The sequence below is a fragment of the Mesorhizobium sp. M0968 genome (genome assembly GCF_040319065.1).
Classification (GTDB): domain Bacteria; phylum Pseudomonadota; class Alphaproteobacteria; order Rhizobiales; family Rhizobiaceae; genus Mesorhizobium.
In genome coordinates this window covers 53,190-109,732 of sequence record NZ_JAMYNL010000004.1, presented here as the reverse complement: position 1 = coordinate 109,732, position 56,543 = coordinate 53,190, and the positions used below count along the sequence as shown (strand labels likewise).

Annotated in this window: 58 protein-coding genes (2 of these 58 cut by a window edge); 37 read left to right on the top strand and 21 right to left on the bottom strand. The window is 63.2% G+C overall.

All coding sequences use genetic code 11. From position 1 onward, the window contains the following. Window positions 1-721, top strand: partial view of a phosphoadenylyl-sulfate reductase gene (locus NKH67_RS08485; RefSeq protein ID WP_352612185.1) — the 3' portion only. It extends 2 nt beyond the left edge of the window; the window shows 721 of its 723 coding nt (coding positions 3-723); its start codon straddles the left edge of the window (only 1 of its three bases is visible, at window position 1); its stop codon occupies window positions 719-721. Window positions 722-1,574: 853 nt separating this feature from the next. Next, window positions 1,575-4,334 carry an AfsR/SARP family transcriptional regulator gene (locus tag NKH67_RS08480; protein WP_353030556.1) on the top strand — a complete coding sequence of 920 codons (2,760 nt, stop codon included), beginning with the start codon at window positions 1,575-1,577 and terminating at the stop codon, window positions 4,332-4,334. 125 nt (window positions 4,335-4,459) lie between these two features. Here the strand turns inward: NKH67_RS08480 and NKH67_RS08475 are convergent, their stop codons facing one another. Continuing rightward, window positions 4,460-5,557, bottom strand: a complete 1,098-nt coding sequence (locus NKH67_RS08475; RefSeq protein ID WP_353030554.1) for a lactonase family protein — start codon at window positions 5,555-5,557, stop codon at window positions 4,460-4,462. A gap of 190 nt (window positions 5,558-5,747) precedes the next feature. Here NKH67_RS08475 and NKH67_RS08470 point away from each other — a divergent pair, with 190 nt between their 5' ends. From NKH67_RS08470 to NKH67_RS08435, 8 genes are read left to right on the top strand one after another with little or no spacing between them, the layout of a single operon-like run. Continuing rightward, window positions 5,748-6,299 carry a MaoC family dehydratase gene (locus NKH67_RS08470; RefSeq protein ID WP_353030552.1) on the top strand — a complete coding sequence of 184 codons (552 nt, stop codon included), beginning with the start codon at window positions 5,748-5,750 and terminating at the stop codon, window positions 6,297-6,299. A gap of 3 nt (window positions 6,300-6,302) precedes the next feature. After that, a complete protein-coding gene (locus NKH67_RS08465) occupies window positions 6,303-7,463 on the top strand; it encodes a CaiB/BaiF CoA transferase family protein (protein WP_352472920.1) in 1,161 nt (386 codons plus the stop codon). Window positions 7,464-7,483: 20 nt separating this feature from the next. Continuing rightward, window positions 7,484-8,626 carry an extracellular solute-binding protein gene (locus NKH67_RS08460; protein WP_353030715.1) on the top strand — a complete coding sequence of 381 codons (1,143 nt, stop codon included), beginning with the start codon at window positions 7,484-7,486 and terminating at the stop codon, window positions 8,624-8,626. A gap of 21 nt (window positions 8,627-8,647) precedes the next feature. Beyond that, window positions 8,648-9,835: an ABC transporter substrate-binding protein gene (locus NKH67_RS08455; RefSeq protein ID WP_353030550.1), complete on the top strand. Its 1,188-nt coding sequence runs from the start codon at window positions 8,648-8,650 to the stop codon at window positions 9,833-9,835. Between the two features lie 55 nt (window positions 9,836-9,890). Then, entirely contained in the window at window positions 9,891-10,628 is a 738-nt protein-coding gene (locus NKH67_RS08450) for an ATP-binding cassette domain-containing protein (protein ID WP_353030548.1), read from the top strand. Beyond that, window positions 10,621-11,364, top strand: coding sequence for an ATP-binding cassette domain-containing protein (locus tag NKH67_RS08445; RefSeq protein ID WP_352796163.1), 744 nt, complete (start codon window positions 10,621-10,623; stop codon window positions 11,362-11,364). Before NKH67_RS08450 ends, NKH67_RS08445 begins: the two co-directional genes overlap by 8 nt. Then, window positions 11,361-12,311 (top strand): ABC transporter permease, encoded by a 951-nt coding sequence (locus tag NKH67_RS08440; RefSeq protein WP_353030546.1) that lies wholly within the window; start codon window positions 11,361-11,363, stop codon window positions 12,309-12,311. The genes NKH67_RS08445 and NKH67_RS08440 overlap by 4 nt, the downstream gene beginning before the upstream one ends. Window positions 12,312-12,316: 5 nt before the next feature. Next, window positions 12,317-13,282, top strand: a complete 966-nt coding sequence (locus NKH67_RS08435) for an ABC transporter permease (RefSeq protein WP_352612168.1) — start codon at window positions 12,317-12,319, stop codon at window positions 13,280-13,282. An 87-nt stretch (window positions 13,283-13,369) separates the two neighbouring features. Here the strand turns inward: NKH67_RS08435 and NKH67_RS08430 are convergent, their stop codons facing one another. Next, on the bottom strand, window positions 13,370-14,206 hold the full coding sequence (locus tag NKH67_RS08430) for an amidohydrolase family protein (RefSeq protein ID WP_352978670.1): 837 nt from the start codon (window positions 14,204-14,206) through the stop codon (window positions 13,370-13,372). 67 nt (window positions 14,207-14,273) lie between these two features. Continuing rightward, the gene (locus NKH67_RS08425) at window positions 14,274-15,062 is read right to left on the bottom strand and encodes an IclR family transcriptional regulator (protein WP_352971062.1); all 789 of its coding nucleotides are present in this window, start codon (window positions 15,060-15,062) and stop codon (window positions 14,274-14,276) included. 157 nt (window positions 15,063-15,219) lie between these two features. On the opposite strand from NKH67_RS08425, the gene NKH67_RS08420 reads away from it, so the two are divergent. From NKH67_RS08420 to NKH67_RS08385, 8 genes are all read left to right on the top strand, one after another. Then, window positions 15,220-16,539, top strand: a complete 1,320-nt coding sequence (locus NKH67_RS08420; RefSeq protein WP_352768372.1) for an ABC transporter substrate-binding protein — start codon at window positions 15,220-15,222, stop codon at window positions 16,537-16,539. Window positions 16,540-16,682: 143 nt separating this feature from the next. Continuing rightward, window positions 16,683-17,579: a carbohydrate ABC transporter permease gene (locus NKH67_RS08415; RefSeq protein ID WP_352612160.1), complete on the top strand. Its 897-nt coding sequence runs from the start codon at window positions 16,683-16,685 to the stop codon at window positions 17,577-17,579. Between the two features lie 2 nt (window positions 17,580-17,581). Beyond that, entirely contained in the window at window positions 17,582-18,448 is an 867-nt protein-coding gene (locus NKH67_RS08410) for a carbohydrate ABC transporter permease (RefSeq protein ID WP_352451567.1), read from the top strand. 1 nt (window position 18,449) lies between these two features. Next, on the top strand, window positions 18,450-19,547 hold the full coding sequence (locus NKH67_RS08405; RefSeq protein WP_353030544.1) for an ABC transporter ATP-binding protein: 1,098 nt from the start codon (window positions 18,450-18,452) through the stop codon (window positions 19,545-19,547). 4 nt (window positions 19,548-19,551) lie between these two features. Beyond that, on the top strand, window positions 19,552-20,664 hold the full coding sequence (locus NKH67_RS08400) for a mandelate racemase/muconate lactonizing enzyme family protein (RefSeq protein ID WP_353030542.1): 1,113 nt from the start codon (window positions 19,552-19,554) through the stop codon (window positions 20,662-20,664). Between the two features lie 9 nt (window positions 20,665-20,673). Then, window positions 20,674-21,003, top strand: coding sequence for an L-rhamnose mutarotase (locus tag NKH67_RS08395; protein ID WP_023676093.1), 330 nt, complete (start codon window positions 20,674-20,676; stop codon window positions 21,001-21,003). Further along, on the top strand, window positions 20,996-22,072 hold the full coding sequence (locus NKH67_RS08390; RefSeq protein ID WP_353030540.1) for a Gfo/Idh/MocA family protein: 1,077 nt from the start codon (window positions 20,996-20,998) through the stop codon (window positions 22,070-22,072). The genes NKH67_RS08395 and NKH67_RS08390 overlap by 8 nt, the downstream gene beginning before the upstream one ends. A 1-nt stretch (window position 22,073) precedes the next feature. Next, a complete protein-coding gene (locus tag NKH67_RS08385) occupies window positions 22,074-22,553 on the top strand; it encodes a MaoC/PaaZ C-terminal domain-containing protein (RefSeq protein WP_352502203.1) in 480 nt (159 codons plus the stop codon). A 212-nt stretch (window positions 22,554-22,765) separates the two neighbouring features. Here the strand turns inward: NKH67_RS08385 and NKH67_RS08380 are convergent, their stop codons facing one another. From NKH67_RS08380 to NKH67_RS08340, 9 genes are all read right to left on the bottom strand, one after another. After that, on the bottom strand, window positions 22,766-23,722 hold the full coding sequence (locus NKH67_RS08380; protein ID WP_353030538.1) for a C-terminal binding protein: 957 nt from the start codon (window positions 23,720-23,722) through the stop codon (window positions 22,766-22,768). A 12-nt stretch (window positions 23,723-23,734) separates the two neighbouring features. After that, window positions 23,735-24,493 carry an HpcH/HpaI aldolase family protein gene (locus tag NKH67_RS08375; protein WP_353030536.1) on the bottom strand — a complete coding sequence of 253 codons (759 nt, stop codon included), beginning with the start codon at window positions 24,491-24,493 and terminating at the stop codon, window positions 23,735-23,737. Between the two features lie 41 nt (window positions 24,494-24,534). Beyond that, complete coding sequence (locus NKH67_RS08370) at window positions 24,535-25,248, bottom strand: hypothetical protein (protein ID WP_353030534.1); 714 nt, start codon at window positions 25,246-25,248, stop codon at window positions 24,535-24,537. Window positions 25,249-25,274: 26 nt separating this feature from the next. Beyond that, on the bottom strand, window positions 25,275-26,585 hold the full coding sequence (locus NKH67_RS08365) for a TRAP transporter large permease (protein ID WP_353030532.1): 1,311 nt from the start codon (window positions 26,583-26,585) through the stop codon (window positions 25,275-25,277). A gap of 3 nt (window positions 26,586-26,588) precedes the next feature. After that, window positions 26,589-27,101: a TRAP transporter small permease gene (locus NKH67_RS08360; RefSeq protein ID WP_353030530.1), complete on the bottom strand. Its 513-nt coding sequence runs from the start codon at window positions 27,099-27,101 to the stop codon at window positions 26,589-26,591. A 58-nt stretch (window positions 27,102-27,159) separates the two neighbouring features. Continuing rightward, window positions 27,160-28,137, bottom strand: coding sequence for a TRAP transporter substrate-binding protein DctP (gene dctP / locus NKH67_RS08355; protein WP_353030528.1), 978 nt, complete (start codon window positions 28,135-28,137; stop codon window positions 27,160-27,162). A gap of 91 nt (window positions 28,138-28,228) precedes the next feature. Next, a complete protein-coding gene (locus tag NKH67_RS08350) occupies window positions 28,229-28,774 on the bottom strand; it encodes a flavin reductase family protein (protein ID WP_353030526.1) in 546 nt (181 codons plus the stop codon). Further along, window positions 28,774-29,868, bottom strand: coding sequence for an LLM class flavin-dependent oxidoreductase (locus NKH67_RS08345; protein WP_353030713.1), 1,095 nt, complete (start codon window positions 29,866-29,868; stop codon window positions 28,774-28,776). The genes NKH67_RS08350 and NKH67_RS08345 overlap by 1 nt, the downstream gene beginning before the upstream one ends. Then, window positions 29,868-30,584, bottom strand: coding sequence for a GntR family transcriptional regulator (locus NKH67_RS08340; RefSeq protein WP_353030524.1), 717 nt, complete (start codon window positions 30,582-30,584; stop codon window positions 29,868-29,870). The genes NKH67_RS08345 and NKH67_RS08340 overlap by 1 nt, the downstream gene beginning before the upstream one ends. Window positions 30,585-30,760: 176 nt before the next feature. Between NKH67_RS08340 and NKH67_RS08335 the strand changes: the two genes are divergently transcribed. Further along, on the top strand, window positions 30,761-31,291 hold the full coding sequence (locus NKH67_RS08335) for a hypothetical protein (protein ID WP_353030522.1): 531 nt from the start codon (window positions 30,761-30,763) through the stop codon (window positions 31,289-31,291). A gap of 43 nt (window positions 31,292-31,334) precedes the next feature. Here NKH67_RS08335 and NKH67_RS08330 read toward each other — a convergent pair whose 3' ends face one another. From NKH67_RS08330 to NKH67_RS08310, 5 genes are all read right to left on the bottom strand, one after another. Continuing rightward, a complete protein-coding gene (locus tag NKH67_RS08330) occupies window positions 31,335-31,553 on the bottom strand; it encodes a hypothetical protein (protein ID WP_352768342.1) in 219 nt (72 codons plus the stop codon). Window positions 31,554-31,556: 3 nt separating this feature from the next. Next, window positions 31,557-31,736, bottom strand: coding sequence for a hypothetical protein (locus tag NKH67_RS08325; protein ID WP_352768339.1), 180 nt, complete (start codon window positions 31,734-31,736; stop codon window positions 31,557-31,559). Window positions 31,737-31,862: 126 nt separating this feature from the next. Next, window positions 31,863-32,021 (bottom strand): hypothetical protein, encoded by a 159-nt coding sequence (locus NKH67_RS08320; RefSeq protein ID WP_023716639.1) that lies wholly within the window; start codon window positions 32,019-32,021, stop codon window positions 31,863-31,865. Between the two features lie 148 nt (window positions 32,022-32,169). Further along, the gene (locus tag NKH67_RS08315) at window positions 32,170-32,607 is read right to left on the bottom strand and encodes a GFA family protein (RefSeq protein ID WP_353030520.1); all 438 of its coding nucleotides are present in this window, start codon (window positions 32,605-32,607) and stop codon (window positions 32,170-32,172) included. 25 nt (window positions 32,608-32,632) lie between these two features. Next, window positions 32,633-32,851: a hypothetical protein gene (locus NKH67_RS08310; protein ID WP_352472892.1), complete on the bottom strand. Its 219-nt coding sequence runs from the start codon at window positions 32,849-32,851 to the stop codon at window positions 32,633-32,635. Between the two features lie 134 nt (window positions 32,852-32,985). Here NKH67_RS08310 and NKH67_RS08305 point away from each other — a divergent pair, with 134 nt between their 5' ends. After that, on the top strand, window positions 32,986-35,286 hold the full coding sequence (locus NKH67_RS08305; protein WP_353030518.1) for an FdhF/YdeP family oxidoreductase: 2,301 nt from the start codon (window positions 32,986-32,988) through the stop codon (window positions 35,284-35,286). A gap of 66 nt (window positions 35,287-35,352) precedes the next feature. Here the strand turns inward: NKH67_RS08305 and NKH67_RS08300 are convergent, their stop codons facing one another. Both NKH67_RS08300 and NKH67_RS08295 read right to left on the bottom strand, forming a co-directional pair. Continuing rightward, window positions 35,353-35,700: a response regulator gene (locus NKH67_RS08300; protein ID WP_352472890.1), complete on the bottom strand. Its 348-nt coding sequence runs from the start codon at window positions 35,698-35,700 to the stop codon at window positions 35,353-35,355. A gap of 8 nt (window positions 35,701-35,708) precedes the next feature. Further along, a complete protein-coding gene (locus NKH67_RS08295) occupies window positions 35,709-38,813 on the bottom strand; it encodes a CheR family methyltransferase (protein ID WP_353030516.1) in 3,105 nt (1,034 codons plus the stop codon). 166 nt (window positions 38,814-38,979) lie between these two features. Between NKH67_RS08295 and NKH67_RS08290 the strand changes: the two genes are divergently transcribed. Continuing rightward, window positions 38,980-39,177 (top strand): hypothetical protein, encoded by a 198-nt coding sequence (locus NKH67_RS08290; protein ID WP_352502190.1) that lies wholly within the window; start codon window positions 38,980-38,982, stop codon window positions 39,175-39,177. Between the two features lies 1 nt (window position 39,178). Then, entirely contained in the window at window positions 39,179-39,775 is a 597-nt protein-coding gene (locus NKH67_RS08285) for a response regulator (protein ID WP_352502189.1), read from the top strand. A gap of 24 nt (window positions 39,776-39,799) precedes the next feature. Here NKH67_RS08285 and NKH67_RS08280 read toward each other — a convergent pair whose 3' ends face one another. Then, on the bottom strand, window positions 39,800-40,069 hold the full coding sequence (locus tag NKH67_RS08280; RefSeq protein WP_352467978.1) for a hypothetical protein: 270 nt from the start codon (window positions 40,067-40,069) through the stop codon (window positions 39,800-39,802). Window positions 40,070-40,341: 272 nt separating this feature from the next. Here NKH67_RS08280 and NKH67_RS08275 point away from each other — a divergent pair, with 272 nt between their 5' ends. The 9 genes from NKH67_RS08275 to NKH67_RS08235 are packed head-to-tail and all read left to right on the top strand — an operon-like array spanning window position 40,342 to window position 49,605. After that, window positions 40,342-41,448 (top strand): NAD-dependent epimerase/dehydratase family protein, encoded by a 1,107-nt coding sequence (locus NKH67_RS08275; protein WP_352612129.1) that lies wholly within the window; start codon window positions 40,342-40,344, stop codon window positions 41,446-41,448. Further along, window positions 41,445-42,524, top strand: a complete 1,080-nt coding sequence (locus NKH67_RS08270; RefSeq protein ID WP_353030514.1) for an NAD-dependent epimerase/dehydratase family protein — start codon at window positions 41,445-41,447, stop codon at window positions 42,522-42,524. Before NKH67_RS08275 ends, NKH67_RS08270 begins: the two co-directional genes overlap by 4 nt. Next, entirely contained in the window at window positions 42,521-43,813 is a 1,293-nt protein-coding gene (locus tag NKH67_RS08265) for a TIGR04295 family B12-binding domain-containing radical SAM protein (RefSeq protein WP_353030512.1), read from the top strand. The genes NKH67_RS08270 and NKH67_RS08265 overlap by 4 nt, the downstream gene beginning before the upstream one ends. After that, a complete protein-coding gene (locus tag NKH67_RS08260; RefSeq protein ID WP_353030510.1) occupies window positions 43,798-44,898 on the top strand; it encodes a glycosyltransferase family 4 protein in 1,101 nt (366 codons plus the stop codon). The genes NKH67_RS08265 and NKH67_RS08260 overlap by 16 nt, the downstream gene beginning before the upstream one ends. 2 nt (window positions 44,899-44,900) lie before the next feature. Next, complete coding sequence (locus NKH67_RS08255; protein ID WP_352472881.1) at window positions 44,901-46,031, top strand: CgeB family protein; 1,131 nt, start codon at window positions 44,901-44,903, stop codon at window positions 46,029-46,031. Then, window positions 46,028-47,122 (top strand): CgeB family protein, encoded by a 1,095-nt coding sequence (locus NKH67_RS08250; protein ID WP_353030508.1) that lies wholly within the window; start codon window positions 46,028-46,030, stop codon window positions 47,120-47,122. The genes NKH67_RS08255 and NKH67_RS08250 overlap by 4 nt, the downstream gene beginning before the upstream one ends. Continuing rightward, window positions 47,119-48,228: a CgeB family protein gene (locus NKH67_RS08245; protein WP_352472880.1), complete on the top strand. Its 1,110-nt coding sequence runs from the start codon at window positions 47,119-47,121 to the stop codon at window positions 48,226-48,228. The genes NKH67_RS08250 and NKH67_RS08245 overlap by 4 nt, the downstream gene beginning before the upstream one ends. Window positions 48,229-48,251: 23 nt before the next feature. Next, on the top strand, window positions 48,252-49,298 hold the full coding sequence (locus NKH67_RS08240) for a UDP-glucuronic acid decarboxylase family protein (protein ID WP_352472879.1): 1,047 nt from the start codon (window positions 48,252-48,254) through the stop codon (window positions 49,296-49,298). Then, entirely contained in the window at window positions 49,246-49,605 is a 360-nt protein-coding gene (locus NKH67_RS08235; RefSeq protein WP_352472931.1) for a hypothetical protein, read from the top strand. The genes NKH67_RS08240 and NKH67_RS08235 overlap by 53 nt, the downstream gene beginning before the upstream one ends. Here NKH67_RS08235 and NKH67_RS08230 read toward each other — a convergent pair. After that, window positions 49,542-51,374 (bottom strand): hypothetical protein, encoded by a 1,833-nt coding sequence (locus tag NKH67_RS08230; protein ID WP_353030506.1) that lies wholly within the window; start codon window positions 51,372-51,374, stop codon window positions 49,542-49,544. The two genes, NKH67_RS08235 and NKH67_RS08230, sit on opposite strands and share 64 nt — an antisense overlap. Window positions 51,375-51,526: 152 nt before the next feature. Between NKH67_RS08230 and NKH67_RS08225 the strand changes: the two genes are divergently transcribed. The 6 genes in view from NKH67_RS08225 to NKH67_RS08200 are tightly spaced (at most 14 nt apart) and all read left to right on the top strand, a layout consistent with a single transcriptional unit that may run on beyond the window. Then, on the top strand, window positions 51,527-52,630 hold the full coding sequence (locus tag NKH67_RS08225) for an inositol-3-phosphate synthase (protein ID WP_352488477.1): 1,104 nt from the start codon (window positions 51,527-51,529) through the stop codon (window positions 52,628-52,630). Then, a complete protein-coding gene (locus NKH67_RS08220) occupies window positions 52,627-53,223 on the top strand; it encodes a histidine phosphatase family protein (protein WP_353030504.1) in 597 nt (198 codons plus the stop codon). The genes NKH67_RS08225 and NKH67_RS08220 overlap by 4 nt, the downstream gene beginning before the upstream one ends. Window positions 53,224-53,237: 14 nt before the next feature. Continuing rightward, complete coding sequence (locus NKH67_RS08215; RefSeq protein WP_353030502.1) at window positions 53,238-54,341, top strand: CgeB family protein; 1,104 nt, start codon at window positions 53,238-53,240, stop codon at window positions 54,339-54,341. After that, complete coding sequence (locus NKH67_RS08210) at window positions 54,341-55,141, top strand: nucleotidyltransferase family protein (protein ID WP_352971099.1); 801 nt, start codon at window positions 54,341-54,343, stop codon at window positions 55,139-55,141. The genes NKH67_RS08215 and NKH67_RS08210 overlap by 1 nt, the downstream gene beginning before the upstream one ends. A gap of 2 nt (window positions 55,142-55,143) precedes the next feature. Continuing rightward, on the top strand, window positions 55,144-55,905 hold the full coding sequence (locus NKH67_RS08205; protein WP_352472873.1) for a TIGR04290 family methyltransferase: 762 nt from the start codon (window positions 55,144-55,146) through the stop codon (window positions 55,903-55,905). Continuing rightward, a protein-coding gene (locus NKH67_RS08200) for a glycoside hydrolase 5 family protein (protein WP_352542039.1) crosses the window boundary here: on the top strand, window positions 55,898-56,543 show its 5' portion. 287 nt of this gene lie beyond the right edge of the window; the window shows 646 of its 933 coding nt (coding positions 1-646); it begins with the start codon at window positions 55,898-55,900; its stop codon lies beyond the right edge, outside the window. The genes NKH67_RS08205 and NKH67_RS08200 overlap by 8 nt, the downstream gene beginning before the upstream one ends.

The window sequence follows — 56,543 nt, the reverse complement described above, 5'->3', positions numbered from 1 at the left end:
GCATGAAGGCATCATCGCGGAGCTGAACCATCTCGACGGACCCGAGCTGCTGGCGCCACTCGTCACCGACTTGTTCCGCGGAAAGGTAGCGCTCGTCTCCTCATTTGGCGCGGAATCTGCGGTGTTGCTGCACATGGCCGCATCGATCGACAGGTCGCTCCCCATCGTCACGCTCGATACCGGAAAGCTGTTTGCGGAAACGGTCGCCTATCGTACGCAATTGACGGCCTTGCTCGGCCTCACCGACGTGCGCATCGTCACGCCCCGGGCAAATGTCCTGCGGGTGCTCGACGGCTCTGGATCGCTGCACCGCAGCGATCCGGACCGGTGCTGCCACATCCGCAAGGTGCTGCCGCTCGAGAAGGCCCTGAGCGGTTTCAAGGCCTGGATTTCCGGCCGCAAGCGCTATCATGGCGGAGTTCGCACGGATGTTGCGACGCTGGAAGAAACTGACGGACGCCTGAAGATCGAGCCGCTCGCCCGCTTCACCCGGCAGCAGATCGAGGTCTATCTCGACCATCATCGCCTCCCCCGGCATCCGCTCATCGAAAAAGGCTATTTCTCGATCGGTTGTGCGCCCTGCACCGTCGCGTGCGGCAGTGCGGACAATCCGCGCGCGGGCCGCTGGAGCGGATTGTCGAAAACAGAGTGCGGGATCCACCGGTCGCCCATCCCCTCGCACAATCCGGTCCCGTCCGCTTCCCGATTTCCGGTTGCGTAAGGCACCGAAGACCCGGGCGCCCAACAAGCCTTGAAAACTAGGCACGCTTGCGAAAACTGGGAGATCAATCGCCGGGAAACTAGGTGACCGTACCGATGTGCGCGGATGCCACTGCGCACAGGATGAGCTCGTGCGTTTGGAAAGGACTGCCAGGCAGCCCATGAGCTTGCCAATCGGAGGGAATAGCCATGATCAGGTCTTCTACCGGATTTGGAGCCGACGGTCGAAGACCGAGTGCGAGGTTCGCCCGCCGTCCATTGCCCAGTTTCAGGTTGCGCAACCATCGAGATCCGCCCTCCCGGGATCAGCCAGTGCCGCTTCATCTACGAAGCCCCCACGAATTGTCGCATGACTGCGCCAGGCTAACGTCAATCGGATCGGCGGGACGGTCATGGCAGCACGACCGTCGCTCGATGATTGGTCGAGCGGGAGCCCCCATGGCCGCCTTAGATGCCTTTGAAGCCGATGCGACGCAACCGCTCTCGGGCACAGGCCGGATCGCCAAGCTGGCGGCGCCGCGCAGCGCCAGGATATTGAGGCGGAACCGCGTTCTCGAAGCGATCGATCGGGTGTCGCGGTCGGGCGTATGCTGGGTGGCGGCACCGGCCGGCTACGGCAAGACGACCGCGGTCATCGATTATCTCGAAAGCGTCGAGGCGCCGCACATATGGTACCGTGTCGATGAGGGCGACCAGGATATAGCGCGGTTCTTTCAATATCTGGCGCAGTCGCTGGACTCAGTCTCGGCTGGAGACATGCCGGTCTTCGGCGCCGAGTATGCCGAGCAGCCGAAGGAGTTCGCCAGGCGCTTTTCCAGAGCCTATTTCGCTCGGCTAAAGCCCGGCCAATTCTGGTGCTCGATGATTTGCACGACGCCGATACCGCAGAATTTCGGGCGGTGCTTTCCGAGATGTTCCGTGAACTTCCTGACACCGTCCGCTGCATCTGTGTCTCACGCACGCTGCCCCAGGAGGAATTGGGCGACCTCATTCTCAAGGGCAAAATGGCTGTCATCGACCGCCACGCGCTCGAATTCTCGACCGCGGAAGCGCGCGATCTCGTCCACCTGCGTTCGAGGGACGCCGCTCGGGTCGATGTCGAGGCGGCGCGCGGTTGGGCGGTCGGGCTCGTCCTGCTCGCGGACCAAGGCACCAAAGCCGGACTGGACGGCACAACGGAGACGGTCCTCGGCGGGCAGAATGTGCTGCCCGACGTTCTCGGCCGTCATTTCTTCCTTTCCCTTCCCTCCGTCGACCAGGACATGCTGCTGAAACTCAATCTGCTGCCCGAAATCAGCGCCGGGTTGGCTGACGAGATGATCGGGTCGGGCGAATCAGGAAAGCTGCTCGACAGGCTTTACAGGCGACAGTTTCTGGTCACGCGCTCGGAAAACAACCGCGATATCTTTCACCTTCATGACCTCTTGCGCGACTTCCTCGAGCGTCGTTTCGCACAGCAAATTGCCAGGGAAGAGCAGCAATCGCTCCGGCGAAAGGCGGCGAAGGTCCTTGCGGGGGCGGGCCGTCATGACGAAGCCATACGCCTCGCCTTACAGGCCGACGACTGGGACCAAGCGAGCGACCTGCTGCTGAGCCGCGCAGAGGACTTGCTGGCGCAAGGGAGCCGCGCGACCTTCATCGAGTGGTGCGGCCGATTGCCGGAAACCATCATGAATGGCTGGCATTTCTATTGGCTGGGCGTGGCCCACATGCCCGACGACGCTGCGGCGGAGCGTTGGCTGTCCAAGGCGTGGCAAGCCTTTGGCGAGGCCGACGATCTGCGCGGCCTGTGCCTCACGGTGTCGCGGGCGGTGTTGGTCAAGACGGCCAGCTGGCGCACGTACGAAGGTCTGTCCATGTGGACGCGACGGGCGTTCGAGCTGATCGAACGCGGGCTTCCGGAACTACCTTCCGAGGAAGCGATGCTGGTACGCATTGGCATGATGCGGGCGCTGAACTTCGGCGACGACTGCTATCGCAGCAGCCCCGCCGGACAAGCACTCGAAACCGAACTCCTGGAGCGGTTGACCCGGAATCCCGAGCACGATCCGAGCGGATTGCGGCTGCTTGCCAGCGAAACGCTGATCGATCTTTCGGTATCGACCATGCGCGCCGATCTGTTCGCCAAGGCCGTCGACAGCGTCGTTGACGATTTGAGTGACAAGAGCGTGCTGCCTTGGATTCTCGGCATGTGGCTGGTCGCCTTCGGCGCGGAAAGTGGACGTTATTTTTCCTATAAGAGAAGGGATTTTCCCTATCCGTCGGCCGAGGCGGCGTTGCGGGCGGCGATCGCGATTGGCGAGCGCGAATCGCTGAGGGGCGTGGAGTTCGGGGGGCTCTATCATTTGCAAATGCAGATGAAGGTCCGCAACGATTTTGCCGAGTTCCACCAAGTGGTCGAGCGTTTGGCCGAGATCGCCGACAGCCGTTTCACCACGCAGGTCGCCGTCGTCGCCGATTGCCACGCCGCGCTCCATGCCAGGCAAGGCGATTTCACGGCCGCTTACCAGGATTGCGAGCGCTTCATGACTGCCATCGAGGCGGCCAACGAGCCGATGATCGAGCGCTGGCCGCACTACATCACGCAGTTCCAGGTGCTGCTGGCGGACAGGAAGCCGCGCGAAGCCGCCGTGCTTCTCAGCGATCTGCTGCCGCGGTTGGACGGCGGCGCCCACAAGCGAACCGAGATATGCATTCTGGCAGCGGCCGCATTGGAGAACCTGTCGAGCGACGATCCGCACTATGGCGACCGGCTGCAGGCCTTCCTGGAAGCGCTGCGCGACATCAGCTGGCCAATGGTGCTGCTCAATGTCCCGGAATTGCTCGCCGAACTGCTTGGCGATGCGCTTGAGCGCGGCATCGAGCCCGAGTTCTGCCGGTCGTTGATCCGCGAACGCCGGCTCGAGCCGCCGCCCCGGCGGCCCGCCGCCTGGCTCTGGCCGCTCAGGGTCCACGTCCTCGGAGGCTTTCGGCTCGAACTCGATGCAAACCCTCTCGCGCTCGGCGCGAAGCCGCCGACGAAGGCCCTCGACATCCTGCGAGTGCTGGCGATCTCAAAGGAAAATACCTGCTCGCTGGAGACCATTCAGGACTGGCTGTGGCCCAACCTCGACGGCGACCAGGCGCGGGCGGCGTGCGACCAGGCGCTTCATCGGCTGCGCAAGCTGTTGGGACGGACCGACCTCATCGTCCAGCGCGAAGGCAAGCTTCGCCTTGCATCGGACAAGGTCTGGGTCGACCTCGCCGACTGGGAAGCACGGCTCAAGACTGTCGCAAAGGTCAATGCGGAGGGATTGCGGCCAGACGCGGAGGCGCTCTTCCATGCATTCCCGGGTCCGTTGTTGTTGCACGAGCGAACCGCTTCCTGGTCGCTCCCGGCTTGCGAGCGCGTGCGTCGCGAACTGATCGATCTTGGGCTGCGGCTCGGCCAGCGGCTGGCGGGGACCGACCAAGCCGACAAAGCACGGGCGATATATCTAGCGGTATTGGACTTCTATCCAGATGCCGGACCGATCTGCAAAGCGCTGATAAAGGAGCAACTGTGCCGCAATGATTTCGAAGGCGCAGTTGACGAATATGGGCGCTACGAGCCGCGCATTGCGTACTGCCGGTGACGTAGCGGCCGCAGACATACGCGCGCTGGTGGCTCCCTATCTCGCGCGACGGGCGTCCCGACACTCGTATTGAAACGACACGTTCTTATGGCCATGGTACTGGCGGAATTTTCACCCGCCAGCGCTCAACGCACGATCCTCACGCACATCGGCGTGCCAATATCGATGGATCGGCCGGTGTCGGTCAGCCGGCCGGTTGCGGCATCACGGGCGAAAATCGAGATGCGGTCGGCATTCTGGTTGGCCGAGAACAGATGGCCGCCCGAGGGCGTCAGTGCCAGATTGCGCGGCGTGGCACCGCCGCAAGGCGTATAGTCGACAAGAGCAATCCTGCCTGTTTGCTGGTCGATCGAAAACGCCACTATGCTGTCATGGCCGCGGTTGGAGCCGTAGAGAAAGCAGCCGTCAGGCGAGATCTGGATGTCGGCGCAGTGATTGCCGTTGCGCGCCTCGGGCGGCACGGCCGGCTTGCTGTCGATCACCGTAAGCTTGCCTGATGCTTCGTCCAGCGCCAGCGAGACAACCGTCGAATCCAGCTCGTTCATGACGAACACGAAGCGACCGCCCGGATGCAGTGCGAGATGGCGCGGACCCGCGCCTGGCGCAAGCGCCGACTCGGCGAGCTTCGACAGGCTGCCGTCTGAGCCGATGCGATAGGACACCAGCCGGTCGATGCCGAGGTCAGCGACGATCGCCATGCCGCCGGCAACCGTCTCGGTTACGCTATGGGCATGCGGCCGCTCCTGGCGGGCAGGATCTGGTCCGGTCCCGCTATGGGCAACGCTCGACAACGGCGCTGTCAGGCCGCCATTCTCATCCAACCCATAGACCACAACCGAGCGATCGGGGCCGCCCTCGCCCATGCCGTAATTGGCGACCAGCAGCTTCGTCCGGTCGCGCGTGATGGTGTTGTGCGCCGTGATGCTGCCCAGCGCCGGCTGCTTGTTGATGTAGGACAGCGTGGCGGTCTGCCTGTCGAAACGGTAGGCCGAGACCACCCCTTCTCGCCAGGTGAACACTTCTGAGTTGGCATAGATGTGGGAGCCGTCCGGCGTCACCGACAGGAAGGTGGGATTGTCGATGTCTCCCGTCTCGGCCAGTTTCTTCGTTTGCAGCGTCCCTTCGTCGAAACTGTAGACACCCAGCCCGATGCCGCGCGCGCCCTGAAAATACGGGGCGTCGCGATTGAGGCTGCCGACGAAAATCAGACAGGCATTCTGCATCACTTCCTCCCTTGTTACGCCGGCATTGGCCCCAACGGAGCAGGCAAAATTTCGCCGAGACTCGCTTGCAACACAACCCCATATGTGAAAATACTATTCACAAAAGAAGATTGACGGGAGGATCGATCATGCATTTCGCTGGTCTGCGGCGCGCCCTGATGGACGATTCCCGCTCCCAGAGGAAGTCGTCATGAGCGGTTTCGCGCCAACCGTGGGCGTGGGATCGACACACCCCGCCAACATGCCTAGGGATCACGCCGACCTTCCCGTCTGGAACGCAGAGAACTGGTTCTATGAAGACTGGCCGGTCGGCCAGAAGATCCGCTCGCTGCGCCGGACCATTGCCGAGGGCGACAGCCATCTCTTCAACACGCTGGTGCTCGACATCCATCCATACGTGCAGGACCAGATGTTCGCCGAGACGCAAGGCATTTTCGGCAAGCGGCTGGTGGCAGGGGCCTTCGTGTTCTCGGCCGGGCTCGGTCTCGTCGCCACCAATTGCATCAACGCCTTTTCGTATGGCTACGACAAATTGCGCTTTATCAAGCCGGTGTTCATAGGCGACACGATCTATTCGATCCGCTCCAACCTCGACAAGAAGCCAAAATACAAGGAAATGGGGCTGATCCGCGCCAGCTATGAAGTCTTCAAGGGTGAAGGCGAGCTCGTGCTTTATTGCGAGCACCTGCAGACGGTGAAGTACCGCAATCCGGCCGATTTCGCCGGCAAGACGGAGAAATAGGCAATGGCTGCCATTGCCGAACTGCCGCTGACCGGGCTCATCGTTGTCGATATGAGCCAGTTCTTGTCCGGGCCTTACTGCTCGCTGCGGCTGCTCGACCTCGGCGCTCGCGTCATCAAGATCGAACGGCCGGACGGCGGCGACCTGTCGCGCCGGCTCTATCTCAGCGACACCGAGATCGGCGGCGATTCCACCATTTTCCATGCGATCAACCGCGCCAAGGAAAGCCTTGCCATCGACTTGAAGGACGAGGCCGACCTTGCGGCGCTGCGCGGCCTGCTGGCCAAGGCCGACGTGCTGATCCAGAATTTCAGGCCCGGCGTCATCGAACGCCTGGGCTTCGATTACGAGGCGGTGCGCAAGATCAATCCGCGCCTGGTCTATGCCTCGATCAGTGGCTATGGCGAGGAAGGCCCGTGGGTCAAGCGGCCGGGGCAGGATCTGCTGGCGCAGGCGCGCTCCGGCGTGATGTGGCTGAACGGCGACGAGGACCAGGGGCCGGTGCCCTTCGGCCTGGCGATCGCCGACATGCTGGCAGGTTCCGCCGCCGCGCAAGGCATCCTCGCCGCACTGGTGCGGCGCGGCGTGACCGGCAAGGGCAGCCATGTCGAGACCAGCCTGCTCGAAGCGCTGGTCGACTTCCAGTTCGAGGTGCTGACCACGCACCTCAATGACGGGCGCCGGCTGCCGCGGCGGTCGAGCTTCCGCAGCGCGCACGCCTATCTCTCGGCGCCCTACGGCGTCTATCCGGCCAAGGACGGCTATCTGGCGATCGCCATGACGCCGATCTCGAAACTCGCCGATCTCCTCGGGCTCGAGGAGCTTGCGCCCTATCGCGACCAGCCGTCGACCTGGTTCACCGCCCGCGACGAGATCAAGGCGATCATCGCGCAAAAGATCGCAACGAAGACGGTCGACGAATGGCTTGCCATTCTCGAGCCTGCCGACATCTGGTGCGCCAAGGTTTTGACCTGGCCGGAAATGATGGCCAGCGAAGGCTTTCAGGTCCTCGACATGCTGCAGACGGTGACGCGCGAGGATGACGTTTCGATCCTCACCACGCGCTCGCCGCTCAGGGTAGACGGCATCCGCGCGAAGGTCGAGCGGGCCGCGCCACGCATCGGCGAGCACAGCGCAAAAATCCGCGCGGAGTTCGGGCTGTGAGCGACGTCACGCTCAAAGGCATGACCTGGAGCCATCCGCGCGGCTATGACCCGATGGTCGCCTGTTCGAGACTGTGGAAGCAACAAACTGGCATCGCCGTTGAATGGGACAAGCGCTCGCTGCAGGATTTTGAATCCTTCCCGGTCGAGGAACTGGCCCGTGCCTACGACCTGATCGTCGTCGACCATCCGCATGTCGGCCAGATCACCGCCGAGAATTGCCTGGCGCCGCTCGATGTCGCCGGCCGGCAAGCCGAACGTGCAGCACTTGCGGTGAGCAGTGTCGGCCCGTCCTTTCCGAGCTACAACTGGCAAGGCCGGCAGTGGGCGTTTCCGATCGACGCGGCCAGCCAGGTGCAGGCATGGCGGCCCGACATGCTTTCGGCTGCGCCGGCGAGCTGGGCCGATGCCCTCGATCTGGCCCGGCAAGGCCACGTGCTGTTGCCGCTGAGGCCGCCGCATTCGCTGATGGTGTTCTACACGCTTGCCTGCAATCTCGGCCGGCCCGCCGGTGAAGGCCCTGGCGACCACGTGGATCCGGCAGCGGGCAAGCAGGTCTTCGAGATGATGCGCGAGATCGCAGCCCTCGTCGACCCGGCCTGTCTTGGCATGGATCCGATCGCGGTTCTGGAGCAAATGGCCGGATCCGGCTCGCGGATCGCCTGCGCGCCGCTGATCTATGGCTATGTCTCCTATGCCATCGCCGGGTTTCGACCCAACCGCCTGGCTTTCGCGGATATCCCGGCCGCTGGCAATGCCGGCCCCAAAGGCTCGGCGCTCGGCGGGACCGGCATCGCCGTGTCGGCCTTCTCGAAGGCCGGACAGGAAGCAATCGACTTCGCCTACTGGATCGCCAGCGGTGACGTGCAGCGCGGCCCTTACGCCTCGGCCGGCGGCCAGCCCGGCCATGCGGCAGCCTGGGCGGATGCCGCCGTCAACGCCGCCGCCGGCAATTTCTACAAGGACACGCGGACTACGCTCGAAGGTGCCTGGGTGAGGCCGCGGCACGACGGCTACATGGCGTTCCAGCAGGCGGCGTCCGATCGCATCAATCTCGGCCTGAGCGAAAGGCAGAATGCCGCTCGCGTCGTTGCCGATCTCAATCGCCTGTTTCGGGAGAGCCTTTCGACGCAGGTGTCCGGCGTTGCCGGCGGAGGAGCCTGAAACAACCGAACGGAGGAGAACATGAACAGCCTGATCCGCGGCCTTATGGCCGCAACCGCACTTGCATCGGTCACGACCATAGCCTGCGCTCAAGACGTTTCGGGCGTGATTGCTGGATTGCCGACCGAACTGAAGGCACAATATGACGGCGCGCCGCAAAAGGTGCTGCCGTCGGCCTGGGATAATTTCACGCCGCCGTCAAAGCCGTGGAAATGGTGCCACTCCGAGTCCTACCAGGGCAATCCGTGGCGCGTCACCGTGACCAAGGAGTTGAAGCGGCTGGTCGACGGCCTGATCGCCGACGGCACCGTGGCGAGCTTCGAGGTGTCGGATTCCAACAACGACGCCAGTCAGCAGATCAACCAGATCCGCGCCTTCATCGACAAGAAATGCTCGATCATCACCTCGATCCCCGGCTCGGCGACGGCGCTGGACGATGCCATCGATGCCGCAGCCAAAGCCGGCATCCCCTTCATCACGGCAGCTGGGTCGGTGACCAGCCCGAATGCGATCAATGTCGATTCCAACTATGCGCGCTGGGGCTACGACATGATGACCGCGATCGGCAAAGCAATGCCGGACGGCGGCAGCGTGCTTCTGGTCGAAGGCATTGCCGGTCACCCGATCGTCGTGCAGGAGCGCCAGGGCGCCGACAAGGCGCTGGCCGAAAATTCAAAGCTCAAGGTCTCGCGCAGCGTCAACGGTAACTGGACGGCCAACGTCACCAAGACGGCGGTGCTGCAGGCGATCGCCACCAATCCGGCGCCGATCGATACGGTGTGGACGACGGGCAGCGAAAGCCGCGTCGTCGCCGAGGCCTTTGCCGAGGCCGGCCGCCCTGCCCCGCTGATCACCGGCTCGATCACCGGCGATGCGCTCGGCTACTGGAAGGCCAATCCCGACAAATACCGCTTCGAAGGCCATGCGGTTCTGCCGCACTGGACGGCCGAGACGCTGTTTCGTGTCGGCGTGCGCATGCTCGACGGACAGAAGGCGAAGCTCAACACGCTGCTGATCCCGATTCCGCCGGTGCACAATGCCGACCTCGGCGCCTGGTACAAGGACTGCATGACGCCGGACGCCGTCTCGATCTTCCCGGTCCCGCCGAAGGATCCGATGCCGGAGGAATGGCTCGATGCCTACTTCGCCAATCCGGCACCCACCAAGGGCTGGGATTATTCGAAGGTGCCGGACGCCTGCGCCAAGTAGGATACGAAGGCCGGCTCCGCACGGGCGGTGCCGGCTTTCTCCATCAGGATTGCTCATGCTGGAAGTCCAGGCCATCTCGAAACGCTACGGCGAAACGATTGCGCTGGCCAATGCCTCAATCGCATTCCGCGCCGGCACGATCCACACCATCCTGGGCGAGAATGGTTCGGGCAAGAGCACGCTGGTCAAGCTGCTGTCGGGGATCGTCCAGCCGGACAGCGGCGCGATCCTGCTCGACGGAGCGCCCTTTACCGGCCTCTCGCCGGCGGCGTTCCAGGGCGCCGGGTTCGCCACCGTGTTCCAGGAAGTGCTGATCGCGCCTGACCGTTCGGTGACGGACAACATCCTGCTCGGCCTCGACGGCTTGCTGACGCGCACCGTGCCGCGTGCCGAGCGGCGGCAACACGCGCAAGCGGTGCTGAAGCGCTTCGCGGTGACCGAGATCCCGCTCGACCAGTTGGCCGGGCAATTGCCGCTTGCGGTTCAGCAATTGGTAGTGCTCGCCCGCGCCGTGGTGCGCAGCCCGCGCATTCTCATCCTTGACGAGGTTACGGCGGCGCTCGACTTTGCCGATCGCGAGGCGGTCTTCGCCATGATGCGGAAGCTTGCCTCCGAAGGCTGCCTGATCCTGTTCATCACCCATCGCATGGACGAGGTGATGTCGCTTTCGGACCGGATTTCCGTGCTGCGCGGCGGCAGCGTGGTGACGACTGAGGAACGCGGCACGTCCTCCGCATCCGAACTTCTCAGAGCGATGGCGCCACGCACGGCGGCGGAGCTGGCGCATGGCTGATCGCGCCAGCCTTTCGGTGCGCGGCCTGGTGATCGCGCCGGGGGCAAGCCCCATGACGCAAACCATCGCGCCTGGCGAGATCGTCGGCCTTGCCGGCCTCGACGGCCACGGACAGGAGCGGTTCCTGAAAGTGCTGGCCGGCCTGGAACGCCCGGCCGGCGGCGAGGTGACCGTCGAGGCGCCAACCGGAGCGCGCGCGATCACCAATTTCCGCAAGGCGGTCGCCGGCGGCATCGCCTATTTGCCGCGCGACCGGCGCACCACCGGCATTTTTCCGACCCAATCGGTGCTCGACAATTTTGCCGTCTCGACGCTGTCGCGCGATATGCGTTTCGGCCTGCTCAGCTTCGCCGCGCGGCGGCAGCGCTATGAACGCTACCGGGACAGACTGTCGATCATCGCGCCACGGCCGGACGCCCCGATCACCACGCTTTCCGGCGGCAATCAGCAGAAGGTGCTGCTGGCCCGCGCATTGGCGCTGGAACCGGCGATCCTGCTCCTCAACGATCCGACGCGCGGTGTCGACGTGGCGACGCGCCATGTCCTCTACGATGTGTTTCGTCGACTGGCGGCGGACGGCATGGCTCTGGTCATCCTGTCGAGCGAGATCGAGGAGATCCTCCTGCTTTGCCATCGCGTGCTGGTGTTCCGCGAACAGCAGGTGGCGGCTGAAATCACCGGAGACGAGATGAAAAGCGATACGGTGATCGCCGCCATGTTCGGGCGCGCGGCATGAGCGGGTTGCGGCGCATGGCGGCGCGATGGCGCGGCGCCGGCTTTGCGGCAGTGCTGTTGGTGATCCTGATCGCGGTCAATCTGCTGCTCAATCCGGCGCGCTTCCATCCTGCCGCCTGGGGCGCGCTGATCGGGCTCGCCGCGCCGCTGATCGGCGCAGCGCTCGCCTCGGCTCCAGTGATCCTCGCCGGGCGCGGCGGCATCGACATTTCCGTCGGGCCATTGATGGGCTTCGTCAATGCGATGGTGATCCAGGTGCTGTTCCTCAGGCTTGGCATATCTTCGCCGCTGGTCATCGTGCCGGCGGCGCTTCTGATCGGCGCGATCGTCGGCGCTGCCAACGGCTTTCTGGCGACCATCGTCCGCATCCAGCCGATCGTTGCGACGCTCGGCACCTATCTGATCCTCACCGGCATGACGCTGACCGTCCTGCCGGCGCCGATCGGGCCGGCGCCGGGCTGGCTCAAGGCAATGGCCGGACCCTGGTCGGCACTGCCGCTGGCGCTGATCTTGCGGTTCTGGTGGCTGGTGCGACAGACGCCTTATTACGACCAGCTGATGGCGGTGGGCAGCGACGACCGCGCCGCCTACACGGCCGGCATTCCGGTGACGAAAGTACGTTTCATAGCCTATGTCATGACCGGCATACTTGCCGCCTGTGCCGGCCTCATGCTGACCGCCCTGATCGGTTCGGCCGACCCTAATATCGGGCCGACCTACACGCTGATCGCGATTGCCGCGGTGGCGCTCGGCGGCGTCAGCCTTGCCGGCGGGCGCGGCGGGCTCGCCGGCGCCGCCATCGGCGCTGTCGACATCTTCCTGCTGCAGAGCGTGCTGACCGCGTTCAACGTCTCCACCTATGTGCTGCAGATCGCCTATGGCACGATCCTGGTTGTGGCCGTCATCATGACGGCGCTGCAGGAGCGGCTCTCGGGACGGAAAGGCTGAGAAGCATGAGCCGGAACTGGTTCCAGTCCACCAATGCCCGCGTCGCCGGTGCCTTTGCCGTCGCTGTCGCCTTGCATCTCCTTGGCACCTTGCTCATCCCGGGCTACTCCCAGCCGTTCGCCGTCCGGGCGCTGCTGGTGATCGCCTCGCTGCTGGCGGTGGCATCGATCGGCCAGACCCTCGTCGTAATCCTGGGCGGTATCGATCTGTCGATCCCCTTCATCATCGGCTTTGCCAATGTCGTTGCCGCACAGCTCTACGGCGTCGGCTGGAATTTTGCCCTTGTCTGCGCAGTCGTCGTCGCGCTCGCCATACTGATCGGGGCGCTGAACGGCCTGATCTCGCGCGGGCTCGACATCCACCCGCTGATCGTCACGCTCGGCATCGGCATGATCGTGCAAGGTGCCGTCCTGTTGTGGACCGGCGGCTTTCCATCCGGATCGGCGCCTGCCGCGGTTTCCGCCTTCGTTTCGATCGGCGGTTCGGTCGGACCGCTGCCGGTGCCGGGGCTGGTGCCATGCGTACTGGTGTTGACCTTGCTGGTGGCGCTGGTGCTGGCGCGCACGCCATACGGCCGCCGTCTCTACGCCCTAGGCAGCAATCCAGGTGCTGCGCCGCTGGCGCTGATCGATCCGGTCCGCATGTGGACCGTGACCTATGCCGCGAGCGCCTTCTTCGCCGCCGCGGCCGGCGTGCTGCTGCTCGGCTTCACCGGCTCTGCCTATGGCGATGTCGGCCAGCCCTATCTGTTCCAGACGATCGCGGCAGTGGTGGTCGGCGGCGCCGCCCTTGTCGGCGGCCGCGGCAGCTATTTCGGCACCATTGCCGGCGTGCTGGTGCTGACGGAGATCAACACGCTGCTGATCGGCCTCGGCTTCCGGCCCTCGACGGTGCAGGCGGCACTTGGCCTGGTCATCGTGCTCCTGGTTTCGCTCTACGGTCGCGAGCGGCACGTGTCGGCGACGATCTGAGGCTACCTTATTCGTTTTAGCCGCATATGCATTCGTTTTAGCCGCATATGCGCGACGCCAAGTGATCCCACTTGGCTGCAAAATGCTCTACAAGCTCCACAGCCGCTTGGCGTTGCCGGAGAGCAGCTTTTGCCGCTCATCGATGCTTGCACCGGCGAGCAGCGCGTGCGTTGCCGCCACCCAGGTCGCAAGCCCGCCGCCAAGCGTGCAGACCGGCCAGTCGCTGCCCCACACAACGCGGTCCCAGCCGAAGCATTCGATGGTGTGCTCGACATAGGAACGCAGCGTTTCGACAGTCCAGGATCCGGCATCCGCATAGGCGACCACACCGGAAATTTTGCCGACGACGTTCGGACGTCGCGCGATCTCCGCCATGTGCTCGCGCCAGGGGTGCTCGGCACCACCCTTGATGTCGGGCACGCCGCAATGGTCGAGCACGAACTGCACGTCCGGCGCGAGGTCGGTGAGTGCAATCGCCTTGGGGATCTGGTGCGGCAGAACGACAAGGTCGAAGGTCAGGCCGCTGCCGGCAAGCCGCTTGATGTTTTCACGAAACAGCGCGCCCTCCGAAAGCTCGTCCGGCATGACGTGCAGCACGCGGCGAAAGCCCTTGACGAAAGGATCGGCGCGCTGGCGCTCGAGATAGGCGGCAAAGCCGGGCTCTTCCGGACGGCAGGAGGCAATTGCCCCCCGCAGCAAGCTGGCCTTTTCCCGCGACAGCGCTTTGACACGGCTGGTTTCAGCCTCGATGTCGGCAGGATCGACATCGACCTCCATATGCAATGCGCCGTCGATGCCGGCACGGCGGGCCTGGACTGCATATTCGACGTAGGAGAAATCGCGGTTGAGCGCCGGCACGCCGGCCAGCCAGGGATAGCGCAGCGCGGACTGGTCGATCAGGTGCAGATGGGTGTCGAAGATCATGGTGGCGCGCTCCTCCTTGGCGACTTCGAGATCATCTCACGGAGAAATTCTTCATTCAAATAAGAATTCATCGCGATTGCTTGACGGTCGATCCCGCCAGTTGCGACAGCTTTTCGGTCGCTGCCAGCAGCAGCTCAATCGTCCTCGTAATGTCGGGCGCCTTGGGTGCGTTGACCAGGGTTATGTAGGGGATCGACAGCGCGGCGATCGCCCTGCCGTCCGAACCAAGAACCGGTGTCGACAGGTTGAAGACACCGGCGGTCTGCATCGATGCCATCATCTCGTAGCCGCGTTCCCGGATCTGGTCGAGGCGGGCAAAGAACTCCGGCGATTGCGGTGGCTTGTCGGTGCTGCGCAGATGTTCTGAGATCATCATCTGCCGCTCTTCCGGCTGGCGGAACGCCAGCAACACATGGCCGGAGCCGGTGTCGAACAGGCTGATATGCGAGCCGACGCGGATCGAGATGCCCCAGTAATCAGGCGCCTCCTGCTGTGCGATCACCACCGCGGAACCGCGGTCGAAGACAACCAACTGATTTGCCTGCTGTGTGGTTTCGGCCAGTTCGCGCATCAGCGGCGTCGCATAGGAAACCAGCCGGCGCACCGGCGCGTGCAGCTGCGCGAGGCCAAACAGCTTGAGTGTCAGCGAATAACGGTCGCCATCCGGCCGCGTGACGTAGCCGCGCCGCACCAGCCGGTCCAGCATGCGGTAGAACTCGTTCGGGCTGCGGTCGAGCTTCTTGGCAATTTCCGCCTGCGTCAGGCCGCCGTCGACGCCGGCCAGCAGCTCGAGAATGTCGAGCCCCTTGTCCAGCGCCGGGGCTCGATAGCGGTCGTCTTCCTCGTCCTCTGCCATTGGGCTTCTCCAGTGAATTTCATATTTCATATACGCATAACGGTTGCTTCCGGAAGAACTTTCGGCTTGACGATCTTATAAATATTTTGTTTGTATATGAATGAACCTGCCGATCGACCTCACTACGCGATCGACGCAGACTCTTGGGAGGATACCAATGACGAAACTGTTTTGCGGCCTGTCGGCCGGCGTAACGCTGCTCGCACTTGGTGCGAGTGCTGCCCTTGCTGCCGACCTGCCCGGTAAATTCGACGGCGTCACCATCGACGCCAAGCTGATCGGCGGCCAGCAATATGAAGGGCTGTACGCGCGCATCGGCGAATGGGAAAAACTGACCGGCGCCAAGGTCAACGTGATCTCGAAGAAAAACCACTTCGAGCTCGACAAGGAGATCAAGTCGGACATCGCCTCCGGCAGCATCAACTGGTGCGTCGGGTCGAACCACTCGTCCTTCGCGCCGCAATATCCTGATATCTACACCGATCTCAACAAGCTGCTGCCGAAGGAGGAGATCGACGCCTTCGTGCCGTCGACGATCAAGGCCTCCACGCTCGAGGGCAAGCTGGTCATGCTGCCTCGCGCGCAGTTCGACGTCTCGGCGCTCTACTACCAGAAGAGCCTCTACCAGGACGAAGCCAAGAAGGCCGCCTACAAGGCCAAGTACGGCAAGGATCTGACACCGCCCGACACCTGGGACGAGGTCGCCCAGCAGGCGGAATTCTTCGCCAGCCCGCCCGATTTCTACGGCACCCAGTTCGCCGGCAAGGAAGAGGCGATCAACGGCCGCTTTTACGAGATGCTCATCGCCGACGGCGGCGAATACCTCGACAAGGACGGCAAGCCGGCCTTCAACTCGGAAGCCGGCGTGCACGCGCTCGACTGGTTCGTCAATCTCTACAAGGCTAAGGCGGTGCCGGCCGGCACCACCAACTATCTGTGGGACGATCTCGGCCAGGGCTTTGCCTCGGGCACCGTCGCCATCAACCTCGACTGGCCGGGCTGGGCAGGCTTCTTCAACGATCCGAAGTCGTCGAAGGTCGCCGGCAATGTCGGCGTGAAGGTGGCGCCGAAGGGATCGGCCGGCATTCGCACCGGCTGGTCGGGGCACCACGGATTTTCGGTCACCGAAAACTGCGCCAGCAAGGAAGCCGCGGCGTCGCTGGTCTGGTTCCTGACCAATGAGGACAGCCAGAAGCTCGAGGCGGCAAGCGGCCCACTGCCGACCCGCACGGCGGTGTGGGACTGGGACATCCAGCAGGCGGCCAGCGATCCTTACAAGAAGGAAGTGCTGGCGGCTTTCCAGGAAGAGGCAAAGCACGCTTTTGCCGTGCCGCAGACACCTGAATGGATCGAAATCTCCAACGCCGTCTATCCCGAATTGCAGGCCGCCATCCTTGGCGACAAGACCTCCAAGCAGGCGCTGGACGACGCTGCCGCCAAGGCCACGCAAATCCTCGAGGACGCCGGCAAGCTTTGACCATTCTCCCAAGGGGGCGCCGCGCTCATCGAAGAGCGGCGCCCCCCGAACTTTTTACGACCCATGCGCAACACGCTTTGTCTTGATCCCGGCGCGCCGATGGCGGCCTTCGGTGTCCGGGCACCAACCAGAACCGGATCGCCATGAAAGGCTGGAGACCTTCGCCGCCATTGCTGCTCCTGCTGCCGGCGGTGATCGTTCTGGCGGCGGTGGTGGTGGTGCCGCTGCTGCTTTCGCTCTATTCCAGCTTCACGCCGTTCCGGCTGACCAGGCCGGAGACGTTCTGGGTCTTCATCGGCGCGCGCAACTACGTCGCCATCCTGACCAGCCGCGCTTTCTGGGTCGCCTTTGCCCGCACCGTGGTGCTGCTGACGGTGGCGCTCAACCTGGAAATGCTGATCGGGCTCGGGCTGGCGCTGCTGGTGGAGAAAGCGTCGCGCGGCCAGCGGATCCTGCGCACCATCATGATGTTTCCGATGATGTTTTCGCCGATCCTCGTCGGCTTCCAGTTCAAATTCATGTTCAACGACAATATCGGCCTGGTGAACAACGCCCTGCAGGGGCTCGGCCTGACAGATCGCGCCATCCCGTGGCTGATCGACGGCAATCTCGCCTTCATCGCCATCCTGATCGCCGAGATCTGGTCGTCGACCTCGGTGTTCGCGATCCTGATCCTGGCCGGGCTGCTGGCGATGCCGCGCGAACCGGTCGAGGCGGCCCGCGTCGACGGCTGCACGCCGTGGCAGACATTCCGCTATGTCACCTGGCCGTTCATCATGCCGTTTGCTTTCATTGCCATGACCATCCGCTCACTCGACGTGGCGCGCGCCTACGACATCGTCAAGATCATGACCGACGGCGGCCCCGCCGGCCGCACTGAACTGGTCTGGACACTGGTCGCCCGCACCGCCTATGGCGACGCCAGGATGGGCCTGGCCAATGCCATGGCCTATTTCTCGATCCTGCTGTCGATCCTGTTCACCGTCTATTTCTACCGCAAGCTCGCCGCGGCGCGCACGCAGATCGCGGCGGAGTGGTGAGGATGGACCAGAACAGCCTGCATCGCGTCGGCAACAAAGCGCTCGGCATCGTTCACGGCATCGGACTGTTCCTGGCCATGCTGGTCATCTGCCTGCCCGGCATCTGGATCGTGCTGTCGTCGCTGCGGCCGACCGTCGAAATCATGGCCAAGCCGCCGGTGTGGATCCCGCAGCAACTCTCGCTCGACGCCTACATCGCCATGTTCAGCGGCGTCGGCCAGGGCGGCATTCCGGTGCTCGACTACTTCCGCAATTCGCTGATCATCTCGGTGACCTCGACGGTGATCGCCATCGTCATCGGCATGGCCGGCGGCTACGCCTTTGCGCGCTACCGCTTTCGCGCCAAGTCGGCGATGTTCCTCGGCCTGATGCTGACGCGCACGGTGCCCGGCATCGCGCTGTCGCTGCCGCTGTTCTTCGTCTTTGCGCGGCTCGGCATCATCGACACGCATTTCGGGCTGATCCTGGTCTATGTCGCGCTCAACGTGCCGTTCACCGTCTGGCTGATCGACGGCTTTTTCCGCCAGGTGCCGAAAGACCTCGCCGAAGCCGCGCAGATCGACGGCTGCACGCGCTGGCAGGCCTTCTGGCAGGTCGAGTTTCCGTTGGCCGGGCCCGGCATCGCCTCGGCCGGCATCTTTGCCTTCCTCACCTCCTGGAACGAGTTCGCGCTCGCCTCGCAGCTGACGCGCTCGATCAATTCCAAGACCCTGCCGGTCGGCCTGCTCGACTATACGGCCGAATTCACCATCGACTGGCGCGGCATGTGCGCGCTCGCCGTGGTCATGGTCATACCGGCGCTCACGCTTACCTTCATCGTCCAGAAACATCTCGTCGGCGGCCTCACTTCCGGCGCGGTGAAAGGCTGACATGGCAACCGTATCGCTCAAGAACCTCACCAAAAGCTACGGCCCGGTGGCGGTGGTGCACGGCATCGATCTCGAGGTCGCCGACCGCGAATTCATCGCGCTGGTCGGGCCGTCCGGCTGCGGCAAGTCGACAACCCTGCGCATGATCGCCGGCCTCGAGGCGATCAGCGACGGGATCATCGAGATCGGCGGCCGCATGGTCAACGATCTGCCGCCGCGCTCGCGCAACATCTCGATGGTGTTCCAGTCCTACGCGCTCTACCCGCATATGACCGTGCGCGAAAACCTCGGCTTCTCGCTCAAGATAGCCGGCGCCGCGAAAGAAGAAATGGACCGTCGCGTCGCCGAAGCGTCCGGCATTCTCGGCCTCGACCAATTGCTCGACCGCCGGCCGTCGCAGCTGTCGGGCGGACAGCGCCAGCGCGTCGCGATGGGCCGCGCCATCGTGCGCGATCCCGACGTCTTCCTGTTCGACGAGCCGCTTTCCAATCTCGACGCCAAGCTTCGGACGCAGATGCGCACCGAGATCAAGAAGCTGCATGCCAAGGTCAAGTCGACAGTGATCTACGTCACCCATGACCAGGTCGAAGCGATGACATTGGCGGACCGTATCGTCATCATGCGTGACGGTTTCATCGAGCAGGTCGGCACACCCGACGAGGTCTTCCGCCGGCCGCAGACACGCTTCGTCGCGGGCTTCATCGGCTCGCCGCCGATGAATCTGCATGAGGCGGTTGTCGACGACGGACAGCTGCTGTTCGCCAGCGGCGAGAGGCTGCCTTTGCCCAGCCAGTTCAAGGCCAATATCGAGGCCGGCGACAAGGTCGTGTTCGGCCTCAGGCCCGACGACATCTATCCGACCGGGCATGGCATCAGCTCCGGCGAAGATGTCGACGTCCACCAGCTGGAACTACCGGTGACCGTCACCGAGCCGCTCGGCAACGAGACGCTGGTGTTCGCCGAATTCAACGGCAGCGACTGGGTATCGCGGATGCTCAACCTAAAGCCGCTGAAAGCCGGCGACCGGGTCAAGATGAGCCTGGACCTGTCGCAGGCCCATCTGTTTTCTGCTGAAACGGGCAAGACATTGCGAGGTTAAAACCATGGCAAAGATCGAGAAAATCGAACTGCGGATGGTCGACCTGGTGCCGAAGGTCAAGCGCACCGATGCCATCCAGAGTTTTGTCAGCCAGGAAACACCGATCGTCACCATCACCGACGCCGACGGCGCGGTCGGCACCGGCTACAGCTATACGATCGGCACGGGCGGCTCCTCGGTGATGCGGCTGCTGGCCGACCACCTTGCGCCGCGGCTGATCGGCCGCGACGCCGACATGATCGAGGCGATCTGGCACGAGCTGGAGTTCGCCACCCATGCCACGACGATCGGCGCGATCACGGCAATCGCGCTGGCGGCCATCGACACTGCGCTTTGGGACCTGCGGGCCAGGAAACAGAGGCTGCCGCTGTGGCAGCTGGCCGGCGGCGCCAAGGACCGCTGCCCGCTCTACACGACCGAAGGCGGTTGGCTGCATATCGAAACCGAGGCGCTGGTCGCGGATGCGCTGGCCGCCAAGGCCAAGGGGTTTCGCGGCTCGAAGGTCAAGATCGGCAAGCCGCACGGCTCCGAGGATCTTGCCCGGCTGACGGCGGTGCGCCGGGCGGTTGGAGACTCCTACGAGATCATGACCGACTGCAACCAGGGCTTTTCGGTCGACGAGGCGATCCGCCGGGCCGAGCGCTTGCGTGAACTCGATCTCGCCTGGATCGAGGAACCGTTGCCGGCCGACGACATAGACGGCCATATCCGCCTGTCGAATGCGACGTCGACGCCGATCGCCGTCGGCGAGTCGCTCTACTCGATCCGGCATTTCCGCGAATATATGCAGAAGGGCGCGTGCTCGATCGTGCAGGTCGATGTCGGCCGCATCGGCGGCATCACGCCGTGGCTGAAGGTGGCGCATGCAGCCGAGGCGTTCGACATACCGGTCTGCCCGCATTTCCTGATGGAACTGCATGTTAGCCTGACATGCGCCGTTCAGAACGGCAGATATGTCGAGTATATTCCCCAGCTCGACGAGCTGACCGGCAAGAAATTGCGTATCGAGGACGGGCACGCATTGGCGCCGGACGAGCCCGGCATCGGCATCGACTGGGACTGGGATGCGATCAAGGCGAAGAGCATCGCGGAATTCACCATGGCGATAGTGAAGTAGGAGGCGGACATGCAGCGAATGGGAATGGTGCTCGGCCTCAAGCCGGAGAAAGTCGCCGAGTATGTGCGGCTTCACGCTGCCGTGTGGCCGGACGTCCTCAAGATGATTTCCGCCTGCAACATCAAGAATTATTCGATTTATCTGAGGGAGCCGGAGCACCTTTTGTTCAGCACCTTCGAGTACCACGGCACCGACTATGCCGCCGACATGGCGAAGATGGCCGCCGATCCCACGACGCAGGAATGGTGGGCGCTCTGCATGCCGTGCCAGGAGCCGCTGCCGACCCGCAAGGAGGGCGAGTGGTGGGCGTCGATGGACGAAGTCTTCCATTATGACTGATGACATTTTCGATCCTGCCTCGCTTTCCCAGGCCTGGGCACTGCCGTCAAAACCCCGGCCGATCGTGATTTTCGGCGCCGGCTCGATCGTCGGTGATGCGCATTTCCCGGCCTATGGGAAAGCCGGCTTCCCGGTTGCCGGGCTGTTCGACCCCGACCTGGCCAAGGCGGAAAAACTGGCGCAGAGATGGGGTGTCACCGCTTACCGGTCGGTCGAGGAAGCTGCGTCAATCAAGGACGCCGTCTTCGATCTGGCGACGCCGCCGGCTCATCATGCCGGCGTGCTCAGGGCGTTGCCCGATGGTGCGGTGGCGCTGATCCAGAAGCCGATGGGCAGCAATCTCACCGAGGCGACCGAGATCCTCGAAATCTGCCGCGCCAAAGATCTGAAAGCGGCGGTGAATTTCCAGCTGCGCTTCGCGCCGATGATGCTGGCGCTCAGGGATGCGATCGCCAAGGGCTGGCTGGGCGAAGTGGTCGATTTCGACGCATGGCTTGCGCTGGCGACACCCTGGCAGCTCTGGGAATTCCTGTTGCGGGCGCCGCGCGTCGAGATCGCCATGCATTCGATCCATTATCTCGACCTGATCCGGCAATTGCTCGGCGACCCCAAGGGGGTTCACGCCAAGACACTCGGCCATCCCGGCCACAAGGTTGCGCAAACGCGCACCAGCGCGATCCTCGACTATGGCGACACGGTGCGCTGTGCACTGTCGATCAACCACGATCACAAATTCGGTCGAAAACACCAGGCCTGCGAATTCCGCATCTGCGGCACCGAAGGCGCCGCTTACCTCAAACTGGGCGTCAACCTCGACTATCCGCGCGGCGAGCCGGACATTCTCGAAATCTACCCCAAAGGCGGCACGGACTGGATTGCGGTTCCACTCGTCGGCGCATGGTTTCCGGACGCCTTTGCCGGCCGCATGGCCAATGTCCAGCGCTACGCGTCGGGCGAGGACGCCGAGCTTGTCAGTTCCGTCGAGGACGGCTGGAACACCATGGCGCTGGTCGAAGCCGCCTACCGATCGAGCGCGGCGCCGGCAACACCGATAGCGGCGAGGCCCTGACATGGAGCAGACAGTCTATTTCGAGGACTACCGGATCGGCTCGTCGCGCATGACCAGCGGGCGCACCATCACCGAGACCGACTTCGTCGTCCATGCCGGCCATACCGGTGATTTCTTTCCCCACCACATGGACGCCGAGTTCATGAAGACGACGCCGTTCGGGCAGCGCATCGCCCACGGCACGCTGGTGTTTTCGGTCGGCGTCGGGCTGACGGCCAGCGTCGTCAACCCGGTTGCCTTCTCCTATGGCTACGACCGGCTGCGCTTCATCAAGCCGGTGTTCATCGGCGATACGATCAGGACCCGCACCACCATCTCGGCTAGGGAAGACGACCCGAAGCGACCCGATTCAGGCCGGGTCGTCGAGCGCTGCGAGGTGATCAACCAGCATGGCGACGTGGTGCTGGTCGCCGATCACATCTACATCGTCGAGCGTCGCGACAAGCCGAGCAGAGCCTCGACAGATGACGCTGAAACCTAAAGACAAAAAACCGCCTTGCGGCGGGTCCTCGGTGAATCTTCACCATACGCAAATTAGTAGCATAGCTGCCGGCACAAAGCAAGAACAAAATGTGGCAAACCGGATAAATCGCGACAGGTTGCGCTGCCCCTTATCGCCCTGCGAACCCCGACTTGCAGGACTTGGGTTCCGCGGAGCAGGCGGATAGAGGTGGTGCCGACATCGGGAATTGGTCATATCCGGTTGACCGGATATACAGGCTTGCCGCCGCGCAGGACTGATGCGACATCGGCAAACACCTTGTTGCGAACCTCTGCGTAAGACTGGGTCGAGTAGTGCGCCGCGTGTGGACTGACCAGGACGGTGTCCAGCGCCAGCAGCGGATTGTCGGGCGAAGGCGGCTCCCGCTCGAACGTGTCGATGCCGGCGCCTGCCAGATGGCCGCGCCGGATCGCATCCGCCAATGCGACCTCGTCGACCAGGCCGCCGCGGGCCACGTTGATGAGTATCGCCCCTTCCTTCATCCGCGACAGGGCTTGCGCCGACATGATGTTTCTGGTCTCCGGTGTCGCTGGAACGTGCAGCGAGACGATGTCGGCCCTGGCCAGCAGCTCGTCGAAGCCGACCGGTTCGGCATCACCGGCCGCGATGCGCTCGGCCGGCATATGCGGATCGTAGGCGATGATGTGGTAGCCGAAGACCCGCGCCCGCTCGGCAGTCAGCCGCCCGATCTGGCCGAAGCCGATCAGGCCGAGGATCTGCCTGTCGGGCCGTGTGATGCCGGCGCCGTCGGTCATTGCAGCCCAGCGGCCGGCGCGCACCGCGCTGTCGAACTGCTTCAGCCTGCGCGTCAAGGCCAGGATCAGGGCCATGGCGTGGGTGCTGACTTCAACCAGATTGGCGTCCGGCACGTAGGTTACCTGAACACCGGCACGGCTGGCGGCCTCGACGTCGATCGAATCGAGCCCTACGCCGAACCGTCCGATGACCTTGAGCCCCTTCAGTTCCGCCAAAACGCGAGCCGTGATCGGCTCTCGCAATACCATCAATGCGGCGGCGTCGCGGCAGTGTTCGATCAGGGCATCTTCCGTGAGCAGCGTCTTCTCGACAAACTCGGCGTTCAAGCCGTCGAGGTAGCGCAGCTGCTCCTCCTCGACTGACAGCACACCGTCGGTCTTGATGATCTTCATGGCAAACTCTTGCTATGAGGCGCTGCGCGCCGAGGCGACGCCGGCGGCAAGGCCGGCGCCGAGAAACATCGTGTCGCTGGCCAGCACGTAGAAGCTGATGCCGTGCCGCGACCATTTGCCGACATCATCCGCCGAAGGGCGAAAGATGCCGACGGCCTTGCGGGCCGTGCCCGCCGCGGCCGCGATCCTCATAATCGCTGCATTGAGCTTTTCCTGGCCGGCCGGCCCCATGGCGTCGATCGAAACCGACAGGTCGCCGGGACCGATGAAGATCACGTCGACGCCGTCGACCTGGACGATGTCGTCGATGTTGGCGAGGCCCTCGGCCGTCTCGACCTGGATGGCGACCGTCAGGACCTCGTTGGCCGATTTGAGGTAGTCCGGAATCCTGTAGCCATAACCGGCGGCGCGGCCCGGGCCGACACCGCGGGTGCCGACCGGCGGGTACCGGCAGGCCATGACCGCCATGCGGGCTTGCTCGGCCGTGGAGACGCGGGGTACCAGGACACCCGACGCGCCGGCGTCGAGCGCGGCCGCCATCCACTCCGGCGTGTGGCCGGGAACGCGCACCATCGCGGGAATCCTGTGGACATCGGCGGCGCGGATCAGATCCTCGAGCCGTTCGCGGCCGATCTGCGAATGCTCCCAGTCGATGCACAGGAAATCTACCCCGCTGGCGGCGGCCACTTCGACCGCCACAGGGTGCGGGATGGCACAGAAGGTACCGATGAGGCGATCGAGAGAGACACATTTCTTGCGAAAGTCGTACATGAAATCTCCAGAAATTTTCGGCGTCGGCAAACCTGTGTGCGCTATGTGGCCCGCGCCAAAGGATGCACGGCTTCCGTCGACATCGGGAAATGCCGGCTGCCGCCTGAAAACGGCGGGAAGGTCTTGTAGTCGGCGCGCATCTCCAGCCGCGCCGGCGATTGCAGCGCGTGCGTCAATGCCGCGGGACTGTCGAACATGACGCGATTGCGCTGCATATGGTCGATCCGCGGCCATGGCAGCGAACCGCACCAATCCAGTCGCGACAAAACCTCGATGTGGCGAATGCGGGGGAAGCCCCGCATCAATTGCGGATGATGCGTCACATAGTGGTAGAGCCAGGCATTCATGTCTTCGGCCGGCCCGGGATAATGGACAAGATAGCTGCAGGGGAGCCCGGACGTCTTGACGCCAGCGTCGTCGACGGGAAACGGACGCACGCACATTGCCTGTTGCGTCGGCCTCGAAGCGGCGATGCTCGACAGCATACCAGGTGCGGCAAGCGCCTGCAGATGGCCGGACGGCGCCAGCGCCGCCTCCATGTCCGCCAGTTCGTCGAAATAGAGCTGGAAGCCAAAGACCGGCGGTGGACCATCGTTGTTGAACATGTCCGTCGCCACTTCGGGTAGATAGATGTTTGCAAACGCAAGGCCCGGCGTTGAAGCAATCACACGCCGCACGGCGTCAACATCTTCGCCGGCGATGGCCAAATTTGCATCGCGGTCATCATGGAAGAAAGCAAGATAGGCAAAGCGCATGTGGACACCTGCTGGATCGAGTTCGACTAGATCAAATTCGGAAGAAAGAGAGCGATCCGCGGAAAGAGGACAATCAGCAGGATCAGCAGAAGCGTCAGCGCGATGTAAGGCGCCGCAGCCATGGCAACCGTCTTGAGCGATGTGCCTTTCGGCGCAACGCCGATCATGATGAACAGCAGCAGACCAAACGGCGGCGTGGTGAAGCCGACCTCGTAGGCGAGCAGCAGGATCAGCCCGAACCATACCGGCTCGTAGCCGAATTGCTGGGCGATCGGCAGGAAGATCGGCAGCGTGATCAGCATCATCGAGACCTGATCCATGAACATGCCGAGCAGCAGGATGACGAGCACCATCATGAGCAGCATGGGATACGGTCCAAGATCGTAGCCGACGATGAACTGGATAAAGCCGTTGGAGGCGCCGGAGAAGGCGAATATCTGCGAGAACGTCGTCGAAGCCGAGATGATCAGGAAGGTCATGCCGGTGACCTTCATCGCATCGTCCAGCGACTTCCAGACAACCGACCAGCTGAACCGTCGGTAGACAACCAACAAGGCGAAGACGGCGGCACAGCCGAGGCCTGCCGACTCGGTCGGGGTCGCTATTCCAAGGATGATCGTGCCGACCACCATGAACACGATGACGCTCATCGGAATGATGTTGACGGCGACCGCCCTCACCTTCTCGGCCGCAGGGACGGCGGGTACCGGATAGTGCGGAGCGGCGTCCGGATCGATCTTTGTCTGTGCGAAGATCAGCGCCGCGTACATGACAACGAGCAGCAGTCCGGGCAAAGCCCCCGCTATGAGCAGCGCGCCGACGTCGATCTGGGCCAGCGAGCCGAGCAAGACGGCCAGCGAGGACGGCGGGATGATGACGGCAAGGCTTCCTGCGCCAAGCACTGGGCCGTAGGCCATGTGCGGCTTGTAGCCCCGCTTCAGCATCTCGGGCACCATCAGCGAGCCCATCATGCCGGTATTGGCGAGGCTCGAGCCCGACAGCGCGGAAAAGATCGTGCCGGCGGCCAGCACGACATAGGCGAGGCGTCCGCGCAGATTGCCGATGCACAGGTCGAGCGCGTAGATGACCTTCTCGCCGAGGCCGGAGCGGAAGAACAGGCTGCCCATGACAAGAAACATCGGCAGCGGGGCAAGCGCATAGGTCGAGACAGCGTCGGAGAAGTTGGCGACCATCTGCGTCACGCCGATCGAGCCGCCGAAGAACAGATACAGCCCGATCACATTGGTGACGAAGAACGCGAAAGCGACCGGCAGCCCAAGCCCCATCAACACCAGGATGGTGCCGACGAGCACGGCGAATGGGAACAGCCAGGCCACCGGTCAGAGCCCTTCCATTTCCAGCGGATCGAGCGTGTACAACGTGTCACGGCCGAGCAGATATCTGAGCCATTCCAGCGCCGAGAGATAGAAGGCGAGCATGATGGGCAGAAAGACCAGCCATTTCGGCATGTCGAAGCTGCGCGTTTCATATTCGCCGCCCGCCACGGCACTTGTCAGCGACGACAGAGCGACGCTGCCGAGGTAGAGGCTGACGCCAATGCAGGCGAGATAGACCAGCTTTTCAAGCCCCGCCCGTGCCCGCACCGGCAGCGCCTGGCGCAGGAACTCGACGAAGACATGGCCCTTGCTGTGGACCAGCCAGGGCATCGGCAGGAATGCCGCGTAAAGCAGGCCGTATTCCGTCGCCGACACCGCCCAGGCAAGCGGCCTCAGGCCCAGATTGCGGACGCACACATCAGCAACCACCGCGACGATGATGAGGCCAAGCACCACTTTTGCCGCCGCCGCCAACGCAAGGCTCAGCTTCCCGATCGCTGCAAACAATCCGTCCATTTCCCACGACCCTCATATCCACCTTGATGAAGGGGCGCACCAGCGCCCTCGGCTCGGGCTACTGGAAGAATTTCTTCAACTGATCGATGTTGGTGGGATCGCGTTTGGTCATCCTCGCCCAGCTCGCCTGCGTGGCAGCCGCCAGGAATTTGTCGCGGCCGGCGCCGGTCAAGCTGACAATCTTCTGCCCGCCGCCGATCATTGCCTGTGCCTGCTTTTCGGACTCGGCGAGATTGGCGTCATAGCTCGCGCGCTCGTATTCGACGGCCGTGTCGGCAAGCAGCTTCTGCGCTTCGGGCGACAGCGTGTCCCATTTGGCCTTGTTGATCGAGATCAGCACGTCGGTTTTGAAGAACTGCGGGTCGACACGGTATTTGGTGAATTTGTCCCAGCCGAACGACGCATAGCCAAACACGGTATACGCGTTGGCATTGACGACGCCGCGCTCGAGCGAGGTATAGACATCCCCCGGCGCCTGCACGATCACCGTTGCGCCCAAGGATTCAAGGAAATCGCGGTAGAGCGGCGACGAGCGGATCTTCAGACTGCCCCAGTCGATGCTGCCTTCGCTATTGAGCTTGGGTTCGTCGACGGTGAAGACGTTGAAGCCCGAACCCGCGTCGACATGCGCCAGCAGATGGGCATTGGCCTTCTTCTCGAAAATTCCGCTGATGAAATCCCAGCCGCCATTGTCGCGGACCTCCCACGGCGTCTTCGTCGATGCGGAGAAAACCTCGCCTTCGGGCACGAGTTCGAGGAACTGCCCTGCCGGTGTGTCGATCACATCGATCAGGCCGCTCCTGAGCGCCGCGCCCTGCTGGATCGGCGGAATGACCTCCGGCCCGCCACGGACGTTGATCTGGACCACGCCCTTGCCCTTTTCGTTCACTTTCTGAACGAACTTCAGGAAGCTCTGGGCGTAGCCGTTCTGCGTCGGTGTAAAATGCACGGCGTTGAGGACGACCTCTTCGGCCGCGGCGCTACCCGCCACACCCGACATGAGTGCAGCCAGAACAAGGGATTTCCAAATGCGCATTGCCATACTCCCTTTGATAGTTCGTCCATGATCCGGCCCATGATCGGGTCGATCTAAAATTGCAATCGCCGCGCCGCCGCGTGAACGGCGGTTAGTTGGCATCATCTCCTAATGTCAGGAACCGCCCATGCGCGTAGAAGACCGGCGATCGATGAGCGCGGTCCAGCGCAACGCCCGAGACGATGCCGATGACGATCATGTGCGATGCCCGCACGATGATTTCGGCCACCCGGCATTCGAATATTGCCCGTGCGCCGACGAGCAAGGGCGCGCCGGTTTCGCCACGCACCCATGATCCGGACGAGAACCGCGCGGCGCCCTTGGCTTTGGTCATGCCGCCAAAGGCACGTACAACGTTCTCCTGGTCGCCGGCGGGAAGATTGACCGAAAACGGCGAGCCTTCGCGAATGGCCGAGGCAAAGGTGCTGCCGCGGTTGACGCAGGCCAGCAGGGAAGGCGGCTCGGCGCTGAACGAACAGAGGGCCGTCGCCGTGATACCGCAAAAACCGATCTCGTCATGTTCCGACGCGAGGATGCCGACCGAGCCCGCCACGGCCCGCATAGCCTGCTTGAAGGCGCGCGGATTGATGGCGTCGTGCCCATCCACCCACGGCGTCGGAATGGCGGCCGCCGGCATCAATTTACTCGAAGCCCGGCCTGGCGCATCAGCGGCAGCACGCGGTCGCAGAAGAAGGGCAATTCGTAGGTGTAGTTGACGAATGTGAGGGCGGCGCCGGAATAACCCTGTTCCATGATCTCGGTGAGGTCGTCGACGATCTTTTCCGGCGTGCCGATGAGCGGGAACGTCCCGGCACCACCGGCGAACCTTTGCCGATATTCGGTGAAAGCCTTCGCATCGTGCGAGTTCGCGAATTCCTTCTTCTTGCGCATGTGCTCGTCGACCGCACCCTCGTCCGCGCATTCCAACGCGTAGTGCCGGTAGTAATCCTCGGCTTCCTGCTGGGTCTCCCGGCAGACGACGTGACAAACCGTATAGACGCCGACTTCGCGCCCGACTTCGGCCGCGCGGTTGGTGATGTCGACCACATGCGCACGGCCGTCGGCAATTTCGGAAAAGGTCGAAAACAGATAATCGCAGTGGCGCGCTGCGTAGTTGCGCCCCGGCGCGCCGAAGGCGGCGTTCATGGTCACCGGTCGCGGCGCCTGCAGGCTTGGCGGCCGGCTGACGACGCCCTTCAGATCATAGAACTCGCCGCTGAAGTCGAACGGCTCCCTCGATTGATAGGCACGCACGATGATGTTGATCCATTCCTCGGCCTGATCGTAGGTCCGCTCGCCGACCGTCTGCCCGAACATGGCGAACTCATCCGGGTTCCAGCCGCAGACGATGTTCAAGCCGGCACGCCCGTTGGAGATGTGGTCGACCGTCGCCAGCGCTTTGGCAGCCTGCAGCGGATGAACCAGCGGCACATGCACCGTCATGAACAGGCCGATGTTTTCCGTGGCGACAGCAAGACCCGCCGCCCAGGTGAACGTCTCGAACGACCATTCCCGCACATGCGTCAAACCGCCGAAGCCGCGCCAGCGGGCGATCGGCAGCAGAAACTCGAGGCCGGCGCGGTCGGCGATGCAGGCGGAATTGAGGTTGTCCTCCCAGCGGGCACGCCAGCGCTCGGGGACGGTAGTCATTGCCAGGCCGCCATCGGCGTTCATTGAAAATACGCCGAGCTTGAACCTGTTCGGCCCTTTCAGCGGGTGCTGCTTCCTGATCATGCTTTCCCCTGCCGCGACATGCCCTCACCTTCACCGTTGGAGTTTTGAAACGGTGGGCTAAGCTTCATGAAACGCTCCTCGGCGTTCTGAATGAAGTGGGTCATGCGGTCGTAAGCGGCGACGGCGTCGCGCTTAACGAATGCCTCATAGATTGCGCGCATGCCGGCAACGATGACGGCCTGCGTCGGCTGGTGCGACAGCGTCCTTAAGCGGACGACGAGCACATGGTCGGCGAACCTTGCAATCGTTTGGGAAAGGCGCTCGTTCTCGACGGCGCCGAGCCAACAATTCCTGAATGCCGAATTGGCCTGGAAAAAGCGGTCGGCATCGCCGGCGGCGGCCGCGGCCTCGGCCTCCCGAAGCGCGGCTGCCAGGGTCTTGAGGCCAGCGGCGTCAAGTGTCCGTGCCGAGTGCGCGGCGGCCCGTGGCTCAAGCAGGCGGCGGACCTCGAAGATGTCGGCGACATCCGTCGCGGTAAGCGTGGGCAGGGTGAAGCCGCGTGTCGTGCCGACGAGATAGCCCTCATGCACCAACTGCATCAAGGCGTCACGGACAGGCATTCTGGAAATGCCGAGCTGGGCGGCAATATCGACATCGACGAGCTTCTGGCCAGGCGCCAATTCGCCATGCTGTATCGTCAGCCGGATTTGTTGATAGACCTGGGCACGCAGATTGCCATCGCCAACCCGTTTGAGCTCTATCGTTTCCGTCATCCACGCCTTCCCATGCGAAGATTTCGTATATTGTTTGAGGCTGTGTTCTCGCAGTCGTGCCGTTTGAAATGCAGCCACGTGTCGGCAGAAATCGACCTGTCAGCCATGTTCCCGGCTCAAGTGGAGCATAGGCTGGATCACCTGGCAAGATGTTTTAAGTTTATAATGTATACTGTTTGAGTTCGCTGTCCGGAGGGCAATGGATCGCGCCATCCGTGCTGCCGCGCCGCGCCACGGCGGGGACAGCTAACGATCCGCGCGGTTCGGTAAAAAACGTACAGACGTTTTTCCGTGACACATCGAAGTTGACGGATTTAACTAAAATTACTTGCGATCTGCGCGCGCCGGCACGCCCACCCCGATCCCTCGCCGGTACGCATTACTGGATCGCCCGCCGTATCGAAAGGTGCGGCGGGCTTTTCGTTTCGTTTGGCGGGGAGGCGCTTATGCGAGACTTGCCCAGGAATATCGACGCCGACGTCGTGATCGAAATCAGCAAGCTGCTCGACGACCGGGCGAAGTCCGTGCCGGTGCCGGTGCACAAGCTGGCGGCGATGATCCGGCTGGGCGTCGAGACGCGTCTGACCGATCACTCCATCGAAGAACTGATCGTGGAGATGGCCGCGACGCGGGGGCTTCCGATGCTGTTCGACTTGCCGGTGGTCGACAACGTCGTGCCGATTGCCTCGGCGCGCCGTCCCCGCTGACACTTCGCTCGAACCTCACCGGTCGTCGCGTCGCCGCCCGACTTCATTTGTCCTGATGCGCGGGCCGGGTGTCGCCTTTCTTTTCGGGGTCGTGGGTATGGTGGCTGTCGCGTTCGCCGCCCCCGCCGGAGACCTTGCTGTGGCTGCGACGGTCGGAGTCGGCCGGCGGCTTTTCGACGCTCGGCGGCTTCTTGGCGTTTTCGTGCGCGGCGCCGGGACCGCCCTGGCGGATGCTGGCCGGAGTCTTCTTCGACGTGGACATGACCTAGCGATCCTGGACGTTGCCTTGATGGGTGGTGTTGACCTTCGTATTGCCTTGCTGGCCCTGCTTGTCGGGATCCGGAACGGCTGATTGCGGTGCCTGGTCGGCTGCTACCGGTTTTTTGTCACCGGCGCCCTTTGGGCTCAGATTCTTCGGCGGCACAGGGGGAGGTTTTGTGCTCATGGCGTGTCTCCTTCCGCCACCCAAACAAGCGGCTCGGGAGAAAGGTTCCCGATAGGCCCGGTCCGAACGGCAATTGCCTCGAATAGCCGGGCCCGCAGGCCGTGGCTTGGCCTGCACAATCCAGGATTATTTCTTGATGATGTTTCCGTTGTTCAGATCGAAGGCCTGGGCGCCGAACGCCTGCCTGAAGAAGTCCTCCTGCAGATCGCCCCATTCGCCGAGATAGGCGCCGCAATTGCTGCAATAGATCGGCGTCGAATCCTTCGGGTTGTCGGGAATTTCCATCAGGATCGTCCCGCACGCCTTGCAATCGAGCTTGTCATCCAAACGGCGGCCCATTGGCCTATAATTGCGCGTTTTCGGCCGCGCGCCAATTGTCGTATTCGTACGAAACTGCGAACGGTACGTTTTCCACCTGCAGGCGGGCAGCAGGCTAGCGGTCCGCCGGATTTCCGAAAGCGGGATCGCGCCGCCTCGAATACCTTCCCACCCGCGGCAGCTCGTCTGGAAAGTCGACCCAGGGAAGCCTCATGTCCCAATATGCGTGGGCCTGCGGCGGAAACCGTTCGGGGTGGTCGAGAAAGCCGATCGACAGATAGAGTTCGCCGGGCAGGCCCTGGTCGACATAGCCGATCGATGTTCCGCAATCCGCACAGAAGGACCGGAGCATGCCGGGGGTTTTCGAAAAGGTCTTGGGCGTGCCGGTGAGCAATGTGAATTCGGAAGGCCGATAGCCGACCCACACCGTTAGCGGGCTTCCTATCGCCTTGCGGCAGTCGTCATCGTGATCGGAGCAAACCCAGAACGGCTCGCCGCGCATCTCCGCCGTTATGGCGCCGCAAAAACAGGACCCCGTTTCAGTTCGTGGCATTGCCTGCCTTCATTGCTAACCTCACTCATTGCTGGCCTGGCATTTCGGTATTTTCCTTGGGGTTCTTCTTGATGCCGGCGGCAGGCGAGGTGTCGGCCGGAGCATTGCCACCCTGGTTCTGCTCAGGGGCTCTTTTGAGCGGCGAAGTTCGCCAGCCCATATCGCCGTACAAAAAGCCGATGAGAAAGCCGACGATGATGATGGCCGAAATCACCATCGCAATTAACGCGTTACGTCGCTCCATTTCGCGCGGCTCCTTTCTTCGGGCCGAACAAACGATGGCGGAAATGGTTCCGGCGAGACGGAACGGACCCGGCCCGGAACATTCAGCCTTACGGCGGGTTCTTATGCATGCTCTTCTTACAGGGAGTGGCTCGCATGAAACCCGCCGTAACCGATCGCATCGAAACCAAGAAATACGACCACCCGACAGGCGGCTGGGGATCGCTCAAATCCCTGGTCCGCAAGGCGCGCGGCGAAGGCCTGCTGTTGTCCGGGATATGGAGCACGCTGCTCAAGCAGAACAAGGCCGACGGCTATATGTGTGTGTCTTGCTCATGGGCAAAGCCAGCCCAGCCGAGGCCTTTCGAATTCTGTGAAAACGGCGCCAAGGCGACGATGTGGGACCAGACCAAGCTGCGCTGCGAACCCGCTTTCTTCGCCGAGCATTCGGTGACGGAACTGCTCGATTGGCCGGACCACGATCTTGAGAAGCAGGGCAGGCTTACCGAGCCCATGCGCTACAACGCCGCCACCGACCGTTACGAGCCGGTTTCCTGGGACGATGCATTCCGCGACATAGCTGCCGAACTGCGGCGGCTCGATCCAAAATCGGTGGTGTTCTACACGTCCGGCCGGGCCTCGCTCGAGGCCTCGTTCATGTACCAGCTTTTTGCGCGGATCTATGGCTCTTCGAACCTGCCCGATTCGTCCAACATGTGTCATGAATCGACCTCGGTCGGCTTGCCGGAATCGATCGGCTCGCCGGTGGGGACCGTGCAGCTCGAAGACTTTGCGAAATGCGACATGATGTTCTTCTTCGGGCACAATACCGGGGTGACGGCGCCGCGCCTGCTGCATCCGCTGCAGGAGGCACGTCAACGCAACGTGCCCGTCTTCACTTTCAATCCCTTGCCCGAGCGGGGACTGAAGCGCTTCAAGAATCCGCAAAACCCCCTCGACATGCTGTCGCCCGGACCGGGAACCAAAATGTCCAGCGACTACTTCCAGGTTCGTTCGGGCGGCGATATCGCCGCGATGACGGGTATCGCCAAGGCGTTGCTGGCGCTCGACGACGACGCCCGCGAAAGCGGCAGGACGCGTGTCCTCGACACGGCTTTCATCGCCGAACACACGCATGGCTTCGCCGAATTCGAAGCCTTCCTGCGCAAAACCCAGTGGAGCGATATCGTCGCGCGATCCGGCATTGCGCAGACCGACCTGGAGCATGTCGCCGAGGTCTACAGCCATGCCAACGCGGTGATCGGCAATTACGGCATGGGCTTGACCCAGCATCGGCACGGCACCGAGAACGTCCAGATGCTGTGCAACCTTTTGATGCTGCGCGGCAATATCGGAAAACCCGGCGCCGGCATTTCGCCGCTGCGCGGCCATTCCAATGTCCAGGGGCAGCGCACCGTCGGCATATCGGAAAAACCCGAGCTCGTCCCGCTCGACAAGTTCGCCGAGTTCTACGCCTTTGAACCGCCGCGCGAGAAAGGTCTCGATACGGTCGAGACCTGCGAAGGCGTCATCGACGGATCGGTCAAGGGCTTTGTCGGGCTCGGCGGCAATTTCGTGCGGGCCGTGCCGGAAACCGGCCTGGTCGAGAAAGCCTGGCGTAGGCTCGACCTGCATGTCGAGATCGCGACCAAGCTCAACCGCAGTCACCTGATCGCCGGCCGGACAACCTATTTGCTGCCTTGCCTGTCACGGCTGGAAAGAGACCATCAGGCAAGCGGCGACCAAAGGGTGTCGGTAGAGGATTCCACCGCCTGTATCCACGGCTCGTTCGGATCGCGACCTCCGGCTTCGCCGCATCTGCTTTCAGAGCCCAGGATCGTCGCCGAACTCGCCAAGGCCACGGTGCCGGGCAGGAGTTCGATCCCATGGGATGAGTGGGTTGGGGATTATTCCCGCATCCGCGACGAAATCGAGCGCTGCTACCCCCAACATTTCCGCGACTTCAACGAGCGTTTCCTGACGCCCGGCGGCTTCCATCGCGACATCAAGGCGAGCAAGCGGGTGTGGGAGACGCCGAACAAGAAGGCCAATTTCAAGCTGCCAAGTGGCCTTGAAACCGATCCTGACATCGATGTCGCCGGCGATGATGTGCTGACACTGATCACGGTGCGCTCCAACGACCAGTTCAACACGACCGTCTACGGCTACAACGACCGGCTGCGCGGCATCAGCGGCACACGCATGGTGCTGTTGATGAATGAAAAGGATATCCAGCGCCTCGGTTTGAGCGCGGGACAGGAGGTCGATCTCGAAGCCAACGCGCGGGACGGTGTGGAGCGCCGCGTGCACGGACTGCGCATCACGCCTTACTCGGTGCCGGAGGGAAATTGTGCCGGTTACTACCCCGAGCTCAACCCGCTGGTTCCTTTGTGGCACAGAGCCGAGAGGGCTCATGTTCCGGCGGTCAAATCGGTACCGGTGCGGATATTGCCATAGGCGTTCGTCGTTCGCGGCAGGCACGCACCACGCCGATGTGACCTGGCGCGACTTTCAATCGCGACCTCAGCCGGCTCGCGCGAGTTCATCCACGGCATTCAGGATCGCACTCTGGCTCGCCGGCTTCTGCACCATCCTGCAAGCGCGGAACCCGGCTGGAATTTCGCGTTCGCCATACCCGGAGAGGAAGGCGAACGGAACACCGCGCATCCGTAACGCTTCCGCGATCGGATAACTGGTCTCGTCGTTCAACTGGATATCCAGCAACGCGGCGTCGATCCCGCCTTCGCCAACGAGCCGGAGTGCCGCCGTTACCGACGAAACAGGTCCAACCACCTGATGGCCGGCTTTGCGCAGGTAAGCCGCCGCGTCGTCGGCGATCAGCCATTCGTCCTCGACGATCAGCACACGCATCTTTCCGGTCACGACGAGCCCTCACGGGTCAGAGGGAATGCGATTTCCGCCTCCAAACCATTTGAGTGGAAAGTTGTTTCAACCTTTCCGCCCAGCCGGTAGCCGATTTCTCCGCGCAGAAGGGTAAGGCCGAAGCCGCTGTCGGTTGGCTCCTTGATGCGGGGGCCGCCCTTCTCGCGCCAAGTGAGCCTGAAGGTTCCGTCCGCCACCGACCATTTCACGACTATCCGCCCGGCAGGTTTCGAAAGGGCGCCATATTTAGCGGCATTCGTCGCCAGTTCATGGATTGCCATGCCGAAGGAAAGCCCTTGTACCGGCTTAAGGCTCACCCGTTTGCCATGGAGTTCGAACCGTTCGGCCCCGAAGGGATCGAGTTCCTGGCGCAGCAGTTCCTCGACGGAAGCTTCGGTCCAGCTTTCTCGCGAGAGCAGACTGTATGCTCGTGACATCGCCTGCAGGCGGCCGATCAAGGCGTCGGCGAACTCGTCTTTCGACGCCGAGTTTTCACGGGTCCGGTTGGTGATGCTGGCGACGACCGCCAGCATGTTCTTGACGCGATGGTTCAGCTCCGAGATGAGCACCTGCTGACGCTCTTCCGCCTGCGCCAGCGTCGTCACGTCGATCATGGTCACGACCACGCCTTGGACGCCGCCGCTCTTGTCCCGATAAGGGTTGATGCGAACCAGGTGAAACCGGCCGTTGTCATCGCGCGCAAGGTGATGGTTCAGGGTCTCTCCCGTCTCGAACACCGCCTGGATGTGCCGCTTCAACTCGGGGTAGTCGAGTCGGCTCGAAAGGTCGGTCAGCGGGCGGCCGACATCGGACGGACGCAAGTTGAAGAACGATGACGCGGCGGGAGTAAAGGTCCGCACCACAAGGTTGCGGTCGAGGAAGATGGTGGCGATTTCCGTGCTTTCGAACAAGTTTCTGAGATCGCTGTTGGCGCGATCGAGTTCCTCTATCTTGCCGGTCAGCTCCGCGTTGATGGTGTTTAGCTCTTCATTGAGCGACTGCATCTCCTCCTTCGAGGCCTCAAGCTCCTCATTGGTCGACTGCGCCTCTTCATTGACGGAGACGAGTTCCTCGTTCGAAGATTTTACTTCCTCCAGCGCGGTTTCGTATTCCTCGATGGTCGATTGCAGCCGCTCGCGTGTGTCGCGCAACTCCCGCTCGAGATCGGCCGCGTCGTCGGTGCCGCGGGTTTCGTGTGCCGGCTCGGAGCGGATCTGGGACTGTCCTACCGGATTGAACAGGACGAGGTAGAGGGGCTCGCCATTACCGCGTTCCGTGTATGGCTCGACCGTCAATGTAATGAACTGAAGCTGTTCGTCGTCTTCCTCGACCGCTATATTCTCCCGCACGACCGTGCGGCGCGTCGTGGCTGCTTCCCGCAACGCGGCGCGCAGTTCCAGTCTCAGCCCGTGGCGGGCCTGGGTCAGCAACTGCCGGCTCGGGGCGCCTTGCGGCGCTTCCAGATATTTGCCCGTCCGCGCCGAATAGTAGACGATGTCGCCATCGCCATTGACCAGAACGTGAGGCGGGGCGAACCGCTCCAGCACCTGAGCCTCGATCGCCTGGCGCAGTGAATGGCTGGCCGCATCCTTCTTCGAGCCGCCGCGTCCGACCGGAAGGGCACCCGTGCGGCCATTGCCGATCAGGACCGGCGGCCGCGGCGTGGCATGTTCCCGCGCCTGGAATATCCGCTGCTTCTTGTCGACCGTGGCGAACAGGTCACCGTGCTGACCGATGGTTTCCGAGGTCCCGAGGAACAGATAGCCGCCCGGGCGCAGCGCGTAGTGGAAGATCGGGATGACCCGGTTCTGGATCTGCGGGCCGAAATAGATCAGCAGGTTGCGACACGAAATCATGTCGATGCGCGAGAAGGGAGGGTCGCGGATAATGCTGTGCGGCGAAAAGATGCACAGTTCGCGCACCTCCTTGCCGAGCACATAGCTCTCGCCGTCACTGTGGAAAAAGCGTTGCCTGCGCTCGGGCGAAAGCCCGTGCAGCAGCGCTTCTGGATAACGTGCCGCACGCGCCACCGCGAGCGCCGGCTCATCGATGTCGGTCGCGAATATCTGGACGCGCGGCGGCGCCGAAAGCTTCTCCATGCGCTCGCGCATCAGCATGCCGATCGAGAACACCTCCTCGCCGGTGGCGCAGCCGGGCACCCACACACGCACCGCATCGGAGGCGTTCTTGCCTTCGAAAATCTGCGGTATGATCTTGTCCTCCAGCAATTTGAACGCGTCGGCGTCGCGAAAAAAGCTGGTGACGTTGATGAGGAGGTCGCGAAACAGCTTCGCCACCTCGTCCGGATCCCTTTTCAGCCGTTCTGTGTAGGTGGTGATCGACTGCAGCTGCGTTATCTGCATGCGCCGCTTTACGCGACGCAGGAACGTCTTGGCCTTGTAGCCGGAAAAGTCGTGACCGGAATGGCTGCGCAAAATGGCGTAGATTTCATCGCGGGCTCGATCCATCTCGGCCTTGTGTTCGTCGTCTGCTTCGGTCAGGCCGTTCAGCACGTCGAAACCGCGGACAAACGCCTGAAGCTTTGCACCGATCTGCTCGGCGGGCGCCGCTATGTCGATCAGGCCGCTCGAAATCGCGCTCTGCGGCATGGCTGGATTGCGCGGGCCGGAACCGTTGGAGGCCTGGGCAATGGTCAGCCCGCCATGCTCCTTGATTGCCCTGGCGCCGAGCGTGCCGTCCGAATCGCCACCCGACAAGATAATGCCGACGGCATACTCGCCCTGGTCCTCGGCCAATGCGCTGAAGAAGATATCGATCGGCTTGCGCTCGCGGCTGAACGTGTTCGGCCGGCGCAGCGAAAGCGCGCCCTTACGGATGGTGAGGACGACGTTTTGCGGCATCACATAGACCTGGTCGGGTTGGACCGCTGCCCCATCCTCGGCCACCAAGACCGGCATTTCGGTATAACGTCGGATGACCTCGTGCAGCAGGCTTTCCCGCTCCGGGCTGAGGTGCGTGACGACGACGAACGCCATGCCGGTGCCGCCGGTCATTCCCTTGAACAGGCCCTCCATCGCCGGAATGCCGCCGGCCGATGCACCGACGCCGACTATGGGAAATCTGCCATTCTGGGATGCCACGCCAAGCCCCTGGTAACAGCCGCGAACACAAAGCCGTCAAATCGGGCCTCAGACCCTAATCGCGCCTCAGACTAAGACCGGGCCAAGCCTGAGGCCAGTAAATAGTCCAGTAACGGAACAAAGCACCGCGGCTGGGCATTAACATTTGGCTTCGGAGGCGGTTCCAATGGCAAGACGACCACCTGAAATAAAGCCGGCCAAGCGAATCCTGTTGCCCTCGCCGGATCTGACCAAGTTCCCGGTATCTGAAAACATCCCGCCTCGCCTGCTCGCGCTCGCGGAACGGTTGCAAGAGGTCCTGGCCCGCCATTTTGCGGAAGTCCGCGCCGACAGCCGTAAATTCCGCAGGAAGAAGGAACAATGAGGTGCGCGATCTGCAAGGCTTGCATATCCTGATCGTCGAGGACGAATGGATGCTGGCGGGCGATCTTGCACGTTACTTCAGCAAGATGGGCGCCGTCGTGCTTGGCCCAGTGGCGACGGTCGAACAGGCATCGAAACATACGGACGAGGCGGAGGCCGCGATCCTGGACGTCAATCTCAACGGACGACGGGTATTCCCGATCGCCGACGAGTTGATGCGCCGTGGCGTGCCGTTCGTGTTTTTCAGCGGCGATGAAGACATCGTTATTCCTGAGCGCCTTCGCTATGCCAGCAGCCTCCGAAAATCCTCGAACGGCCAGGCTGTCTTCGATGCTCTCTTCCCAGCCGAGACGTCGGCATCGAAAGGAGGCCGAGCGTCGGAGCCCTCGGACGACGTATTTTCGCTGCTGCCCAAGCTCAGGCTCGCGGCGCGCCTGCTGCTGGGAGATGTGGAGGCCTCCGACCGGCTGGTCGAGCGAACGCTCGAACAGGCCATCGGCGAAATCGACAAGAGACGATCCGGCTCCTCCACGGAGGACTGGCTCAACGGCATCATGCGAAACATCGTCAGGGCACGCGGGCCAAACCTGCTGCACTGACCGTGGCCGCCGTTTGCCGCGAGCCTACTTCCGGCTGCGCTCGACGAATTTGTTGAAGCGGCTGGTCTTTCCGCCGCTGGTCTCATCCTGGTAGAGGAAGGCCAGTTCGTTCTCATCGAAGATCCTGAAGAACTCGTCCCATTCGACAGGCTCGAACGTCTCTTCAGGCTCGCCGAAGTCGATGCGCAGTATGCCTCCCTCGCCCTTGGTGCGCACCACCGCCGGTCGCCCGTCGCGGTCCTCGGCCCAACGGCGGATTTCGTCGTGATCGGTGGTCGTCTTGGATTCAGACATCGCAATCTCCCTTCGATTCCACCGCAGGCCGCGAGATCTCACGCGTTGCTCCGGTCTGCCCTCACACAACCAGCAGATGCATTGCTGCCCGGCATGTGCGCGCGGTTGGTTGATTATGGCTTCTAACACCAAGCGCGCTTCGATGTTCCCGTGCCCAGCCCGAGGCGGGGTCGCTTTCGGAGCGCAGCGTTCCGGGAACTTTGTTGAAGCAAGGGAACAAACCTTTCGCCCGGAAGTTTGGGGCGGCAAAGCCATTCGTATGAGGAGTTGTCGTGAAACGTATACTGGTCACGGGAGGCTGCGGTTTTATCGGCCGCCACGTCGCCCAGGAACTCGTTGAACATGGCTATGGGGTTTCAATTCTCGATGCGCTGCTGGACCAGGTGCATGGTGGCGAGGCAATCAGCCTGCCGCCAGGCGCCAAGCTGATCAAAGGCGACGTTCGCGATCGCGACGCCATCGCAGAGGCGGTCGACGATGTCGACGCGATCATTCACCTGGCGGCTGAAGTGGGCGTCGGCCAGTCCATGTACGAGATCGCCCGCTATGTCGGCGCCAACGACCTCGGCACCGCCACGTTGCTGGAAGCGCTGATCAAACGCCCGATCGAACGGATCGTCGTTGCTTCGTCGATGAGCGTCTATGGCGAGGGTCTCTATGCCACGCCGGACGGCCGGCGCATCGACAATGCAAGACGGCAGCCGGACGACATCCGCAGCGGCCAATGGAATCCCCTGTCGCCGGAAGGTGAAGTCCTGTCGCCGCTGCCGACCGACGAACAGAAACCGGTCGATCTCGCCTCAATTTACGCGCTGACGAAATACGCCCAGGAACGCGCCGTACTGATCTTCGGCGAAGCCTATGGGGTCGATGCGGTGGCGCTGCGCCTGTTCAATGTCTTCGGCGCCGGACAGGCGCTCTCGAACCCGTATACCGGTGTCCTGGCGAACTTCGCCTCGCGCATCGCCAACGGCCAGCGGCCGCTGATCTTCGAGGACGGCGAACAGCAGCGCGATTTCGTGCATGTACGCGACGTCGCGCGCGCCTTCCGGCTGGCGCTGGAACAGCCGCAGGCGCGCGGGCACGTCATCAACATCGGCAGCGGCCGGGCCTACGCGGTCAGCGACGTCGCCCGGCTGCTCGCCGAAGCGATGGGCGTGCCTGGCCGCCAGCCGGAAATCCTCGGCAAGGCACGCTCCGGCGATATCCGCAATTGCTTTGCCGACATCTCCAAGGCGCGCGAACTGCTCGGCTTCCAGCCGCAGTACCGGCTGGAGCATTCGCTCGGCGATTTCGTCGCCTGGGTGCGCAACACGGTCGCCATCGATCGCAGCGCCGAGATGAAGCGGGAACTCGAAGCGCGAGGGCTGGTATCATGAGACCGGAGTCACCCGATTTTCGCGAAATGCCCATCGCCATTATCGGCGGCAGCGGCTTCATCGGCTCCAACCTCGCCGACAGCCTGTTGTCGGACGGCGAACCGGTGCTGGTCATCGACAACCTGAGCCGTCCCGGCGTCGAGCAGAACCTGGAATGGCTGACGCAAAAGCACGGCAGCCGCCTGACCATCGAAATCGCCGATATCCGCGACGCAGAGGCGCTGATGCCGCTGGTGGCGCGTTCAAAGGCGGTTTTCCACTTTGCAGCGCAGACCGCCGTCACCACGAGCCTGGTTCGGCCGGACGAGGATTTCGATATCAACCTGCGCGGAACGTTCAACGTCCTGGAAGCCGCTCGCCGCAGCGGCAAACGCATCCCCGTCGTTTTCGCCAGCACCAACAAGGTCTATGGCCGCCTCGCCGATCTCGTGATGCGCGAAGAAGACGGCAGATACGCGCCCCGCGACGCGGGCGTCCGAGCGCACGGCATCGACGAGACGCGCGGCCTCGATTTCTGCACGCCCTATGGCTGCTCCAAGGGCGCGGCGGACCAGTATGTCCTCGACTACGCCAAGTCATACGACCTGCCGACGGCGGTGCTGCGCATGAGCTGCATCTATGGACCGCGCCAGTTCGGGACGGAGGATCAGGGCTGGGTCGCCCACTTCCTGCTTAGCGCCTTCTCCGACCGGCCGATCACCATCTATGGCGACGGCAAGCAGGTGCGCGACATCCTCCACGTTGCCGACGCGGTCGCGGCTTATCGCGCCCTGCTCGACCGGATCGAGGCGATCAAGGGCCAGGCATTCAATCTCGGCGGCGGACCGGAAAACGCCGTCAGCCTGCGCATGCTGCTGAAGGAGATCCGCGACATAACGAAACGGGACGTTCCGATCCGTTACGACCGCGAACGCACCGGCGACCAACCGTTCTTCGTCGCCGACACACGCGCGATCGAGGCGGCGCTGGGATGGAAAGCGCACGTCCCGTGGCAAAACGGCATCCGCGACCTCGCCGACTGGCTGCAGCGTCATCGCCTCGACCCGCATCCCGAACCGGCGAGGTACGTGGCATGAGGGTCGCTCTGGTCAATCCGTCCTGGACGTACCAGGACAGCATCTATTTCGGCTGCCGCCAGCCGCATCTGCCGCTCGAACTCGGCTATTCGAAAGCGCTGCTCGAAGCAGCCGGCCACGAGGTGCTGATGCTGGACGGGCAGATCCAGAAGCTCGACAACGCCGCGCTCGCCGATCGCGTCGCCGCATTCGAGCCTGACATGACCGTCGTCAGCACCGCGCCGACCTACCTGTTCTGGCGCTGCGCACCGCCCGAGTTGCGGGTGCCGGCCGATTTCCTCAATCATCTTGCCGGGCGCGGCGGTCGCACCGTCGCCGTCGGGCCGCATGGCTCGGCGACGCCGACGCCGACTTTGCGTAAGCTTGGCGTCGACATCGTCGTGCGCGGCGAATGCGAGGAAGTGGTCGCTGAACTTGCCCGGCGCGACGACTGGAGCGCGGTGCCGTCCACCGCCCATTTCGAGCATGGAAAACTGGTCTCGAACGGCGGCGTGCATGCGAGCTCGTTCATCGATCACCCGCCGCTCGAATGGCCGTCGGACTGGATTGCCGCGCATTCGCACCACCATCACCGCTTCGACGACAACCAGGTCGGTTTCGGTGCGGAGGTCGAGGCGTCGCGCGGCTGCCCGTACAATTGCAGCTTCTGCGCCAAGATCGATTTCCGCGATGCCTATCGCCGCCGGAACCACGAAGCAGTTATCGCCGAGATCGACCGGCTGATCGCACAGGGTGTCGGCTACATCTACTTCATCGACGAGATCTTCCTGCCGCAAAAGGCATTGCTGGAGGCGCTGGTCGATCGCGATGTGAAGTTCGGCGTGCAGACCCGTATCGACCTCTGGAAGCCGGAATTGCTGAAGCTGCTCGGTGCCGCCGGCTGCGTCTCGATCGAGGCGGGCCTGGAAAGCCTGACTGTGGAAGGCCGCGCCATGCTGGCAAAACGCTGCCGTTTGGGCACCGAGGAGCTGGCCGCGTTGCTGGTCGACGCAAGGCGCCACGTGCCGTTCGTCCAAGCCAATCTGATCGGCGTGGTCGAGGACGATCCCGCGCTCGTCGATTATTGGCGAAAGCACCTGATCGACAACGGCGTTTGGGCCAACGAACCGGTGCCGCTCTACCCTTATCCGAGTTCGCCCAGCTATCGCGAACTTTGGGGCGAGCCGGACGATCTCGCCTGGGAGCGCGCGCATGAACATTACCTCGCATCCTTCCGAACGTTCAGCGACATCCAGGAGAAGCGTCCGCGTCCGCTGGCTGAATTGGAGGCCACATGTTGCGGACACTGAGCCCGCCGCGTCGCATACTGATGACCGTCGATGCCGTCGGTGGCGTCTGGCGCTATGCGCTCGATCTGGCCAGGCAACTGGTCGCCGGCGGCGACAGCGTCGTGCTTGCCGGGCTTGGTCCGGAACCGTCCAGGCAGCAGGCGGAGGAGGCCCGGTCATTCGCGGCGCTGACATGGCTCAACACGCCGCCCGACTGGATGACCCGCAACGAGCACGACCTCGACACATTACAGCAGGAGCTGCACCCGCTCATACGTGACTACGCCGTCGAAATCGTCCATCTCAACGCGCCGACGCAGGCCGCGGGGCTCGATGTGCCCTGCCCGGTCGTGACGGTGTCGCATTCCTGCGTGGTGACATGGTTCCACGCCGTCAAGGGACAGGCGGCGGACGGCGAATGGACCTGGCAGAAGGACCGCAACCGGCGCGGTTTCGACAAAGCAGGCATTATCGTTGCACCCAGCCGCAGCCATGCCGACATGCTCGAAACCTGCTACGGGCCGATCGCGCGCCTGAGCGTCGTCGGCAACGGGGCGCGGCCCGGCGCGAAGAGCGAAAGACGGGAATCGGTCGTTTTCGCCGCCGCGCGCTGGTGGGACGAAGGAAAGAATGCGGCGGTGCTGGACCAGGCCGCCTCCCTGGCGCAATGGCCGGTCTTCGTCGCCGGCTCCTTGCAAGGCCCGGACGGCCAGCATGTTGGCTTCAGTCACGCCGTTCCCGTCGGACCGGTGCCGCATGAGGAAGTGCGCTCGCTGATGGCGCGGGCCGGCATTTTCGTATCGCCGTCGCTCTACGAACCGTTCGGCCTGGCCACGCTGGAAGCCGCGATGTCGAAGACGCCTTTGGTGCTCGCCGATATCCCGACCTATCGCGAATTGTGGGACGGGGCGGCCATGTTCTTCGACGCGCGCGATCCGGGCGATCTCGCCAGATGCGTCAACAGCGTTTGCAGCGACGCGCAGCGCCGGCGAGAGCTCGGTGAAGCAGCGGCTCGCCGAAGCCGCAGATTTTCATTGGCAAGACAGGCGACCGCCATGCGCGGCGTCTACGACAAGGCGGCCCTGGCCACCATGGCGGATAATTGATTATGCGATTTTTATTCTACACCCATTCGATCGTTTCCGACTGGAACCACGGCAACGCACATTTCCTGCGCGGCATCATGCGTGAGCTGGTCGCGCGCGGGCACCAGGCTATCGCGCTGGAGCCCGCCGACGGCTGGAGCCGGTCGAACCTGCTGGCCGAGAAAGGGTCCTTCGCAATCGAGCGATTCCGGAAGGACTTCCCCGAGTTGATGCCGGTGACCTACGATGCCGCTTTCGACCACGAAGCCTGGATCTCCGACGCCGATGTGGTGATCGTGCATGAGTGGACCGAGCCGGACCTTGTTGCGCGGCTGGGCAGGGCGAAAGCAACTGGCGGCCGTTTCACGCTGCTGTTCCACGACACGCACCATCGCGCTATCTCGGCCACGCAAGCGATTTCCGCCTTGCGGCTTGAACATTACGACGGCGTGCTCGCCTTCGGCGAGGCGCTGCGGGAAAGCTATCTTCGCGCCGGATGGGGCAAGCGGGTCTTCACCTGGCACGAGGCAGCCGATGACCACCTGTTCCAGCCGCATCCTGAAATCGAGCGTAGTTCCGACCTTATCTGGATCGGCAATTGGGGCGACGACGAGCGCAGTGCCGAAATCAGGGAGTTCCTGGTCGGCCCGGTGCGTGAACTCGGCCTGAGCGGAACCGTCCACGGCGTTCGCTATCCGCGGGAGGCGCTCGCCGACCTTGCGGCCGCCGGCCTGCGCTGCGAAGGCTGGATCGCCAATGCCGACGTGCCGAAGGCGTTCGCGGCGAACCGCATCACGGTTCACATCCCGCGGCGTCCATACCGCGAAAGCCTGCCCGGCATCCCGACCATCCGCATGTTCGAGGCGCTCGCCTGCGGCATCCCGCTCGTTTCGGCGCCGTGGTCCGATGTCGAATGCCTGTTCAGGCCCGGCGTAGATTTTCTGTTTGCAAACAACGGTTCCGAGATGCGGCGTCATCTTCGCGCCGTGCTGCACGACGCGGACCTCGCCGCTTCTCTGGCGACATCGGGCCTCGAGACCATCCGCTTGCGGCACACATGCCGGCACCGGGCGGATCAATTGTTCGGCGTGCTCGCCGAATGCGGGCGCCGCCAAGCCGCCGACACGATCCTTGCAAAGGAGGCCGCCGAATGAAGATCGCATTTTACGGGTCAAGCCTGCTGTCGTCCTACTGGAACGGCGCGGCCACCTATTACCGCGGGCTGCTCAAGGCCTTGGCCAGGCTCGGCTACGACATCACCTTCTATGAGCCCGATGTCTACGATCGCCAGAAGAACCGCGACATCGAGGCGCCGGACTGGTGTGCCGTCGTCGTCTACGAGGCCACTCCGCATGCCATGATGCAGGTGGCGGCGCGAGCGGCGGAGGCAGATATCGTCGTCAAGGCGAGCGGCGTCGGTTTCGCCGACGACGCACTGTTGCGGGCGGTGCTCGATCACGCCCGTGCCGATGCGCTCACCGTATTCTGGGATGTCGATGCGCCGGCGACGCTTGGCCAGTTGCGCGACGAGCCCGACCATCCGCTGCATCGCGCGCTGCAGGAAATCGACCTCGTGCTGACCTATGGCGGCGGCGACCCGGTGGTCTGGGCCTATCGGGCAATGGGGGCGGCCGAATGCGTGCCGATCTACAACGCGCTCGATCCGGAAACGCATCATCCGGTCGGCAAGGACATGCGCTTTGCCTGCGATCTCGCCTTTCTCGGCAACCGGCTGCCGGACCGCGAGGCGCGCGTCGAGGCCTTCTTCCTCGACCCGGCCGGCCGCTCCGCCGATCAGCGCTTCCTGCTCGGCGGATCGGGCTGGGGCGACAAGCAGATGCCCGCCAATGTCCGATGGCTCGGCCATGTCGGCACGCGCGACCACAATGCATTGAACGTCACGGCCAAGGCGGTGCTGAACATCAGCCGCGACAGCATGGCGGCCAATGGCTTTTCACCTGCGACGCGCGTTTTTGAGGCGGCGGGCGCCGGCGCATGCCTCATCACCGACGCCTGGCTCGGCGTCGACCTGTTCCTGAAACCCGGCGAGGAAATCCTGGTCGCGCGCGATGGCGAGGACGTCGCCGAGATCATGCAAAGCCTTAGTGCCGAACGGGCCAAGGCGATCGGGGCATCGGCGCTTCGGCGGGTACTTGGCGAACATACCTATATGACACGGGCCGTTTTGGCCGACGCCATCTTCAGGCGCCATTTCGAGCGTCCGACCGTGGAGGCGGCCGAATGACGAAGCCGCTCGACATCGTCTTTCTTGGCCTGTCGCTCTCCTCATCCTGGGGAAACGGCCATGCCACCACCTTTCGGGGGCTGCTTAAAGGTCTCCACGAACTCGGCCACCGCGTCACTTTTCTCGAACGCGACGTGCCGTGGTACGCAAGTCACCGGGATCTGCGCGATCCCGATTTCTGCGCCTTGCGCTACTATGAAACGATCGATGATCTTCGCCGCAATTTTGCGCGCTGCCTGCGCGATGCCGATATCGTGGTCGTCGGCTCCTTCGTTCCCGAAGGCCCTGAAATCATCGACGTCGTGGCATCGTTGTGCACGGGTCAGTTCTGCTTCTACGACATCGACACTCCGATCACGCTGGCAAAGCTTTCGACCGATGATTGCGAGTACATTGCCAGGCGGCAGGTCCCGTATTTCGACGTCTACTTCTCCTTCACCGGCGGGCCGACGCTTGCCCGTCTAACGGCGGAATTCGGCGCGAGGCGGGCCGAGCCGCTCTACTGCTCCGTCGACCCGGAACGGCATCACGGAACCGGTGATCCAATCCGCTGGGATCTCGGCTATCTCGGCACCTACAGCCCCGACCGCCAGGCGACGCTGGAGGCCCTGCTGTTCGAACCGGCGCGTCGCATGCCAGAGCGCCGCTTCGTCGTGACAGGCTCGCAATATCCGCGCGAAATCGCCTGGCCGGACAATGTGGATCGCATCGAACACCTGCCGCCGGCAGATCACGCCGCCTTTTACAGCCGCCAACGCTACACGTTGAACGTCACGCGCAGTTCCATGATCGCGGCCGGATGGTCGCCCAGCGTGCGCCTCTTCGAGGCAGCCGCCTGCGGCACGGCGATCATCAGCGATAGCTGGGCCGGACTGGACAGCCTGTTTCCAGAGCGGACGATCCACACGGCTCGCAGGACCGAGGACGTAGTCGGTATCCTGTCCGGGGAATCCGACGGCGCCCGGCTTGCCATGGCCAGGCAGGCGCGCGTGCTCATCCTCGCAGCTCACACAAGCATCGCAAGAGCCCGCGAATTCGTTTCGCTGCTGGCGCAGGCCAAATCGCCAGGTTCTGTTCTCGATCTGGACGTCGAGAGCGCAGCATGACCCGCAGACGGGAGAAGATAGAGATGCAGCTATCAAGAAAGGCGCAACGGACCAAGACCGTGCTTGTCGCCGGCGGCGCAGGTTTCCTCGGTTCGCATCTTTGCGAGACAATGTTCCAGGCCGGCTGGCGCGTGATCTGCGTCGACAATTTCCTTACCGGCCGCATGGAGAACATAGCATCGATCGCCGATCGTCCGGATTTTCGGCTGATCAAGCAAGACATTTGCCGACCGTTGGAGCTTGGCGAACCGGTTGACCGCATCTTCAACATGGCGTGCGCGGCCTCGCCGCCGCGTTACCAGGCCGACCCGGTCCATACGACGCGGACTTGCGTCATCGGAACGCTCAATCTGCTGGAGCTCGCCGCCCGCAATGGCGCCCGGTTCCTGCAGGCGTCCACCAGCGAAATTTACGGCGATCCCGAACAGCATCCGCAGAAGGAAGACTATGTCGGCCACGTGAACTGCATCGGGCCCCGCGCCTGCTATGACGAAGGCAAGCGCACCGCCGAAACCTTATGCTTCGATTATTTGAGAATGGGAAAGGCCGATATCCGTGTCGCGCGCATCTTCAACACCTATGGTCCCAGGATGGACCCTGCGGACGGACGGATCGTTTCCAATCTGATCATGCAGGCACTCGAGAGACGGCCGCTGACGATATTCGGCGACGGGCTGCAGACCAGGTCGTTCTGCTACGTTTCCGATCTGGTCGACGGCTTGATCCGGCTGATGGAGGTCGATCCCAATCCACGCCAGCCGGTTAATCTGGGCAATCCGGGGGAGTTCACCATCCTGCAACTGGCGAGCCTGGTGAGAGGCATGACCGCAACCAAATCGGGCCTGAAATTCCTGCCGCTGCCGCAAGACGATCCTCGTCGTCGGCAACCCGACATTTCCCGCGCGAGAAAGCTTCTCGGCTGGTCGCCAAAAGTGCCGCTCAGGCAGGGTTTGATGCACACGATCGGCTATTTTGCCGAGCTTGAGACGGCGCAGATGATCGACAGAAGACGTCGAATTGCCGCCACCGTGCGTTCTGCATCAGGCCGGCTGCAAAACCTGCCGGCCTGAGGCGAGGAGCGTCTGGCCGCTGTATGATCGCGCGGTCGTTTCGGATTTGGTCACTTTTTCTCGTCGCGGGAACAACCCGTCCAGCTTCTGGTTCTGCCAAGGTACCGGCATGGAGACGACTGTGCATCCGAAGCGATCCGCCAAAGACATCGAACAAATGGCCGCAAAGGAGACGGCTGCCTTCCTGCGGCGCGCCTCTATCACCTATCTGGAATGTTGTGTGAGCCTGATGATGACGCATCTTCAGCGCGAGGAGGTAGCCGCCATCCTCGAAAAGGAAGCGGATATGCTGCGCCGGCTGGATTGATCGGGCTCGAAGGGCCGCAGGTCGCCTTGGCTTTCCAGGAAACGAAGCAGCGCGGCAGCGTAACGTCTTGCCGCGGCCGCCAGCCGGATCTGTTCCCGATCATCGCCCGATCGCTCAGCCATGCTCCACAAGCCAAGCTGGAAGGCGAGATAGCAGGGCTCGTAGTAGTGGACCAGTTTGGCATCGACGGGACGAGACGTAGTCGCCTCGACAGCTTTGCACAGTGCCGCAGTCGCCGCGTCGGAGAGGCTGTACTCGACACGGGCGCCGGCAATGTCCCAGGCGATGTCCTGGCAGCCGATCAGATCGTGCGATCGGCAATGGTCGAGGGCGTCCGTCTTGATCAGCGTTCCGCCGCGCGAAAGGATGAACTCCCACGGATGAAGCCGCCCGTCGATTTCGACCCGCTGCATGGTCTTTGGTGAAGCCTGTTTCGAGAACCAGTTCCGCAGCTCCGCCGCGCGGCTTTCGCCCAGCGCCTCGCTGGTATTCCGCACGGCCATGTCGGCAAGCGCCTCCAGCGAGGCACCCGGCCCGGAGGCGGGCAGATTGGCTGCGCGCCAGGCGAGATAGCGCGCCAGATGAGCGACCATTTTTTGTTTCGAATGCCTTGCCCGCTCCAGCGTTGCACCGTCGCTCCAGCGTTCGACGAGAAAGCCATGGCACAGCCCGGCAATTTCCGGGCCAAAGCCTGCGTCATGCAGCCTCCTGGCAGTCTCGGCCTTGTGCATTCCGATTTCACCGAGGCCGACGAATTTGACCGACCATTTTTCCCGGCCCGCAGAAGCAAGAAACTTTCGCCGCTCTAAGCCGCGGTGGACGGGTGGCCAATGATCCTGCGAGCCATAATGCAAGCGACGCCACTCTCCGGCGGATATTTCCATCAGGCTGACCGCTGTGCGGCCGATCGTCCTGGCCACCCAATCCCGCAGCGCCGGCAGAGCGGATCCCGCGGGGAAAGTCCGTTCGAAATCCGCGGTGTGTTTTTGGCAAACCGTCCATGCCTCACGGATGTCCGCCGATGCCTCGGGACCCGGCCCACCCGAATGGCTGGGGAACAGATGGATGCGCCCGGCATCGATATCCAGCGCTTGCAGCCATGCGACGACGGCGTGAAACGAGCTGCCGGACAGGCCCGGGCCCTCATCGACGACAGCGAAATGGGCCGATGGCCTTGTCCTCCAGCCGCCGATCAGTTCCGGATCGGCGGCAAGCCGCCTGCGAAACGGATGACCGATCGGACGGACACCGACGGGTGCCTGTGCGCCGATGGCTGCAGCCACCATCGCTGCAAGCCCCAGGCCGATGCTGCGGATGCCGATTACGCATGTGTTCGCATCGAGACCCGACTGCCGCGCGGCGACCAAATAGCTTTCCGGATAGAGCGCGTAATGGGCGTAGCCCTCGGCCGTGCCGATGAGGATTTCGCCGTCGCAATCGAGTTCGGCCAGCATTCGCGGCACGTCGGCATCGATCGGGCCGTCGACGGCGAATCCGGCCCTCCACGATCTGCCCACGTCCCGGGCCAAGCCGACCAGGAGATTTGCGCCCGCGATCCGCTGTCGGGAATTCCTGTCCATGCCGTTGGCCTCGAATTCAGCATCGGCAAGGCCCTGGACCAATTCCGAGGTCTTGATGAACAGGCCGACCAGGGCTGCGTGGCGTTCGATCCCGCTGGGCATGTCCGCAATGTGCCCGGCCGCTTCGCAGGCCGAGCTGCGAACATGTCGCGCGCTCTCAATTCGCTTGTGGTCGCCATAGACGATCATTGTCCCGTCCCGGTTGGCCTCACTGCACAACTCGGCGAGCGCTACTTTGATCCACCATCGGTTGCACGATTTTTGCAGCCGGCAAGGAACAATCAGCGAGGCAGGCGGTTTGGCACGAAGAACTTACCTTCAACAGCATAGGCAGCGGTTTCGTGGGATCGAAGAAAGTTCGGATCGGAATAGTCGGCGTCGGCAACTGCGCCTCCTCCCTTGTTCAGGGCATCACCTATTACCGCGACGCAAGAAGCAATGAGCCCATACCCGGGCTGATGCATGCCGATCTTGGCGGCTACCATGTCAAGGACATCGAAGTGGTCTGCGCTTTCGACGTCGCCAAGGGCAAGGTCGGACGCGATGTGGCCGACGCGATCTACAGCGCGCCGAACAATACTTTCCGCTTTGCCAATGTAGCGCCTACCGGCGCCCGCGTCGAACGCGGACCGACGCTGGATGGCATCGGCAAATATCTGCGTGACGAGATCGTGGAGGCCGACGAACCCGTCGCCAACATCAGCAAGATCCTCGCCGAAAGCGGCGCCGAAATCCTGGTGTCATATCTGCCTGTCGGTTCGGAGGAGGCAACGCGCTTTTATGCCGAGTGCGCGCTCGAGGCGGGCTGTGCCTTCGTCAACTGCATACCCGTCTTCATCGCCTCGCGGCCGGAGTGGCGCCGGCGCTTCGAGCAGCACGGCCTGCCGCTGATCGGCGACGACATCAAGAGCCAGGTCGGTGCGACGATCGTCCACCGGCTGCTCGCCAACCTGTTCCGCGAGCGCGGCGTGCGCATCGATCGCACCTACCAGCTCAATTTCGGCGGCAACACCGACTTCCTCAACATGCTGGAGCGCGAGCGGCTGGAATCGAAGAAGATCTCAAAGACGCAATCCGTCACCAGCCAGATCGACGTTCCCCTGGAGCCCGGCAACATTCACGTCGGGCCGAGCGACCATGTCCCGTGGCTGACCGATCGCAAGTGGGCCTATATCCGGGTCGAAGGCACGACCTTTGGCGGCGTACCGCTCAATGCCGAGCTCAAGCTGGAAGTGTGGGATTCGCCCAATTCGGCCGGCGTCGTCATCGATGCGGTGCGTTGCGCCAAGCTGGCGCTCGACCGCGGTATCGCGGGCGCGCTGACCGGTCCCTGCAGCTATTTCATGAAATCGCCGCCCGAGCAGTTCACCGACGCGGAAGCGCGCCAGCGCACGCTCTCTTTTATCGCCGGCAAGGACGAGCCGATGCTCGATGCCGCGGAATGACGACGACGTTCTTTCTGGTGCGCCACGCCGCGCACGACAATGTCGGCTGTTATCTTGCCGGAAGGATGGCCGGCGTTTGCCTCGGCGAAGCCGGCAAGGCACAGGCCTCGCATCTGGCAGACCGCATGGCACGTGAGGCGATAGCGGCAATCTTCTGCAGCCCGCGCGAACGCACGCAGGAGACTGCCAATCCGATCGCGCTCGCCTGCAATGCCGGTGAAATCGCGATCCGCGAGGAGATCGATGAGATCGACTTCGGCACCTGGTCGGGGAAGACCTTCGAGGAGCTGAACCAGGATGCCGACTGGCGGGTGTGGAACGACCAGCGCCAGCAGGCGAGAACACCGAGCGGCGAGACCATGCGGGACGTGCAGCAACGCGTCGTCTCATTGATCGAGCAGGTCCGCGGCACCTACCAGAACCAGGGCGTCGCACTGGTCAGCCATGCCGACGTCATCAAGGCCGCCGTGTGCAAGGTGCTCGGCCTGTCGCTGGGGAACTGCTTTCGCTTCGATATCGACCCAGCCTCGATCACCACGGTTGTTTGGGGGGACTGGGGGTCGAAGCTGATCAGACTCAACGAAGCTGCCTGACGAGGAATTGCCGGATGCGCATGGCTATTTTCGGTCTTACCGTGACATCGTCGTGGGGCAATGGGCACGCCACGCTGTGGCGCGGATTGATCCGGGCGATGGCCGGGCTGGGCTGGTCCATCACCTTCTTCGAACGCAACACTCCCTATTATGCCGGGACGCGCGACCTCGATCAGTTGGATGGCGGCAGCATTGTCCTTTATCCGGACTGGCAGGACATCCAGAGCGTTGCCGAGCAGGCGATGAGTGAGGCCGATGTCGTCATCGTCACCTCCTATTGCCCCGATGCCGTGAGCGCGTCGCGCCTTGCCCGCCAGGCCTGCCGCGGACTGAAGGTGTTCTACGATCTGGACACGCCGGTGACGCTGGCGCGGATCGAACAAGGTGAGCCTCCGGCCTATTTCGGGCCGGAAGGGCTTCGCGATTTCGATCTCGTGCTGAGCTACACGGGAGGAACCGCGATCGACGCATTGAGGTCGATGCTGGGTGCGCGCCACGTCATGCCGCTCTACGGCCATGTCGATCCAGAGCGACACCGGCCCGCCCCGCCCAGGCCGGAGTTTGCCGGCGACCTTTCCTATCTCGGGACCTATGCGGCAGACCGCCAGGCCGGGGTCGAGAGGCTGCTGGTCAGCCCGGCTGCGCGCCTGCCGGAGCGCCGCTTCATCATTGGCGGCGCACAATATCCGCAGGAATTCCCGTGGAGCGACAATATTTTCTTCGTCCGTCACCTGCCGCCCGCCGACCACCCCGCCTTCTTTTCATCATCACGGCTGACCCTGAACGTGACCCGCGAAGCGATGGCCGAAAGGGGCTGGTGTCCTTCCGGCCGGCTGTTCGAAGCCGCCGCTTGCGGTGCCGCGATGGTGAGCGACACATGGCCGGGACTGGAGGCCTTTTTCCGGCCCGGCGAAGAGATCGTTGTGGCGAACAGCACCGACGATGTGGTCGCCGCGCTCGACCTGTCCGACGCCGAGCTTGACGCTATCCGCCGCCGAGCACGCGAGCGGGTGCTGGACGAACACACCTCGGCGCGGCGCGCGAAGGAATTCGACCGCATACTGTCCGATGCACTGCACGGCTCCACGCATGGCGAGCCGTTGAAGGAGGCAGTTTGATGTTGGGCATCGTGCCCGCAGCCGGACGGGGAAGCCGCATCCAGCCGCTCGGCTTTTCGAAGGAGCTTCTGCCGGTCGGCAGCCGCATCGACGGCAACACCGAGCGGCCTTGCGCGGTCAGCGAATACCTGGTGCGCCGCATGGTGCGCGCGGGGGCCGACAAGATCTGCTTCGTCATCGGCTCGGGTAAGTCGGATATCCTCGAATATTATTCTGCCGGCTATGCCGACGCGACTGCGCTGTTTGTGGTGCAGCCCTCTCCGGTCGGCCTTTGCGACGCCATCTTCCGTGCCGCACCGCTCGTCACAGCCGATGAGACCGTTCTGGTCGGGTTGCCCGATACGATCTGGTTTCCCGAAGACGGCTTCCTGGCCCTCCCGGACGACGGCCTGTCCTTCCTGCTGTTTCCGGTGGACCAGCCGGAGTTCTTCGATGCCGTCGTTGTCGACCAGGACGGCCGGGTGAAGCAAATCCAGGTCAAGCAGCAGAATGCCCAATCGAACTGGATCTGGGGTGCGTTCAAGATGCCCGGCCGCACCCTTCACCAGCTCGCCGCGCTGTGGCGGGAACGGGACCGGTGCGACGAATATATCGGCACGCTGGTCAATGCCTATCTCGCCGCCGGAGGCGATGCCTGTGGCATCAAGGCTGGCACTGCCTATGTCGACGTCGGCACCTTCAACGGCTACCGCACCGCACTTCGCCTGCTTGAAAGCGCCGCCGGTACCAGGGACGATCAAGTCGACATTACGCTGCCCGGCCACCAGCACGTCCCTGTCCTCGCAGGCGAAAGAGGCTAGCCATGCTGCATTCCGATGCCGAAATCCGCCGCCGTATCGATGCGCTCGGCCCATGGTTCCACAATATGGAACTGGCCGGCATCGAAACCGCTCCCGACCATTTCCTTGGCAACTATCCGCTGATCAAATGGCGCAAATTCGCCGACGCCATTCCCGCCGATCTTTCCGGCAAGGCGGTGCTCGACATAGGCTGCAATGCGGGTTTCTATTCGATCGAGATGAAACGCCGCGGCGCCGGCCGCGTGCTTGGCATCGATTTCGATGAGGCTTACCTGGCGCAGGCGCGCTTTGCCGCCGAGGTAGCAGACTGCGACATCGAATTCCGGCAGCTCTCGGTCTACGACGTTGGCGCCCTGCATGAGCGGTTCGACATCGTGCTGTTCATGGGCGTGCTCTACCATTTGCGCCATCCCTTGCTCGCACTCGATCTGATCCGGGAGCACGTCGCCCGGGACCTGATGATCTTCCAGTCGATGCAGCGCGGCAGCACCAACGTGCCGGCGCTCGAGCAGAATTATCATTTCTGGACCCACGACCTGTTCGACCGGCCGGAGTTCCCAAAGCTACATTTCATCGAGCATCGTTACGCCGACGACCCGACCAACTGGTGGATTCCCAATCGCGCCTGCACCGAAGCCATGCTGCGCAGCGCCGGCTTCGAGATCGTGCTGCAACCGGAGCAGGAGGTCTATTTCTGCCGCACCGGCGACGTGCCGGCCGGCGGCGGCGCCGTCTACCCGTCGAAAGGACCGACAAATGATTGAAGCCGCGATGATCTGGAACGAGCCCAACAACAAATCCCACTGGGATCCCGAGCTCGACCCCGACTGGAGCCGCTTCGCCGCTACGGCAATCCTGGCCGCCGACGCGATCGCGTTGGAGAATCCGGCCTTGACCAAAGTCCTTGGCGGCATCTCGCCGATCGATGCCGGCTTCATGACACGGATGAAGGAATTCGGCGTGCTCGATCATGTCGACGCAGTCGCCGTGCACGGCTTTCCGCTCGACTGGAACCTCTGGCAGATCCACGAATGGCCGCAGAAGATCGGCGAGATTTCGGCTGTCACCGATCTTCCGGTATGGGTCAGCGAGGTCGGCGTATCGACCTTCGGCGCCGAGGAGGTACAGGTCTGGGGCCTGCGCCGGACCGCGGAATTGCTGATCGGCAACGCGCCGCGCATCCAATGGTACAGCCTCTACGACCTGCCGCGCGAGTGGGAAGCGACGACACGCCATCGCGAGGCGGAAGGCTCGTCTTACTACCGCCATTTCTACATGGGCCTGCTCCGCCAGGACGGCACGCCAAAGCCCGCGCTCGAGGAGTTCCTTCACCACACGCCGGCAATGGGACTGGTGCAGTGGTTCCATTTCGAAGATCACCGGCTGGACGACGCCGTTGCCT

Coding starts and splice junctions, on each gene's coding strand:
- NKH67_RS08390 (WP_353030540.1), top strand. CDS start 20,996: ATGACTGATGACATTTTCGATCCTGCCTCGCTTTCCCAGGCCTGGGCA.
- NKH67_RS08290 (WP_352502190.1), top strand. CDS start 38,980: ATGGCAAGACGACCACCTGAAATAAAGCCGGCCAAGCGAATCCTGTTG.
- NKH67_RS08460 (WP_353030715.1), top strand. CDS start 7,484: ATGACCTGGAGCCATCCGCGCGGCTATGACCCGATGGTCGCCTGTTCG.
- dctP (WP_353030528.1), bottom strand. CDS start 28,137: ATGCGCATTTGGAAATCCCTTGTTCTGGCTGCACTCATGTCGGGTGTG.
- NKH67_RS08310 (WP_352472892.1), bottom strand. CDS start 32,851: ATGGAGCGACGTAACGCGTTAATTGCGATGGTGATTTCGGCCATCATC.
- NKH67_RS08450 (WP_353030548.1), top strand. CDS start 9,891: ATGCTGGAAGTCCAGGCCATCTCGAAACGCTACGGCGAAACGATTGCG.
- NKH67_RS08435 (WP_352612168.1), top strand. CDS start 12,317: ATGAGCCGGAACTGGTTCCAGTCCACCAATGCCCGCGTCGCCGGTGCC.
- NKH67_RS08315 (WP_353030520.1), bottom strand. CDS start 32,607: ATGCCACGAACTGAAACGGGGTCCTGTTTTTGCGGCGCCATAACGGCG.
- NKH67_RS08385 (WP_352502203.1), top strand. CDS start 22,074: ATGGAGCAGACAGTCTATTTCGAGGACTACCGGATCGGCTCGTCGCGC.
- NKH67_RS08410 (WP_352451567.1), top strand. CDS start 17,582: ATGGACCAGAACAGCCTGCATCGCGTCGGCAACAAAGCGCTCGGCATC.
- NKH67_RS08475 (WP_353030554.1), bottom strand. CDS start 5,557: ATGCAGAATGCCTGTCTGATTTTCGTCGGCAGCCTCAATCGCGACGCC.
- NKH67_RS08380 (WP_353030538.1), bottom strand. CDS start 23,722: ATGAAGATCATCAAGACCGACGGTGTGCTGTCAGTCGAGGAGGAGCAG.
- NKH67_RS08400 (WP_353030542.1), top strand. CDS start 19,552: ATGGCAAAGATCGAGAAAATCGAACTGCGGATGGTCGACCTGGTGCCG.
- NKH67_RS08305 (WP_353030518.1), top strand. CDS start 32,986: ATGAAACCCGCCGTAACCGATCGCATCGAAACCAAGAAATACGACCAC.
- NKH67_RS08255 (WP_352472881.1), top strand. CDS start 44,901: ATGCGATTTTTATTCTACACCCATTCGATCGTTTCCGACTGGAACCAC.
- NKH67_RS08360 (WP_353030530.1), bottom strand. CDS start 27,101: ATGGACGGATTGTTTGCAGCGATCGGGAAGCTGAGCCTTGCGTTGGCG.
- NKH67_RS08210 (WP_352971099.1), top strand. CDS start 54,341: ATGTTGGGCATCGTGCCCGCAGCCGGACGGGGAAGCCGCATCCAGCCG.
- NKH67_RS08340 (WP_353030524.1), bottom strand. CDS start 30,584: ATGACGGAAACGATAGAGCTCAAACGGGTTGGCGATGGCAATCTGCGT.
- NKH67_RS08325 (WP_352768339.1), bottom strand. CDS start 31,736: ATGAGCACAAAACCTCCCCCTGTGCCGCCGAAGAATCTGAGCCCAAAG.
- NKH67_RS08440 (WP_353030546.1), top strand. CDS start 11,361: ATGAGCGGGTTGCGGCGCATGGCGGCGCGATGGCGCGGCGCCGGCTTT.
- NKH67_RS08430 (WP_352978670.1), bottom strand. CDS start 14,206: ATGATCTTCGACACCCATCTGCACCTGATCGACCAGTCCGCGCTGCGC.
- NKH67_RS08330 (WP_352768342.1), bottom strand. CDS start 31,553: ATGTCCACGTCGAAGAAGACTCCGGCCAGCATCCGCCAGGGCGGTCCC.
- NKH67_RS08395 (WP_023676093.1), top strand. CDS start 20,674: ATGCAGCGAATGGGAATGGTGCTCGGCCTCAAGCCGGAGAAAGTCGCC.
- NKH67_RS08265 (WP_353030512.1), top strand. CDS start 42,521: ATGAGGGTCGCTCTGGTCAATCCGTCCTGGACGTACCAGGACAGCATC.
- NKH67_RS08250 (WP_353030508.1), top strand. CDS start 46,028: ATGAAGATCGCATTTTACGGGTCAAGCCTGCTGTCGTCCTACTGGAAC.
- NKH67_RS08420 (WP_352768372.1), top strand. CDS start 15,220: ATGACGAAACTGTTTTGCGGCCTGTCGGCCGGCGTAACGCTGCTCGCA.
- NKH67_RS08415 (WP_352612160.1), top strand. CDS start 16,683: ATGAAAGGCTGGAGACCTTCGCCGCCATTGCTGCTCCTGCTGCCGGCG.
- NKH67_RS08205 (WP_352472873.1), top strand. CDS start 55,144: ATGCTGCATTCCGATGCCGAAATCCGCCGCCGTATCGATGCGCTCGGC.
- NKH67_RS08320 (WP_023716639.1), bottom strand. CDS start 32,021: ATGGAAATTCCCGACAACCCGAAGGATTCGACGCCGATCTATTGCAGC.
- NKH67_RS08375 (WP_353030536.1), bottom strand. CDS start 24,493: ATGTACGACTTTCGCAAGAAATGTGTCTCTCTCGATCGCCTCATCGGT.
- NKH67_RS08425 (WP_352971062.1), bottom strand. CDS start 15,062: ATGGCAGAGGACGAGGAAGACGACCGCTATCGAGCCCCGGCGCTGGAC.
- NKH67_RS08370 (WP_353030534.1), bottom strand. CDS start 25,248: ATGCGCTTTGCCTATCTTGCTTTCTTCCATGATGACCGCGATGCAAAT.
- NKH67_RS08405 (WP_353030544.1), top strand. CDS start 18,450: ATGGCAACCGTATCGCTCAAGAACCTCACCAAAAGCTACGGCCCGGTG.
- NKH67_RS08220 (WP_353030504.1), top strand. CDS start 52,627: ATGACGACGACGTTCTTTCTGGTGCGCCACGCCGCGCACGACAATGTC.
- NKH67_RS08455 (WP_353030550.1), top strand. CDS start 8,648: ATGAACAGCCTGATCCGCGGCCTTATGGCCGCAACCGCACTTGCATCG.
- NKH67_RS08470 (WP_353030552.1), top strand. CDS start 5,748: ATGAGCGGTTTCGCGCCAACCGTGGGCGTGGGATCGACACACCCCGCC.
- NKH67_RS08445 (WP_352796163.1), top strand. CDS start 10,621: ATGGCTGATCGCGCCAGCCTTTCGGTGCGCGGCCTGGTGATCGCGCCG.
- NKH67_RS08260 (WP_353030510.1), top strand. CDS start 43,798: ATGTTGCGGACACTGAGCCCGCCGCGTCGCATACTGATGACCGTCGAT.
- NKH67_RS08240 (WP_352472879.1), top strand. CDS start 48,252: ATGCAGCTATCAAGAAAGGCGCAACGGACCAAGACCGTGCTTGTCGCC.
- NKH67_RS08280 (WP_352467978.1), bottom strand. CDS start 40,069: ATGTCTGAATCCAAGACGACCACCGATCACGACGAAATCCGCCGTTGG.
- NKH67_RS08465 (WP_352472920.1), top strand. CDS start 6,303: ATGGCTGCCATTGCCGAACTGCCGCTGACCGGGCTCATCGTTGTCGAT.
- NKH67_RS08300 (WP_352472890.1), bottom strand. CDS start 35,700: ATGCGTGTGCTGATCGTCGAGGACGAATGGCTGATCGCCGACGACGCG.
- NKH67_RS08350 (WP_353030526.1), bottom strand. CDS start 28,774: ATGCCGGCGGCCGCCATTCCGACGCCGTGGGTGGATGGGCACGACGCC.
- NKH67_RS08230 (WP_353030506.1), bottom strand. CDS start 51,374: ATGATCGTCTATGGCGACCACAAGCGAATTGAGAGCGCGCGACATGTT.
- NKH67_RS08215 (WP_353030502.1), top strand. CDS start 53,238: ATGCGCATGGCTATTTTCGGTCTTACCGTGACATCGTCGTGGGGCAAT.
- NKH67_RS08245 (WP_352472880.1), top strand. CDS start 47,119: ATGACGAAGCCGCTCGACATCGTCTTTCTTGGCCTGTCGCTCTCCTCA.
- NKH67_RS08270 (WP_353030514.1), top strand. CDS start 41,445: ATGAGACCGGAGTCACCCGATTTTCGCGAAATGCCCATCGCCATTATC.